Raw genomic sequence first — 55804 nt, forward strand, 5'->3', positions numbered from 1 at the left:
CCGCGTGGGCGCCCGCCCCCCGCCGCGCCCCCGGGCGGCAGGACCGGTTGGACGAGGCGTCCGTGGACGGGGCGGACGCGGTGGTCCTGGCCGCCGCGGGCTCCTCGGACCCCTGTGCGGCCGAGGACGTCGCCGAGGTCCACGCGGTCCTCGCCGGCGTGCGGACCGGCCCGGTGAGCACCGGCTTCGGCGCGAAGGCCGCACCGTCCGTCCGCGAGGCCGTCGCCGCGTCCCGGAAGGGCGCCGACACCCCACCCGTGGCGATCGCCTCCTACCTGCTGGCCCCTGGGTATTTCCACGACCAGCTGGCGAAGGCGGGGGCGCGAACCATCAGCGCCCCCCTGCTGCCGCACCCGGTGATCGCGGAGCTGGCCCTGGGCCGCTACGACGACGCCGTGCACCGGCTCCGCTCCGGTGCTGGCGCCCCGGCCCCCTGCGACCGGCCGTGCCGCGCGAGAACGGCCGCGTGCGTCCGCGACGGGTCGTGACCGAGCACCCGGTGGTGGGCCGGATCAGCCCACGGGTGCGAGGGCCAGTCTCTCCTGCACCGTCGCGGCCAGGTCACCGGCCACGCGCTGCGCCGTCTCCGTGTCGGCCGCCTCCACCATGACGCGGACCACCGGTTCGGTGCCGGAGGGGCGCAGGAGCCCCCGGCCGGTCTCGCCGAGGAGGGCGCTCGCGGCCCGGACGGCCTCCTGGACGCCCTCGTCCGAGTTCACGGCACCGCGGTCCACGCCCCTGACGTTGACGAGCACCTGAGGCAGCTTGGTCATCACGGTCACCAGGTCCTTGAGGGTCCTGCCGGTCTGGGCGATGCGTGCCGCGAGCTGGAGTCCCGTGAGCACGCCGTCCCCGGTGGTCGCGTGCTCGGCGAAGATCACGTGGCCGGACTGCTCGCCACCGAGGCTGAAGCCGCCCTCCGCCATCCCCTCGAGGACGTAGCGGTCACCCACCCCGGTCTCCTTGAGCGTGATCCCCGCCTCGCGCAGGGCCAGCTTGAGGCCCAGGTTGCTCATCACCGTGGCCACCAGCGTGTCGTCCTTCAGGGTGCCGGCGTCCCGCATGGCCAGCGCCATGACGGCCATGATCTGGTCGCCGTCCACCACGGTGCCCTCGTGGTCCACGGCGAGGCAGCGGTCGGCGTCGCCGTCGTGCGCCACACCGAGATCGGCTCCGTGCTCGAGGACGGCGGCCTGCAGCTTCTCGAGGTGGGTGGACCCGTAGCCGTCGTTGATGTTCACACCGTCCGGGTCCGCCCCGATCACCACGATCTCGGCGCCCGCGTTGCGGAAGACCTCGGGCGAGCACCCGCTCGCGGCTCCGTGCGCGCAGTCGAGTACCACCTTCAGGCCCTCGAGGCGGTGCGGGAGGGTCTGCAGGAGGTGCACCACGTAGCGGTCCTCGGCGTCGGCGAACCTCTGGATCCGGCCGACGTCGCCGGCCACCGGGCGCAGCCGCGGGCGTGCCATCTCCTCCTCGATGGCGTCCTCGAGCGCGTCGCTGAGCTTCTTGCCGCCACGGGCGAGGAACTTGATGCCGTTGTCCGGTGCCGGGTTGTGGGAGGCCGAGATCATCACCCCGAAGTCGGCGTCGAGGTCCGCCACGAGGAAGGCGGCGGCCGGGGTGGGGAGCACACCGGCGTCGAACACGTCCACTCCGGAGCTTGCGAGGCCTGCCTCCACCGCTGCCGCGATGAACTCACCGCTGATGCGTGGGTCGCGTGCGATCACCGCGGTGGGGCGGCGTGCGCCGTCCACGGCACGGTGACCGAGGACGACGGCGGCCGCCTGGGACAGCTGCAGGGAGAGTTCCGCGGTGATCAGGCCGTTGGCCAGGCCACGCACGCCGTCCGTGCCGAATAGTTTGCTCATGGTTGATGATCCTTCGTGAAGAACATGAGACCGAATGGCTTGGGTTCCCCCAACAGGTTAAAGCACGATGCCCGCCCGGAACCCCGGACGGGCGATCGAGCGTGTCCCGGACAACGGAAGAACCGGACCCAGCCACATGCTCGAGGAGCGTGGAGCCAAGCGGCAAATACCGCTGAGGGGACCCGAGGGAGATCGCTCCGGCGATCTCCCTCGGGGTAAGCGGTATTTACCGCTTGGAGTACTGAGGCGCCTTGCGTGCCTTCTTGAGACCGGCCTTCTTGCGCTCGATGACGCGGGCGTCACGGGTCAGGAAGCCTGCCTTCTTGAGGGCGGGGCGGTTGTTCTCGCGGTCGATCTCGTTCAGCGTGCGTGCCACACCGAGGCGCAGGGCACCGGCCTGGCCGGAGGGTCCACCACCGTGGATGCGGGCGATGACGTCGTAGGCGCCGTCGAGCTCGAGGAGCTTGAAGGGGTCGTTGACCTCCTGCTGGTGCAGCTTGTTGGGGAAGTAGTCGGCGAGCTCGCGCCCGTTGACGATCCACTTGCCCGTGCCGGGGACGAGGCGCACGCGGGCGACTGCTTCCTTGCGGCGGCCGACTGCTCCGCCGCCGACGGTCAGCGCGGGGCGCTCCTTCGCGGGGGCCTCGCCGGCGTCGGTGGATTCCGAGGTGTAGCTCGTGAGCTCCTCAGTCGGTTCGTTCAGCTCTTCGGTGTTCTGAGCCACGGTTCTCCTTGAAGTGATTTCTTAGTGTCGGTGGCCAGGACTACTGGGCGACCTGGGTGATTTCGAACGTCTGGGGTTGCTGTGCCGCGTGGGGGTGCTCCGCTCCGCGGTACACCTTGAGCTTGCCGATCTGCTGGGCGGCGAGGGAGTTCTTGGGGAGCATGCCGCGGACGGCCTTCTCCACTGCCCGCTCCGGGTTCTTGTCCAGGAGCTCGACGTAGCTGACGGACTTGAGGCCGCCCGGGTAACCCGAGTGGCGGTAGGCGCGCTTCTTCTCGGCCTTGGAGCCGGTGAGGGCGACCTTCTCTGCATTGATGATGATCACGAAATCGCCCATGTCCATGTGGGGGGCAAAGGTCGGCTTGTGCTTTCCGCGCAGCAGCGTTGCGGTCTGGCTGGCAAGACGGCCTAGGACTACGTCAGTGGCGTCGATGACGTGCCACTGGCGGGAGATGTCGCCTGGCTTCGGGGTGTACGTACGCACGGTTATGGCCTTCGTTTCTATTTCGGTGTCGCCAGCGATTCCGGACAGCGTCCGTCCTCGCGGGCTCAGCTTATTCATGCGTTACCGGAACTTCAGGTGAGGGCTGACATGCAACCGGTTATCCCGGGAATCTCGGCTCCGCCCCCGGGCCAGGTGGTCCTGCAACTGAACCGCTCCGGAGGGCACAGACGTATCGAGGTGGGATACGCACAACGACTACCCAGATTAGCCTGCCGCCACGCCGCAGGTCAAAACCGGTGACGGCGGTGTTCGTGGGGACGGAGACCGGGGACCCGCGCGGCCCCGATCGCGGGACGGACTCCCGGGCAGGGCGGGCGCAACTTCTGCGCAGTGCATGTACAGCATCTGCCGTTTCGGGTATCCGCGGACGCGTCCGGACGTAGCCTGACTGCGTGTTCCTCGATACCGCCCTGCAGGTCCTGCCCCTGGTGGATCTCGCCGTCCTCTCCGAGCTGGAGAGCCAGCTGAACGACCCCCTGCCCGCGAAGGCCTTCGCGGGCGACTACGTCGCGGGTTTCCCGGAGCGTCAGCTCCGTCTGCGCGACTCCGTCGGCGGCCGGGATCTACCCGCGGCCCTCGACGCCGCGCTCAGTCTGCGCAACGCCTCCACCATGGTCGGGGCCGCCCGGCTCGCGGGGTTGGCCACGGACGTGCTGGCGGCCGTCGGCGCGGCGGATCTCGAGACGCTGCGCCGTCTCCTCCCGCTCGTCGAGCGCTGCGGTCTCGAGACCGTCGAGGACCTGCGGTCCGGCTACCTGGCCGACGCCGTGATCCGCCTTCCTCAGGACCGCGGCGGCGTGAGCCGGTAGCCCACGCCCCGCACCGTCTGCAGCCACCGGGGATTCTTCGGGTCCTCGTCCAGCTTGCGACGCAGGTTGCCGATGTGCACCTCGATCGCCCGTTCGTCCGAGTCGCTGATGTAGGTGTCCTCGCCGTAGTAGTCGCCGCGGACCACGCGCACGAGGTCCGCCTTGGTGCGCACCGCGCCGTTGCTCCTGAGCATCTCGTTCAGGAGGTCGAACTCGCTGCGGGTCAGCGGGAGGTCCTGCCCGTTGAGGTCCACGGTGCGGGCGGAGGGGTTGAGGGCCAGCCCGTTGTGCTCCACCACCGGTGATGCGCTCGGAACCGCGAGCGGCGCGGAAGCCGGTGCGGACGACGCCGTCGCTCCGTGCGGTCGGGCCTCCGCAGCGGGCTCGACGCGCGGACGGCGCAGCATCGCCGAGATCCGCGCCCGCAGCTCGCGCGGGCGGAAGGGTTTGGTGAGGTAGTCGTCGGCGCCCGACTGCAGTGCCGTGAGCGTGTCCAGCTCGTCCCCGCGCGAGGTGAGCATCACCACGTAGCAGGTGCTGAAGGCGCGGATGCGTCGCAGCACCTCGTACCCGTCGATGTCCGGCAGACCGACGTCCACGGTGACCACCGTGGCGTCGTGGGTGCGCACCAGCTCCACCCCGGCCTTCCCGTTCGGCGCCACGTGCACCTCGAAGCCGGACTGACGCAGCACGGCCATGACCAGATTCCTCACATCGGCGTCGTCCTCGACGACCACCGCCACCCCAGGGTCACTCATCGAGTCCCCCTCCCTCTTCGACCAGCACCGAGCTGGAAACTTCGTCCCGACCCCATTGTGCCTGCCCGGGGACCGAATCGATGCCGTCCAGCGGACCAAACACGACGCCGGGCTACATAATGGTAGGCAGTACGTAGGTCTCAGCGTCGGGAAGTTGCTCAACATGTGGTGTTCCACCGGTCTTTGGATAGTGCGTGCCCAGGGGTGACAGCGCACCGTGGTTGCTCGGGGCGGCATCGAGGTTCACGGTCGACCGATCGGTGGTGCTCTGCCAGTTCCCGCTCACCCTGATCGTCGTCGTGGTCGGCGTCACGTCGCCGGCCCTCGGGCCCGCACTGCTGTCCGATCGCATGTTCGAGCTCGGGTTCTCCCTGACCCTGGTGCTGCTGGCCCTCGGCGCCGTGGTCCCGTGGAGCGAGCTGCCACGCGGCGGCATCCTCGTGCTGCCCACCCTGGACTTCGCCGCGATAGCGCTGGTGCATGCCGGCGCCGCGGAAAGCCTCCCCGGCCTCGGTGTCCTCGCCGTCCTCCCCGTGGTCTGGCTCATGCGCTCCTCCCTCCCGCTCTGGGCGGCCCTCACCCTCACGGGTGCGGGTACCCTCCTGGTCACCGCGCTGCCGGGACTCGCGGGCGGTGGTGCGCCGGGACCCGCCGGCGTGGCCCTGCTGCCGGTCGTGATGCTCTGCGTCGGCACCGTCGTGCGCGTCACGACCATGGGCGCGCTGGTGCGCGAGTGCGAGCTCGAACGCAAGGACGACGAACTCGGCGACCTGCTCCGGGCGGCGATCGAGCGCGAACGGCTCCTCACGGCCATCCTCGACACCGTGGACGTCGGGTTCACCGCGGTGGACGCGCACGGCAACACCACGCTCACCAATCGCCAGCAGGAGCTGTTCAACCGGCTGTCCTACGGTTCCGGCCACGAGGGTGCCACCCGCGTGCTGCTCTTCGGCGCGGACCGCACCACCGAGCTCCCCGTGGAACGGCGCCCCGTCTACCGTGCCCTGACCGGCGAGACGTTCGCGGACGAGCTGGTGTGGGTGGGTGACGGTGAGGCCCAGCGCGCCCTCTCCACCGCGGCACGCCCCATCAAGAACGCGGACGGTGGCATCACCGGTGCGCTCATCGTGTGCAGCGACGTGACCGAGCTCGTGGAGGCGGTCAACGCGAAGGACACCTTCATCTCGAACATCTCGCACGAGTTCCATGCCCCGCTGACCTCGGTGCTGGGGTACCTGGAGCTGGTGCTGGAGGACGAGCACACCCTCCCCAACCACCTCACCGGCTACGTGGACGTGGCAGGGCGCAACGCGGAGCGGGTGCTGCACCTGGTGGCGGACCTGCTCTCCACCGCCGGCGACCGGGTGCGCGTCCATCCCCGCCCCGTGGACCTCGCGGCCCTGATCGAGATGAGCGTACGGTCCAACCGGCTCAGGGCCGAGAAGAACGACGTCACGCTGAGGTCCTCCGCGGTGGCCCCGCTCTGGACCCTGCTCGATCCCCTCCGCATCTCCCAGGTGCTCGACAACCTGCTGTCCAACGCCATCAAGTACTCCCCCGGCGGGGGCGTGGTGAGCATCCTGGCCGAGGAGACGCCGTCGGCCATCAACCTGCACGTGGAGGATCGCGGGATCGGGATGACCGAGCAGGAGGCCCGGCTGGTGTTCTCCCGTTTCTACCGCACGCCCTCGGCGAGGAAGGCCGACATCGACGGCGCCGGTCTTGGGCTCGCGATCACCAAGTCCATCGTGGAGAGCCACGGTGGTTCCATCCACTGCGTCAGCGCACCGGGCGAGGGCAGCCGGTTCACCGTGATCCTGCCGGTGAACGGGGAGGTGGGCCGGGTGTCCCCCGATCCGGTGCAGGAATCGGTCTGACCCGCCTGCCGCCGGTCCGGCGCTCCCGCGGGAGCGTACGTACCGGGCTCAGCCGTCCGTCGGCCCTTCCGCGTCCGACAGGTGCGCCTCGGTGCGGCGCGCCCGTGTGAGCTCGGCCCTGGCACCCAGGTCCTGGTCCGCCGGGTAGGCGATCTCCTCGAGGACCAGCGGGTGCGGCGCGGCGAGGATCGAGCGGGCGTCCTTGGTCCTCGCGGCCAGCCGCTCCCCCAGCCACCCGGGCCGCATCTCGCCCGAACCGACGCGCAGGGTGGAACCCACCAGTGCCCGCACCATGTTGTGGCAGAACGCATCGGCCTGCACCGTGGCGGTGATCACGCCGTCCGGCCCGCGGGCGAACTCGAAGCGCTGCAGTTCGCGGATCGTCGTGGCGCCCGGACGCGGTTTGCAGAACGCAGCGAAGTCCTGCATGCCGCGCAGGTGGGCCGCGCCCTCGTCGAGCAGCTCCGTGTCCAGCGGGGCCGGGTACCAGAGCGTGGTGCCGCGCCGCAGCGGGTCCTGCCCGGTCCGGGTGTCGGCGATGGCGTAGCTGTACCGCCGCCAGAGGGCCGAGAAACGGGCGTCGAAGCCCTCCGGCGCGGGTCGCGCCGAGCGGACGACGACGGCGGGTACCGAGTTCCGCACGGAGCGGCCACGTCCGGTGATGCCGTCGGTCAGCTCCCGGTTGACGGTCCCCGTCAGGCGGCGGAGGAAGGCGTCACCCGGGTCGACGTCCCGCCCCCTGCCCATGGCCGCCCACTCCGCGGGGTCGAGGTCCACGTGGGCCACCTGCCCGCGCGCGTGGACACCGGCGTCGGTGCGTCCGCCGACGGTGAGCCGGACCGGACGCTGGAGGAGGGTGCGCAGCGCGTCCTCGAGCACCCCCTGCACGGTGGTCCGCCCGGGTTGCAGGGCCCATCCCGAGAAGGGCGCGCCGTCGTACGCGATGTCCAGGCGGACGCGCAGAAGCCCGCCGCTCCTCTCGGGAACGGCGGGCTTCTGGGCGGGCATGGGATGCGTCAGGGACGAAGAACTTCTTCTTCTCGTCCTCGACGGTACCTTCGACGACGACGACCTCGTCCGCGACCCCGGCCTCGGCGTCGACGGTGGTGTCCTCGGCGGCCACCTCGTCGGTGACGGGTGCGTCGGCAGATTCCACGGTACCGGCGTCATCAGCGGACACCGCGGTCTCGTCGGCGACGGGAGCGGAGGCGGGCGCCTTGGCCTGCTCGGCCTCGGCGACGGCCGACTGCTTCGCGGACATGGGCTCCAGCACCAGCTCGATGACGGCCATGGGGGCGTTGTCGCCCTTGCGATTGCCGATCTTCGTGATGCGGGTGTAACCACCCTCGCGGTTGGCGACGGCGGGCGCGATGTCCGTGAACAGCTCGTGGACGATCCCCTTGCTGCTGATGACGGCGAGGACGCGACGGCGGGACGCCAGGTCACCCTTCTTCGCGAACGTGATGAGACGCTCGGCGTAGGGGCGGAGGCGCTTGGCCTTCGTCACCGTGGTGGTGATGCGCTTGTGCTCGAACAGTGAGGCGGCCAGGTTGGCGAGCATCAGGCGCTCGTGCGCCGGACCGCCTCCGAGACGTGGGCCCTTGGTGGGTGTGGGCATGGTGATTTCTCCTCATTAGGAGCCCGCCCGCCGCACGGGTGCGGCGGGCGGGCGGGTGTCGTTTTAGAGCTCTTCGTCGCTGTAGGCGGCGTCGTCCTCTTCGATGGCTGCTGCACGGGCGGCGAGGTCGAACCCTGGAGGGGAGTCCTTCAGGGACAGACCGAGCTCCACGAGCTTCGCCTTGACCTCGTCGATGGACTTCGCACCGAAGTTGCGGATGTCCATGAGATCGGCCTCGGAGCGTCCTACGAGCTCACCCACGGAGTGGATGCCCTCACGCTTGAGGCAGTTGTACGAGCGGACCGTCAGTTCGAGGTCCTCGATCGGCAGTGCCATGTCCGCGGCGAGGGCCGCGTCCGTGGGCGACGGGCCGATCTCGATGCCCTCGGCCGCGGTGTTCAGCTCGCGTGCGAGACCGAACAGCTCGACCAGGGTGGTGCCGGCGGAGGCGACGGCGTCGCGCGGGGCGATGGCGTCCTTCGTCTCGACGTCGACGATCAGCTTGTCGAAGTCGGTGCGCTGCTCCACACGGGTCGCCTCCACGCGGAAGGTGACCTTCAGGACCGGCGAGTAGATCGAGTCGACCGGGATGCGGCCGATCTCGGAGTCGCCGGCCTTGTTCTGCGAGGCGGAGACGTAGCCACGCCCGCGCTCGATGGTCAGCTCGAGCTCGAACTTGCCGTTCGAGTTGAGCGTCGCGATGTGCAGGTCCGGGTTGTGGAACTCCACACCTGCGGGGGGTGCGATGTCCGCGGCCGTGACGACGCCGGGACCCTGCTTGCGCAGGTACGCCACCACGGGCTCGTCGTGCTCCGAGGAGACGGCGAGATTCTTGATGTTGAGGATGATCTCGGTGACGTCCTCCTTCACCCCCGGGACGGTGGTGAATTCGTGCAGCACGCCGTCGATCCGGATGCTGGTGACAGCCGCTCCGGGGATCGAGGACAGCAGCGTGCGGCGCAGCGAGTTGCCGAGGGTGTAGCCGAAACCGGGCTCGAGGGGCTCGATGACGAACCGCGAGCGGTTATCGGCGACGACTTCTTCGGTCAGGGTGGGGCGCTGTGCAATGAGCACTTACATTTCCTTTCAGGGAGCATCCGCTATATGACGCTTCCGCATGGGCGGGACTGCTGGTGAGCCGGTTCCGAAGGCTCCTCCGGACGCCACCGAACCGCCCTGCCTGAACACGGGGTTCCTGCAGGGCGGCGCGGTGAGCACGGGTGGACCGATCAGACGCGGCGGCGCTTGGGCGGGCGGCAGCCGTTGTGCGCGCTCGGGGTGACGTCCTGGATGGAGCCGACCTCCAGGCCGGTGGCCTGCAGCGAACGGATGGCGGTCTCGCGGCCTGATCCCGGGCCCTTGACGAAGACGTCGACCTTGCGGACGCCGTGCTCCTGTGCACGCTTCGCGGCGGCCTCGGCGGCCATCTGCGCGGCGAACGGGGTGGACTTGCGTGAGCCCTTGAAACCGACCTCGCCCGCGGAGGCCCAGGAGATGACAGCTCCGCTGGGGTCCGTGATGGAGACGATGGTGTTGTTGAAGGTGCTCTTGATGTGCGCCTGACCGAGCGCGATGTTCTTCTTGTCCTTGCGACGCGGCTTGCGTACCGCTCCACGGGTCTTGGGGGGCATTACTTCTCCTACGAAGGTATCGGGTGGTGCATGATTCGGCTGATCGGGCGTCCCTCGGTGATCGTGACCGTCACTGAGCGGATGGGCCCCTGATGGCGGGGTTCCCTGGCCGGGCGAGCGCTAGCGAGACCGGTCAGGGGGGCCATCAGGGATTAGCGTCCGACCTTCTTCTTGCCTGCGACCGTACGCTTGGGGCCCTTGCGGGTACGCGCGTTCGTCTTCGTACGCTGTCCGCGCACGGGAAGGCCGCGGCGGTGCCGGATGCCTTCGTAGCTGCCGATCTCCACCTTGCGGCGGATGTCGGCGGCGACCTCACGGCGGAGGTCACCCTCGACCTTGAAGTTGCCCTCGATGTAGTCGCGGAGCTGGACCAGCTCCGCGTCGGTGAGGTCCTTGACGCGCGTGTTCGGGGAGATGCCCGTGTCGACGATCGTCTTCTCCGCGCGGGTCTTGCCCACGCCGTAGATGTAGGTGAGTGCGATGACTACCCGCTTTTCGCGGGGGATGTCTACGCCAGCGAGACGTGCCATGGTGGCGGTGCTCCTTCAGTGGTTCCCGGAGGTCTGCAGCAGGACGTCCCCGGGACCGTCGGTCCCGGTCCCCGGCCTCCGAGCCGGGGGTGTCCGCTCCTCACGGAGCGGTGTTCTGCTGTCGAATGTACTTCTACGTGCGCGGGTGGAGCCTCGTGGAGGAGGTTCTAGCCCTGACGCTGCTTGTGGCGCGGGTTCTCGCAGATGACGAGGACGTTGCCCTGGCGGCGGACCACCTGGCACTTCTCGCAGATACGCTTCACGCTCGGCTGGACCTTCATGGTTTTCCTTTGCGTCGATTCTTATTTGTAGCGGTAGACAATACGGCCCCGGGTGAGGTCGTACGGGCTGAGTTCCACTACGACCCGGTCCTCGGGAAGGATCCGGATGTAGTGCTGACGCATCTTTCCCGAGATGTGGGCGAGGACAATGTGTCCGTTGGCCAACTCAACGCGGAACATCGCGTTGGGCAGTGCCTCGTTCACAGTGCCTTCAATCTCAATGACACCGTCTTTCTTGGCCATATCCTCCGCTAACGTCGATGCCCACCACGTGTGCGGCAGGCGGGTTCTGGATTCTGGTCGTCGTGGTCCGTCGGCGAGCCGCGAGGCCGGCACCGGACCGTCGCACGGACCCTGATGGGCACCGGAAGCAGGGACGACCAACAGGACACTCTACGCCAACGCGCGGCGATAGTTAAATCGGTGGGATGCCGACGGCATACCGTCCGGCACCGTCCGTCGTCGTCGGTGCGCCCGGGGAGGTGCTATCCGGCCAGGGGTACCGGCGTGACGCCGAGGGGTACCAGGCGTGAGGCTCCTCCGTCGGCGGCGGTGAGCACCCAGATCCCGCCGTCGTGCACGGCGACGCTGTGCTCCCACTGGGATGCGCGCCTCCCATCGGTGGTGACGACGGTCCAGTCGTCGTCGAGCACCGTGGTCTCCAGCCCGCCCTGGACCAGCATCGGCTCGATCGCGAGGCACAGACCGGGGCGCACCTTCGGCCCGCGGTGCGCGGACCGGTAGTTCAGGACGTCCGGCGCCTGGTGCATCTCGGTGCCGATGCCGTGGCCCACGTAGTCCTCGAGGATGCCGAGCGGCGCGCCGTCCACGGAGGAGACGTAGTCGTCGATCGCGGACCCCACGTCCCCCACGAACCGCGCGGAGGCCAGTGCTGCGATACCGCGCCACATGGCCTCCTCGGTGACCTCGGAGAGCCGCACGTCCTCGGGACGCGCCGCGCCCACGAGCACGGTGCGCGCCGAGTCGGAGTGCCACCCGTCGATCACGGCGCCGCCGTCGACCGAGATGATGTCGCCGTCCTGCAACACGTACCCGCCGGGGATGCCGTGCACCACCTCGTGGTTCACGGAGGTGCAGATGCTCGCCGGGAAGCCGTGGTAGCCGAGGAAGTTCGACGTCGCGCCCTTCTCGCGGAGTACGCCCTCGAACACCTCGTTGAGCTCGGCCGTGGTGACCCCCGCCCGCACCGAGGCCACGGTGGTGTCGAGCGCCTGCGCGAGGACCAGGCCCGCTTCGTGCATCATGAGCATCTGGGCGGTCGTCTTGTACTCGACCTTCGGCTGACGGAACATCGTCGCGACCTAGCTCGTGACCTTCAGGGCTGCCATGACCCGCTCGGTGACCTCGTCGATCGGCCCGATGCCGTCCACCTTCGTGACGATGCGGCGCTCGTCGTACTGCGACACCACTGCCTCGGTCTGGTCGTGGTAGAGACCCAGGCGGTGCCGGATCACCTTCTCGTTGTCGTCGGAGCGGCCGTCCTGCACGGCACGGTTGAGCAGTCGCTGGACGAGTTCGTCGTCGTCGGCGGTCAGCTGCAGCACCACGTCGAGGGTGAGGGCGTTCTCGCGGAGGATGTCGTCGAGCTCCGTCACCTGCGCCGCGGTCCGCGGGTACCCGTCGAGCAGGAACCCCTCGCGGACGTCGTCGGCGGCGAGGCGGTCGCGCACCATGCTGTTGGTCACACTGTCGGGCACGAAGTCCCCGGCGTCCATGTACTTCTTGGCCTCGACACCCAGCGGTGTCTCGCGTCTGACGTTGTCGCGGAAGATGTCGCCGGTGGAGATCGCCACCAGGCCCAGTCGGTCGGAGATCCGCGCCGCCTGGGTACCCTTGCCCGATCCTGGGGGACCGATGATCAACATGCGCATCAACGCAACAACCCTTCGTAGTGACGCTGCTGGAGCTGCGCGTCGATCTGCTTCACCGTCTCGAGTCCCACACCCACCATGATCAGGATGGAGGTACCGCCGAACGGGAAGTTCTGGTTCGCACCGATGGCCACCAGCGCGATGAGTGGGATCAGCGCCACGAGGCCCAGGTAGATGGCGCCCGGCAGCGTGATGCGGGAGAGCACGTACTGCAGGTACTCGGCGGTGGGCCGCCCGGCGCGGATGCCCGGGATGAATCCGCCGTACTTCTTCATGTTCTCGGACACCTCGTCCGGGTTGAACGTGATGGCCACGTAGAAGTAGGTGAAGAAGACGATCAGGAGGAAGTACATGGCCATGTACAGCGGGTGGTCGCCGCTCGTGAGGTACGTGGTGATCCAGTTGACCCATCCCGTCGGTGCGGTGCCGTCCTGCGGGGTGTTGAACTGCGCCACGAGGCTCGGGAGGTACAGCATCGAGGAAGCGAAGATCACCGGGATCACACCGGCCATGTTGACCTTGATGGGGATGTAGGTGCTGCTGCCGCCGAGGGTGCGCCGCCCGATCATCCGCTTGGCGTACTGCACCGGGATGCGGCGCTGCGACTGCTCCACGAAGATCACCAGGGACACGACCACCACGCCCATCAGGAGCACCGCGGCGAAGACCCCCGCGCCCTGGGTGCGGAAGATCTCCCCGAGCGAGCTGGGGAAGCCGGCCGCGATCGCCGTGAAGATGAGCAGTGACATCCCGTTGCCCACACCCTTCTCGGTGATGAGCTCGCCCATCCACATGATCAGGCCGGTACCCGCGGTGAGGGTGATGATCAGCAGGAGGATGTTGATGAAGGAATCGTCCGGGATGAGCGGGACCGGGCAGTTGCCGAGCAGCGCACCGGTGCGTGCCAGCGACACGAGGGTGGTCGCGTTGAGCAGACCCAGGGCGATCGTGAGGTAGCGCGTGTACTGGGTCAGCTTGGACTGCCCCTGGGCGCCTTCCTGGTGCAGCTCCTGGAAACGGGGGATGACCACCCGGAGGAGCTGTGTGATGATGCTCGCCGTGATGTACGGCATGATCCCGAGGGCGAAGATCGACACCTGCAGCAGTGCGCCACCGCTGAAGAGGTTGACGAACTGGTAGAGACCGCCCTCGGTGTTGCCGAGGTCCAGGCAGGTCTGGACGTTCCCGTAGTCGACACCGGGAGCGGGGATGAAGGCTCCGAGGCGGAAGATGGTGATGATTCCCAGCGTGAACAACAGCTTGCGCCGCAGGTCTGGCGTCCGGAAAGCCCGGCCAATAGCGCTAAGCAAGCGTCCTCCTGAAGGTCTGTCGGTCCGCGGGGACCATGCACAACAACCGAGTGTAACGGTTGCTCACCGGTGCCGAGCACCGGCGGATGGGGCGGGGGTCCGGCATTAAGGAAGAAGACCCTCGGTGGGCCGGTCGGTACCGGCCCACCAAGAGTCTAGTTCGCAGGGAGCCCCCGATCCGGTACCTCCGCCTCGTGTTCGTCCGAGGAGGAGGTACCGGGAGGTGCTACAGGGCGGTGGTGGTCCCGCCTGCTGCGGCGATCTTCTCGGCCGCGGAGGCCGAGAACGCGTTCGCCGAGATGTTCACGGCCACGGTGATCTCACCGGTGCCGAGAACCTTGACGGGCTGGTTCTTGCGAACCGCGCCGTTGGCCACCAGGGAGGCGACGGTGACGTCGCCACCCGCCGGGTACAGCTCGGAGAGCTTGTCCAGGTTGACCACCTGGAACTCCACGCGGAACGGGTTCTTGAACCCGCGCAGCTTGGGAAGGCGCATGTGCAGCGGCAGCTGGCCGCCGGCGAAACCCGCCTTCACCTGGTAGCGGGCCGCCGTTCCCTTGGTACCACGGCCTGCGGTCTTGCCCTTCGAACCCTCACCACGGCCCACACGGGTCTTCGCGGTCTTGGCTCCGGGGGCGGGACGCAGGTGGTGGACCTTGAGTGCGTGGACGCGCTCTGCCTTCGCCTCGGTCGCGGCCGGGGTGTTGTTCTCTACCACTAGTTGGCCTCCTCGACCTTCAGAAGGTGCGGAACCGTGTTGACCATGCCGACCGTCACGGCGTCGGCTTCACGGACCACGGTGTGGCCGATCCGCTTCAGACCGAGCGAGCGCAGCGTGTCGCGCTGGTTCTGCTTGCCGCCGATGGCGGACTTGATCTGCGTGATCTCGAGCTTGGCCGAGCTCACGGCCACGCGCTTGGGAGTGATCGCGGTCATTTCGCACCTACCTTCTGGGCTGCGATGGCTCGCAGCATCTGGTGGGACGCAACCTCGTCGAGGGGCAGACCGCGACGCGCTGCCACGGCCTGGGGCTCCTCGAGGCGCTTGAGCGCGTCGACGGTGGCGTGCACGATGTTGATCGCGTTCGCCGATCCGAGCGACTTCGAGAGGACGTCGTGGATGCCGACGCACTCCAGGACGGCGCGCACCGGACCACCGGCGATCACACCGGTACCCGGGGACGCGGGACGCAGGAGCACGACGCCGGCCGCAGCCTCGCCCTGCACCAGGTGCGGGACGGTGCCACCGATGCGCGGCACGCGGAACATGGTCTTCTTGGCTTCCTCGACGGCCTTCTGGATGGCGGAGGGAACTTCCTTCGCCTTCCCGTAGCCGACACCGACCATGCCGTTGCCGTCGCCTACCACCACGAGGGCGGTGAAGCTGAAGCGACGACCACCCTTGACCACCTTGGCCACGCGGTTGATGCTGACGACGCGTTCGATGAACTTGTCCTTGTCGTCGTTCCGGCCGCCGTCGCGCCCGTCACGGCCGCCACGGCCCCCGCGCTCGCCACCGCGGGAGTTGCCCCCACGCTCGCCACCGCGGGCATTGCCGCGGCGGTTGGCGGCCGCCGACGCGTTCTCGGTCGATCCTGCGGCTGTCGTCGCCTCGGCAGCGGGCTGCTCTGTAGCCGTATTCAATGGGGCTTCCTTTGCCTTGATTTCCTCGGTCACAGTGCCAGCCCACCGATCCGTGCGCCGTCTGCGATTGCTGCAACGCGACCGTGGTACTTGTTACCACCGCGGTCGAAGACGACAGCCTCGACACCGACGGCCAGGGCACGCGCTGCGACGAGCTCGCCGACGCGCTTGGCCTTGGCGGTCTTGTCGCCGTCGAAGGCCCGGAGGTCAGCTTCGAGGGTGGAGGCTGACGCGACGGTGACACCCTTGGTGTCGTCGACGACCTGCACGAAGACGTGGCGCGCCGAACGGTTGACCACCAGACGGGGCCGTACGGCCGTACCGGAGACGCGCTTGCGTACCCGGAGGTGCCGGCGTCCCCTGGAGGCGGACCTGCTCTTCGAGCTGCGCTTCTTGTTGATGCTCAGACCCATGATTACTTACCAGCCTTTCCGACCTTGCGGCGGATGATCTCGCCCGCGTAGCGGATGCCCTTGCCCTTGTAGGGGTCCGGCTTGCGCAGCTTGCGGATGGTTGCAGCGACCTCGCCGACCTGCTGCTTGTTGATCCCCGCGACCGAGAGCTTGGTGGGGCTGTCGACGGTGAGGGTGATGCCCTCGGGGGCCTTCACGGCCACCGGGTGGCTGTACCCCAGCGCGAACTCGAGGTCGGCGCCCTTGGCCTGGACACGGTAACCCGTACCCACGATCTCGAGGTTCTTCTTGTAGCCGTCCGTGACACCGACGATCATGTTGGAGATCAGGGTGCGGGTGAGCCCGTGCAGCGAACGCGACTCGCGCTCGTCGTTGGGGCGCGAGACGGTGAGGGTGCTCTCGTCGAGGGAGACCTCGATGGGGTTGGGGACCACGTGGGTCAGTTCACCCTTGGCACCCTTGACGGAGACCTCGTTGCCGTTGACCTTGACCTCGACACCGGAGGGAACGGTGATGGGGAGACGTCCAATACGTGACATGTTTCTTTCCCTTTCCCGCTACCAGACGTAGGCGAGGACTTCCCCACCTACACCCTTCTTGGATGCCTGGCGGTCCGTGAGCAGACCGGAGGACGTGGACAGGATGGCGATGCCGAGCCCGCCGAGGACCTGGGGCAGGTTCGTGGACTTCGCGTAGACGCGGAGACCGGGCTTGGAGATGCGGCGGATACCGGCGATGGAACGCTGGCGGTCCGGACCGAACTTGAGGTCGAGGGTCAGCTTCTTGCCGACCTCGGCCTCCTCCTCCTTCCAGCCCGCGATGTAACCCTCGGACTTCAGGATGTCCGCGACGCGGGCCTTCAACTTGCTGTACGGCATGGACACGGAATCGTGGTATGCCGAGTTTGCGTTGCGCAGACGCGTGAGCATGTCTGCGACAGGATCTGTCATTGTCATGTGGGCTCTTGCCCTTCCTCGGAACGGTTTCCGGTTTCCGGCCGGCGCGGGGAGCGACTACCGGAGCGGACCTGCAACGTAGTTAGATTAATCTTCGGATTTGAAGGGGAAGCCGAGCGCCTTGAGGAGCGCACGGCCCTCGGCGTCGGTCCTGGCGGTGGTCACGACGGTGATGTCCATGCCACGGACGCGGTCGATGCGGTCCTGGTCGATCTCGTGGAACATCGACTGCTCGGTCAGGCCGAACGTGTAGTTGCCGTTGCCGTCGAACTGCTTGCCGTTGAGCCCGCGGAAGTCGCGGATACGGGGCAGTGCGAGGGAGATCAGGCGGTCCGTGAACTCCCACATGCGGTCCCCACGCAGCGTGGCGTGTGCACCGATGGGCATGCCCTCGCGGAGCTTGAACTGCGCGATGGACTTGCGGGCCTTCGTGACCTGGGGCTTCTGGCCCGTGATCGCGGTGAGGTCCTTGACGGCTCCGTCGATCAGCTTGGAGTCCTTGGCGGCGTCACCGACACCCATGTTCACGACGACCTTGACCAGGCGCGGGACCTGGTTCACGTTGGAGTAGTCGAACTGCTCCTGCAGGGTCGCCTTGATCTCGGCCTGGTAGCGGGCCTTGAGACGGGGAAGAACCTTGGTCTCTGTGGTCTCGACAGTCATTACAGATCCTTCCCTGATGACTTGGCGATGCGGATGCGGACAACGCGCTCGCGGCCGTCGCGCTCGACGGTCTCGGTGCGGTACCCGACGCGCGTCGGCTTCTTGGTCTCGGGATCGACGACGGCCACGTTGCTGATGTGCACCGGGGCCTCGACCACCTGGATCCCACCGGTGGTGGTGCCGCCCTGCGACTGCCCCGCCTTGGTGTGCTTGGTGATCCGGTTGATGCCCTCGACGAGCACGCGGTTGGACTCGGGGAACACCTTGAGGACCTTGCCCTGCTTGCCGCGGTCTCCGCCGCGCTCCTGCTTGGCCCCGGTGATGACCTGCACGAGGTCACCCTTCTTGATCTTGAGCTTTGTCTTCTGTGCCATGGACTACAGCACCTCCGGCGCCAGCGAGATGATCTTCATGAAACGCTTGTCGCGGAGCTCGCGACCGACAGGGCCGAAGATACGGGTACCGCGGGGGTCGCCGTCGTTCTTCAGGATCACTGCTGCGTTCTCGTCGAACTTGATGTAGGAACCGTCCGCGCGGCGGCGTTCCTTCTTGGTGCGGACGATGACCGCCTTGACGACATCACCCTTCTTGACGTTGCCGCCGGGGATCGCGTCCTTCACGGTGGCGACGATGACGTCGCCGATGCCTGCGTAGCGGCGCCCGGATCCTCCGAGAACACGGATGGTCAAGATTTCCTTGGCCCCCGTGTTGTCGGCGACCTTTAGCCGCGACTCCTGCTGAATCACTGATAACTCCTGTCGTCGCGCCGGTTCTCTCGTCGAGCCTTGCGGAACGGATATGGGTGGGCCCCGAGATACTGGTCCTCACCGACAGTGCGCGGGGCGCACGATCGTGCCTGGGAGCTGCACGGGACGGTGAACAAGATCATCGGGCTTTTGCCTATTTGCCCGGTGTGCGGGTCAACCCCGGAGGAGACCTCGTGAGGGCATGCGCCAGCCCACCAGACAGACAAGATTCACAGCATATCGCGGAAGGGCCCCGGACACGAAATCGTGTCCGGGGCCCTGCCGTGCGAGGTCCGGCGTACCGTTCCCGCTGCTGCTGCTCGGTGCTACTTGGCCTTCTCGATGACCTCGACCAGGCGCCACCGCTTGGTGGCGGACAGCGGACGGGTCTCGCTGATCAGGACCATGTCGCCGATGCCGGCGGTGTTCTGCTCGTCGTGCGCCTTGATCTTGGAGCTGCGACGGATCACCTTGCCGTACAGGCCGTGCTTCACGCGGTCCTCGACCTCGACCACGATGGTCTTCTGCATCTTGTCGGACACCACGTAGCCGCGGCGGACCTTGCGGTAGCCACGCGAGTCGGCGCCGTGCACTGCCTTCTCGGTCCCGACGGTGGTCTCACTCTGCTGCTCACTCATTTGGCGTCCTCCTCAGAAGCCTCGGTGTCCGCGACAGGTGCGTCCTTCGCGGAGGCCTTCTTGGCTTTCTTGGGTTTCTCCGCCTTCGCGGGCGCAGCTTCCTCGACGGGAGCTACGACCTCGGGGCGGATACCCAGTTCACGCTCACGCAGCACCGTGTAGATGCGGGCGATGTCGCGCTTGACCGAGCGAAGGCGCCCGTGACTCTCCAGCTGGCCGGTGGCCGACTGGAAGCGGAGGTTGAACAGCTCCTCCTTGGCCTTGCGCAGTTCTTCCACCAGACGATCCTTGTCGAAGCCGTCCAGCTGGTCCGATGCCAGTTCCTTTGAACCCAGAGCCAAAACTATTCACCACCCTCACGACGCACGATGCGTGCCTTCAACGGCAGCTTGTGGATCGCGAGGCGCAGGGCTTCGCGGGCTACCTCTTCGGAAACACCGGAGAGTTCGAAGAGAACCCGTCCCGGCTTGACGTTGGCCACCCACCACTCGGGCGAACCCTTACCGGAACCCATGCGGGTCTCGGCGGGCTTCTTGGTCAACGGACGGTCCGGATAGATGTTGATCCAGACCTTGCCGCCACGCTTGATGTGGCGGGTCATGGCGATACGGGCGGACTCGATCTGCCGGTTGGTGACGTATGCCGGGCTCAGCGCCTGGATACCCCACTCGCCGAAGCTGACCTCGGTACCGCCGGTTGCAGCGCCCGAGCGACCCGGGTGGTGCTGCTTGCGGAACTTGACTCGACGTGGGATCAGCATTTAAGCCTGTCCTCCTTCAGTCGCGGCTGCGGGAGCCGCGGCGGTCTCGGCGGGTGCCTGGGCACCCTGGCCCTCGGAGCGCTCGGGAGCACGACGACGACGGTCGCCACCGCGATCGGCGCCGGCGGGGCCACGGCCCGGCCGGTCCCCACCGCGGCCGCGGGAAGGAGCTGCAGCGGCCTGGGCCGCGAGTTCCTTCGCCGTGACGTCACCCTTGTAGATCCAGACCTTCACGCCGATGCGGCCGAAGGTGGTCTTCGCCTCGAAGAAGCCGTAGTCGATGTTGGCGCGGAGCGTGTGCAGGGGAACGCGTCCCTCGCGGTAGAACTCCGAACGGCTCATCTCGGCCCCGCCCAGACGACCGGAGCACTGGACACGGATGCCCTTGGCGCCGGCGCGCTGCGCGGACTGCATGGCCTTCTTCATGGCGCGGCGGAACGCCACGCGGGAGGAGAGCTGCTCCGCGATGCCCTGGGCCACCAGCTGCGCCTCGACCTCGGGGTTCTTGACCTCGAGGATGTTCAGCTGCACCTGCTTGCCGGTGAGCTTCTCGAGCTCGCCGCGGATGCGGTCGGCCTCTGCTCCGCGGCGGCCGATGACGATGCCCGGACGTGCCGTGTGGATGTCCACGCGGACGCGGTCACGGGTGCGCTCGATCTCGACCTTGGCGATGCCGGCCCGGTCCATGCCGGTGGACATCAGCTGACGGATCTTGATGTCCTCACGGACGAAGTCGCGGTAGCGCTGACCGGGCTTGTTGCTGTCGGCGAACCAGTGTGACCTGTGGTCGGTGGTGATGCCGAGTCGGAACCCGTGCGGGTTTACTTTCTGTCCCACTTAGCGGACCTCCACTTTCTCAGGGGTAGCGACGACAACCGTGATGTGGCTGGTCCGCTTGTTGATGCGGAACGCGCGGCCCTGGGCACGCGGACGGAACCGCTTCATCGTGGGGCCTTCGTCAACGAATGCTTCGCTGATGATGAGGTTGTCCTCGTCGAAGGCGACGCCGTCACGGTCCGCGAGGACACGTGCGTTGGCGACGGCCGACTGGACCACCTTGAATACCGGCTCCGAAGCAACCTGTGGGGCAAACTTCAGAATAGCCAGAGCCTCGTTCGCCTGCTTACCACGAACAAGGTTGACGACGCGCCGGGCCTTCATAGGCGTTACGCGGATATGACGCGCAATAGCCTTGGCTTCCATTGCTTTCCTTCTCTCGTCTTAGCCGTAAGAGCAGCGCCTAGCGGCGCTTGCCCTTGCGGTCGTCCTTAACATGGCCGCGGAAGGTCCGCGTCAGAGCGAACTCGCCGAGCTTGTGCCCGACCATCGACTCGGTGACGAACACCGGGATGTGCTTGCGTCCGTCGTGCACCGCGATCGTGTGACCGAGCATGTCGGGCACGATCATGGAGCGGCGTGACCAGGTCTTGATGACGTTCTTCGTACCCGATTCGTTCTCGCGAGTCACCTTCACATAGAGGTGCTGGTCGACGAAGGGGCCTTTCTTCAGGCTGCGTGGCATGTCTCCAGGCTCCTATCGCTTGTTCTTGCCGGAACGACGGCGACGCACGATGAGTGAGTCGCTCTCTTTGTTGGGGCGGCGCGTACGGCCCTCGGGCTTACCGTTCGGGTTGACCGGGTGACGTCCACCGGAGGTCTTGCCCTCACCACCACCGTGCGGGTGGTCCACCGGGTTCATGGCCACACCACGGACGGTCGGGCGGATGCCCTTCCAGCGGTTGCGGCCGGCCTTGCCCCAGTTGATGTTCGACTGCTCGGCGTTGCCGACCTCGCCGATCGTCGCGCGGCAGCGGACGTCCACGTTCCGGATCTCGCCGGAGGGCAGCCGCAGCTGGGCGAACCGGCCCTCCTTGGCGACGAGCTGCACCGATGCACCGGCGGAACGCGCCATCTTGGCGCCGCCACCGGGACGGAGCTCGACGGCATGGATGACGGTACCCACGGGGATGTTGCGCAGCGGCAGGTTGTTGCCCGGCTTGATGTCGGCACCGGCACCGGCCTCGACGAAGTCGCCCTGCTTGAGCTTGTTCGGCGCGACGATGTAGCGCTTCGTGCCGTCCACGTAGTGCAGCAGCGCGATGCGCGCGGTGCGGTTCGGGTCGTACTCGATCTCGGCCACGCGGGCGTCGACGCCGTCCTTGTCGTGACGACGGAAGTCGATCAGACGGTACTGGCGCTTGTGTCCACCACCCTTGTGGCGCGTGGTGATCTTACCGGTGTTGTTGCGTCCGCCCTTCTTGGGCAGGGGACGCACCAGGGACTTCTCCGGCGTCGACCGGGTGATTTCTGCGAAGTCGGCGACGCTCGAGCCACGGCGGCCCGGCGTTGTCGGCTTGTATTTACGGATTCCCATAACTCAATTCCTCGTTAAAGTGGTCTCCGCCCTAGGAGAGCGGACCGCCGAAGATGTCGATCGAGCCCTCTTTGAGGGACACGATGGCACGCTTGGTGCCCTTGCGCTGACCCCAGCCGAACTTGGTGCGCTTGCGCTTACCGACCCGGTTGATGGTGTTGATGGAGTCGACCTTCACGGAGAAGATCTTCTCGACCGCCAGCTTGATCTCTTCCTTGTTCGACCGAGGGTCGACCAGGAAGGTGTACTTGCCCTCGTCGATCAGGCCGTAGCTCTTCTCCGACACGACGGGTGCGATGACGACGTCGCGCGGATCCTTTGCGATGCTGCCGCTCACTTGGCATCCTCCTCGGAGATGACGTCGACCGAACCCACGAACTGGTCGTAGGCGGCCTTGGTGAAGATCACGTCGTCGGAGACCAGCACGTCGTACGTGTTGAGCTGGTCCACATAGAGGACGTGTACCGCGGGGACGTTGCGCACGGAGAGCGCGGCGACGTCGTTGGCGCGCTCGATCACCACGAGCAGGCGGGGCCGCTCGGAGATCGCGCGCAGGGTCTCGATGGCACCCTTGGTGGACGGCTTGTCGCCGGTCACCAGGGACTCGAGGACGTGGATGCGGCCGTTGCGGGCCCGGTCGGAGAGGGCTCCGCGCAGGGCGGCGGCCTTCATCTTCTTGGGGGTGCGCTGGCTGTAGTCACGCGGGGTGGGTCCGTGGACCACGCCACCACCGGTCATGTGGGGAGCGCGGATCGAGCCCTGGCGGGCGCGACCGGTTCCCTTCTGCTTGAACGGCTTGCGGCCTGCGCCACTGACCTCGGCGCGGGTCTTCGTCTTGTGCGTACCCTGGCGGGCGGCAGCGAGCTGGGCGACGACGACCTGGTGCAGCAGCGGCACGTTGGTCTGTGCGTCGAAGATCTCCGCGGGGAGATCTACCTGTACTGGATTGGCAGCCATGTGGCTATGCTCCCTTCACGGCGGTGCGTACGAGGACGACCTGGCCGCGGGCGCCGGGAACGGCGCCCTTGATCAGCAGCAGCGACTTCTCGGCGTCGACGGCGTGGACCCGGAGGTTCAGCGTGGTCTGACGGACGGCGCCCATACGGCCCGCCATCTTCATTCCACGGAAGACGCGGCTGGGGGTGGATGCTCCACCGATGGAACCGGGCTTGCGGTGGTTCTTGTGCGCACCGTGCGAGGCACCCACGCCGTGGAACCCGTGGCGCTTCATGACACCGGCGAAGCCCTTGCCCTTGGTGGTGCCGATGACGTCGACCGTCTGACCGGCCTCGAACATCTCGACGGAGAGCTCCTGACCGAGCGAGTAGGACTCGGCGTCGGAGGTGCGCAGCTCGACGACGTGACGGCGGGGCGTGACGCCTGCCTTCTCGAAATGCCCGGCGAGCGGCTTGGTGACCTTGCGGGGGTCGATCTGACCGAAGCCGATCTGCACGGCGGTGTAGCCGTCCTTCTCGGCCTCGAGGAGCTGGGTGACGACGTTGGAGTCGGCCTGCACCACGGTGACCGGGATCAGGATGTTGTTCTCGTCCCAGACCTGGGTCATGCCGAGCTTGATGCCCAGCAGGCCCTTGACCTGGCGTGTAAGTGAAGTAGACATGTGTATCCGCTCTCCCCTACAGCTTGATCTCGATGTTCACGTCCGCCGGCAGATCGAGACGCATCAGCGAATCGACGGCCTTGGGCGTGGGGTCAATGATGTCGATCAGACGCTTGTGAGTCCGCATTTCGAAGTGCTCACGGCTGTCCTTGTACTTGTGCGGGGACCGGATGACAACGAAAACGTTCTTCTCCGTGGGCAGGGGCACGGGGCCCACTACCGTTGCGCCTGCGCGCGTCACCGTCTCAACGATCTTCCGTGCTGACACGTCGATGACCTCGTGGTCGTACGACTTCAGCCGGATGCGGATTTTTTGTCCCGCCATGGCGTCTCGACTCTCTCTCTACACAACTGCCGGGGCAGTCTGGGTACGTACGTGCATGTGCTGCGTCCGTTGTACGACGCTCCCTCGACAGGCTGAATCCGGACGGATCCGGGTTCCTCACCCTGTGAGGGCTCCGACCCCCGCGCTCGGGCGTGTCGCGCTTTGTGGTGAAAACCACTACCGAGATACACACACGATCCACTGTTCCGGACGAGCCGGACGGGGTGGGTTCTGTTTTCTGGGCCGACCTCGCGATGGACCCGATCCCTGCATCAGGCATTATCCTGACCGGGATGGGACCGCTGATCGCGCGCATCAGCACTTGAACAACTTCTCCAGTGTGGCAGATCGCCGGGTCGAATGCGAACCGGCCTCGGGACGTACGCCGTGACATCGGCCACGGGGAACACCGGGGCGTGGACCGGCAGGCGGTCAGGACGCCGGTCCGCGCGTCTGGCCGTTGAGCTTCCACACGGCGAACGCGAGCAATGCCAGCGCGGCGACGGTGAGCAGGAGGAACGTGTACCCGCGCAGGAACCACACCAGGGCCAGGACGATGCCGACGGCACCCCAGGCGCTGAAGAGCCTGCGGGACAGCGCGACCCCGGCGGCCAGCAGCAGCACGTGCCCGCACAGGGACCACACCTGTGCACCCGCGCTCCCGCCGACGACGGTCAGCAGGCCGGTGCACGAGAGCACGGTCCCCGACGCGGCCAGCCGGACGGACCCGCGCCCGGCGGCACCGCGCAGGAAGGAGGATGCCGCGAGGACCGCGAACGCCACCGCCCACCACTGGGCCGCCCAGAAGAGACCGATGCCGTCCGAGACCACCCAGGTGATGCGCTGCACCGCGGCCACCAGCACGAGGAACACCGCTTCGGCCGCAGCCGGCCGAACGGCCGCGGGGACCTCGCGCAGGGCGAGGAGCGCCACCGTTCCCAGGACCACCGAGCCGGCCACGGCCTCCTGATCGGGGACCATGGCGGTCAGGGCCGCCGCTGCGGCCCACGAGAGCGCCGCCGTCCCGAGGATCCGGTGGCGTAGTTCGTGCCGATCGCCCGCGGGCAGGAGCTGCCGGGCGAGGTACAGGAGAACGGCGGCGAGCACGGCGCCGAGGAGCAGGCGCAGCACCGCCGATCCCGGCGGACCTCCCGCCCCCCGGGTGACCTCCTCCACGAAGGCCGCGGACAGGACGACGACCGCGAGTGCTGCTGCTGCATCGAGCCAGGCGATCGCCTCGCGCCGCGAGAGGGCGAAGCCGGCACCGGCGACCGCCGCCGTGACGAGGACTCGATCCCACCCGCCGTCCGGGAACGCGAGGATGCATGCCTCGAGGGCGAAGAGCGCGGCACCTCCGTGGATCGGCGGTCCGTGCCGTTCGCCGGCAGGGCGGAGGCGGAGGGCCACCAGGACGAGCAGGCAGGCCGCCGCCACCAGCGCTCCGCCTTCCGGCGCCAGCGGCGCGCGGACCAGCCATCCCGCCGGCGCGGTGTCCACCGCTCCCGAGAGGACGGCGATCACGGCAGCGAGGGCGTACAGGGCGGGATAGGCGGCGGAGTCCCTGCGCTGCACCGCGAACAGGACCACGGAGACGACGAGGAGGAGTGCCAGGTGGGCGACGATCACCCCGAGCCGGACCGTCGGGCCTGCCAGCACGCCGTACACCAGGGGCAGCGCAGCGAGCACCGCGGTACTCAGCCAGACCGACGACGACTGCAGGCCGAGATCGCGGAGGCGCCTGCGCAGGATCACACGGACGATCTCCTGCAGTGCGATCCCTCCGGCGACGACGGTCAGCACCTGGTGCACGTCCGGGTCCAGGTCCGCGGAGACGAGTGCGGGGAGGACGGTGAAGGCGATCTGCGCGGTGAGCAGGTATCCGCCGCGCCGCCGGTGATCGATGGAGCGGCGCGCCGTGAGCCCGGCATGCAGGACGACGGCGATCAGCAGGACCTCGTACGAGCGGTACCCGGAGCCTGCCACGGCACAGGCGAGAGCCGCGGCGAGCAATGAGACGGGGGCGATCCCCCCGACGTCCCGGGCGCGCAGCACCGCCGACCGGGTACCGATCCCGTACTGCCGACCGGCCGGTGGCCCGGAGCGGTCCGCGGGTCGGGCCGAGGGGTCCTCCACCTCGCCCGCCGCGCCCCCTGCTGCACTGCCAGGGATCCCGGGCGCTCCGGCAGGCGACGGTGGTCGGAGCGCCGTCCCCTCGTCCGCCAGGGGCAGCGCGAGTGTGGTCAGGACGCCCGCGGCCACGGTGCTCCAGATGGCGACCGCCGCGACCGGTCCCGCCCCGGCCGCCGTGGCGAGCACGACCGTCGCCACCAGCGACACACCGCTCGAGGCCGCGATGACCCAGGGGCTGTGGGCGGTCCCCCGCGCTCGCCGCACGCGCACCACCTCGGCCAGCTGGTTCACGACGGCCGCGAGCACGAGGGCGAGGACGGCCGGCTCCCCCAGCCGGCCACCGGTCAGCTCCGGTGCACGCAGGTGTACCAGGACCATGAGCGGTGCGAGCAGGACGCCGCCCGCCCGTGCGGCGAGGAGGAACTTCTCGCGCAGCCCACCGGTGGAGGTCCTGGCGCGCACCACCAGGAAGCCGACGATCAGCGCCACCACGAGCTCGGTGCGCCACGGGGTCTCCCCCGGCGTGGTGGTCCCGAGCAGGAGACCCGGCAGCACCGACGCCTCCGCGGCCCCCCTGAGATGCACCGCGACCCACATCCCGAGAAGCAGCACGAGGAGCACGGGGACGAGGACGTCGGGGCGGTCCCCCCACCCGGCACCGCGTGACCACCCGATCACGACGACGGCGGCCAGGGCGGTGATGGCTGTGAGGGCGAAGGTCACCAGGACGTCCCACCGGTACCGCGCTGCCCCGCGCTCCTCCGCGGCCATCTCACCGACGGGTGGAGGTCCGATGGCGGGGCTCGTGGGGGTGGAGTCGGTCCTGACGGGGTTCGTGTCGGACGCCGCCGTGCCCGGGGTGAGGAGGCGCCGCAGCGGTGCCGACAGGACCAGCGCCGCAGCCACCTGCAGGGCGAGGCCGAGGGCCGGCACCAGGGCCGCCCACGCGAACGGCAGGTCCAGCGCGGCTGCGACGAGGACGATCGCCACCACGACGACGAGACGCCCCGCGTAGAGGTGCTCGATCCTCCGCACCGGGACGAACACCAGCAGGGAGGCGTAGTAGACGCTCGCCACGACCCACAGGAGGGCGCGCTCGCCCGGTCCCAGGACGCCGCCGAGCAGGAGGGAGGCACCCAGTGCCAGCGGGGTCAGGACGCGGTGCGCGTCGAGCACGGCCCGTGTGAGGATCTCGGGCATCCATCGGGGAGCAGGATGGGCCAGGACCGCGAGCAGCGCGGCCACACCGACGGAGCAGGTGAAGTACCAGATCAGTGCGCCGCCGATCAGCGACACCGAGGACAGCGCGATGGACAGGAAGAACGGGAGGCTGAGGTACGCGACCACCCGGCTCTGCAGGCGCACGGCGGCGAGGAGGTAGGCCACCGTGCCGAGCACCGCCGTGCCGAACCAGGCCGACGGGCCCTCACCGGTCAGGACCCCGAACAGGAGGCCCGCCACCGGCAGCAGGGCGAGACCCGTGCCGGTGAAGGCGACGGCCGCCGGACGCAGCCGTGGCAGTCGGGAATGGAGGACCAGGCCACCGAGGTAGAACACCGCAACGACGGCACAGATCGTGACCGCCCGTGCAGGGCCGGGAACCGCCGCCCCGATGAACAGACCGGCCGCGGCCACGAGCAGGAGGCTCGCGGAGTAGAGGGCGATGTTGATGCTCCGAAGGTCTCGTGCGGCCTTCGTGGCGGCCTGCTCGGCGGGCGACGGCGCGGGGCCACCCTCCCCTGCCACTGCCGGCGGTGCAGGACGACCGGCCGGCGCCGGAGCACCGTCGTCCGCTGACGACGTCGGGAATCCACCGGTAGAGGAGGGCGGGAGCACGGCGCTCGGTGGGTGGCCCGACTGCACGGAGCCGCTCCCCACGTCCCGCGCACCCGGTACCGCCTGCAGCTCCCGCGCCTGGAGGCCGGCCCTGTACCCGGCGTCGTACCCCTCCTCGTACACGGCGGCCGGAGGAGGGACGTCCCGTGGCCGGCTCGACGAGCGTCGGACGCTGCGTGCCCCGAGGAACCATCCGATGCCGGTGAACGCGCCCAGCACCGCCAGGACGAACAGCAGTACCACGCCCATCGCACTCCCCCGGGTCGGGCGCATCATCCGCGCACCTTCCGGCCAGTGTAGGGGTTCGTGCGTCCGTGGACACGGAAGAGCCCCCGCTGTGGACAGCGGGGGCTCTCTCGGGTGTCACCGGTTCACACCGGCGACGGGTGGAGCAGGGTTACTTCAGGATCTTCGTGACACGTCCCGAACCGACGGTGCGGCCGCCTTCGCGGATCGCGAAGCCGAGGCCGTCCTCCATGGCGATGGGCTGGATCAGCTCGACGCTCATCTCGGTGTTGTCGCCGGGCATGACCATCTCGGTGCCCTCGGGGAGGGTGATGACGCCGGTCACGTCCGTGGTGCGGAAGTAGAACTGCGGGCGGTAGTTCGAGTAGAACGGGTTGTGACGCCCGCCCTCGTCCTTGGCCAGGATGTAGACGTTGGCCTCGAAGTCGGTGTGCGGGGTGATGGAACCCGGCTTCACGATGACCTGGCCGCGCTCCACGTCCTCACGCTTGATACCGCGCAGCAGCAGACCACAGTTCTCGCCGGCCCATGCCTCGTCGAGCTGCTTGTGGAACATCTCGATACCGGTGACCGTGGTCTTCTGGACCGGACGGATACCGACGATCTCGACCTCGGAGTTGATGGCGAGGGTTCCACGCTCGGCGCGGCCGGTGACGACCGTTCCACGACCCGTGATGGTGAAGACGTCCTCGACGGGCATGAGGAACGGCTTGTCCTTGTCGCGGATGGGGTCCGGGACGTTCTCGTCCACTGCCTCCATGAGGTCCTCGACGGACTTGACCCACTCGGCGTCGCCCTCCAGGGCCTTGAGGCCGGAGACGCGCACCACGGGGGCGTCGTCGCCGTCGAAGCCCTGCGAGCTGAGGAGCTCACGCACCTCCATCTCGACGAGGTCGAGGAGTTCCTCGTCGTCGACCATGTCCGACTTGTTCAGCGCGACCAGCAGGTAGGGGACGCCGACCTGGCGGGCGAGCAGAACGTGCTCACGGGTCTGGGCCATCGGGCCGTCGGTCGCCGCGACCACCAGGATGGCGCCGTCCATCTGCGCCGCACCGGTGATCATGTTCTTGATGTAGTCGGCGTGGCCGGGGGCGTCGACGTGTGCGTAGTGACGCTTCTCGGTCTGGTACTCGACGTGCGAGATGTTGATCGTGATACCGCGCTGCTTCTCCTCGGGAGCCGAGTCGATCGACGCGAAGTCACGCTGCTCGTTGAGAGTGGGGTACTTGTCGTATAGCACCTTGGAAATGGCAGCCGTCAACGTGGTCTTACCATGGTCGACGTGACCGATGGTGCCGATGTTAACGTGCGGCTTAGTCCGCTCGAACTTTGCCTTCGCCACGGGTTCCTCCTAGAACGTTTTGAGAAGAATTGCTTCCCAGCCACGCTGTTCGCGGCTGAAACTCATGCAAGTCTACTGGGGGCTTTTGGTTTTGATGAAATTGCTGTTCGCCGCGGACCGGGTGGGTCCGCGGCCGGGGAACGGGCCGGTGGGTCTCGACGACCCACCGGCCCGTTCCAGGGGTCCCCGTTCCCGGGAACCTCCGGGATCTACTCCCCGCGGGTCTTCTGGATGATCTCGTCGGCCACTGCCTTCGGGACCTCGGAGTAGCTGTCGAACTGCATCGAGTACACCGCGCGGCCCTGGGTCTTGGACCGCAGGTCGCCGATGTAACCGAACATGCCGGAGAGCGGCACGTGGGCCCGGATGACCTTCACGCCGCTGGCATCCTCCATCGACTGCATCTGGCCACGACGCGAGTTCAGGTCACCGATCACTTCACCCATGTACTCCTCGGGCGTACGCACCTCGACGTCCATGAGCGGCTCGAGCAGCACCGGCTGCGCCATGCGCGCGGCCTCCTTGAACGCCATGCGACCGGCGATCTTGAACGCCATCTCCGACGAGTCGACGTCGTGGTAGGCACCGTCGAGCAGGGTTGCCTTGATGCCCACCACAGGGTAGCCGGCCAGCACGCCGTCGTTGAGGGCGTCCTGGATCCCGGCGTCCACCGAGGGGATGTACTCGCGGGGCACGCGGCCGCCGGTGACCTTGTTGTCGAAGGCGTAGAGCTCGCCCTCGGACGTGTCCAGGGGTTCGATCGCGATCTGGATCTTCGCGAACTGACCGGATCCACCGGTCTGCTTCTTGTGGGTGTAGTCGTGCTTGGCGACCGTGCGCTTGATTGTCTCGCGGTACGCGACCTGGGGCTTACCCACGTTCGCCTCGACCTTGAACTCGCGGCGCATGCGGTCCACCAGGATGTCGAGGTGGAGCTCGCCCATACCGGCGATGATCGTCTGTCCGGTGTCCTCGTTGAGGGAGACCTGGAAGGTGGGGTCCTCGGCCGAGAGCTTCTGGATGGCGGTGGAGAGCTTCTCCTGGTCACCCTTGGTCTTCGGTTCGATGGCCACCGAGATCACGGGCTCCGGGAAGCTCATGGACTCGAGCACGATCTGGTTCGCCGAGTCGGACAGGGTGTCACCGGTGGTGGTGTCCTTCAGGCCGATGGCCGCGTAGATGTGACCCGCGAGGGCCTCCTCGACGGGGATCTCCTTGTTGGCGTGCATCTGGAAGAGCTTCCCGATGCGCTCCTTCTTGGTCTTCGTCGAGTTGGTCACCTGCGTACCCGCGGAGATCTGTCCGGAGTACACGCGGATGAAGGTCAGCTGACCGAAGAACGGGTGCGTGGCCACCTTGAAGGCCAGGGCGGAGAAGGGCTCCTCCGTGCTGGGCTTGCGGGTCAGCTCCGTCTCCTCGTTGCGGGGATCGTGACCGATCATCGCGGGGACGTTCAGCGGGGAGGGCAGGTAGTCGATGACGGCGTCGAGCATCGGCTGCACACCACGGTTCTTGAACGCAGAACCGCAGAGCACCGGGTAGAGCTCGGAGTTGATCGTCATCTTGCGGATGCCGGCCTTCAGCTCCTCGATGGTGATCTCCTCGCCCTCGAGGTACTTGTTCATGAGCTCGTCGGAGGACTCCGCGACGGTCTCGACGAGCGTCGCACGGTACTCCTCGGCACGCTCCCTGAGATCGGCGGGGATCTCCTGGATCTCGTACTTGGCACCCATGGTCACGTCACCCTTGGAGTCACCGGGCCACACGAGAGCGCGCATGTAGAGCAGGTCGACGACGCCGATGAAGTCGTTCTCGGCACCGATGGGCAGCTGCAGCACGAGCGGCTTGGCACCGAGGCGGCTGATGATGGTGTCTACGGTGAAGTAGAAGTCCGCGCCCAGCTTGTCCATCTTGTTGACGAAGCAGATGCGGGGCACCTCGTACTTGTCCGCCTGGCGCCAGACGGTCTCCGACTGGGGCTCGACGCCCTCCTTGCCGTCGAACACCGCGACGGCACCGTCGAGGACGCGGAGCGAACGCTCCACCTCGACCGTGAAGTCGACGTGCCCGGGGGTGTCGATGATGTTGATCTGGTTGTTCTCCCAGAAGCAGGTCACCGCGGCAGACGTGATGGTGATGCCGCGCTCCTTCTCCTGCTCCATCCAGTCGGTGGTGGAGGCGCCGTCGTGCGTCTCACCGATCTTGTGGTTGACACCCGTGTAGAAGAGGATGCGCTCGGTAGTGGTGGTCTTGCCGGCGTCGATGTGGGCCATGATGCCGATGTTGCGGACCTTGTTGAGGTCGGTAAGCACGTCCTGTGCCACGGTGTCTCCCTTTTGACGAAGATGGAGTTCTGCTGGACCGCGGCCGGGCCGGCCCTGGTGAGGTCTCGGCCCGGCCTGCAGCTTGAGCTACCAGCGGTAGTGTGCGAAGGCCTTGTTGGACTCGGCCATCTTGTGCGTGTCCTCCCGGCGCTTCACAGCGGCACCGAGACCGTTGGAGGCGTCGAGGATCTCGTTCTGCAGGCGCTCGGTCATGGTCTTCTCACGACGAGCCTTGGAGTACCCCACGAGCCAGCGCAGCGCGAGGGCGGTGGAGCGGCCGGGCTTGACCTCGACGGGCACCTGGTACGTGGCACCACCGACGCGGCGTGAGCGGACCTCGAGGGTCGGCTTCACATTGTCCATGGCCTTCTTGAGCGCTGCCACGGGGTCTCCCCCGGACTTCGCGCGTGCACCCTCGAGTGCACCGTAGACGATGCGCTCGGCGGTGGACTTCTTGCCGTCGACGAGCACCTTGTTGATCAGCTGCGTGACCAGGGGCGAACCGTAGACGGGATCGACGACGAGCGGCCGCTTGGGAGCCGGACCCTTACGAGGCATATTACTTCTTCTCCATCTTCGCGCCGTAGCGGCTACGAGCCTGCTTGCGGTTCTTCACGCCCTGGGTGTCCAGTGCGCCGCGGACGATCTTGTAGCGGACACCGGGGAGGTCCTTCACACGGCCGCCGCGCACGAGCACGATCGAGTGCTCCTGCAGGTTGTGACCGACGCCGGGGATGTACGCGGTGACCTCGATGCCACCGTTCAGGCGGACGCGGGCCACCTTGCGCAGTGCCGAGTTCGGCTTCTTCGGGGTGGTGGTGTAGACGCGGGTGCAAACGCCGCGCTTCATGGGGCTGCCCTTGAGAGCGGGCGCCTTGGTCTTCGCGATCTTCGGTGACCGGCCCTTGCGGACCAGCTGGTTAATCGTAGGCACTTTCGTGTTCTCCGTAATGTCTGCGGATAGGTTCTCTGTCGCCCTGCTCCGCGGCGGCGGCCCGGACGGGCCGCACCATCCGGGATCGGGATGATCAGTCGTTTGTGCATCACCGTTCGGGAAACTGCCGCTGGAACGACCGTAGGCGTGCGAAAATGTGGCATTCGCTGTACAACTTACGTACAACACGGAGATACGTTTCGCAACGCCGATCCACTGCCACACAAACAATTGCTGTCAACTCTACCAGACATCGGGTGTACCTCCCGGCACGGCCCGCATCCTCACCTCCGTCCCGGCTCCGCAGGGGACGGCGGCGGGACGGCGTCAGGACAGGACAGGGCCCCGCACCAGGAGGTACGGGGCCCTGTCCTACCGGCTCCGTCGGAGCCGGGACGGTCCCGGGCGGGAATCGATCCCGCCCGGGACGGAGGTCCTAGCGGAAGTCGCTCGAACCCATGTCGTAGTCGTCCAGCGGGATCGCCTGGAAGTCGGGGCCGAGGCCACTGTCCACGCCGGCGTAGTCGAAGTCGCTGAACGCGCTGGGACCCGTGAAGAGGTTGGCCTTCGCCTCCTCGGTGGGCTCCACCGTGACCTTCGTGTAGCGGTCCAGACCGGTACCGGCCGGAATGAGCTTACCGATGATCACGTTCTCCTTCAGGCCGAGCAGCGGGTCGCTCTTGCCCTCCATGGCGGCCTGCGTGAGAACACGCGTGGTCTCCTGGAAGGAAGCGGCCGACAGCCAGGACTCCGTGGCGAGCGATGCCTTGGTGATGCCCATGAGCTCGGGACGGCCGGAGGCCGGCTTCTTGCCCTCGGACACCACGCGGCGGTTCTCGTCCTCGAAGCGACGACGCTCCGCCAGCTCGCCCGGCAGGAGATCGGACTCGCCCGACTCGATGACCGTGACGCGACGCAGCATCTGACGGACGATGACCTCCACGTGCTTGTCGTGGATGCCCACACCCTGGCTGCGGTACACGCGCTGCACCTCGTCGACCAGGAACTCCTGGGCCTTGCGGGGGCCGAGGATGCGCAGGATCTGCTTGGGATCCACCGCACCGAAGACGAGCTGCTGCCCGACCTCGACGTGATCGCCGTCGGCCACCAGGAGACGTGCACGGCGCAGCACCGGGTACGCGATCTCCTCGGAGCCGTCGTCGGGCGTGACCACCAGGCGGAGCTGCTTCTCGGCGTCCTCGATGGTGACACGGCCGGCGACCTCGGAGATCGGGGCGACACCCTTGGGGGTACGCGCCTCGAAGAGCTCCTGGATACGGGGCAGACCCTGGGTGATGTCCTCCGCGGAGGCCACACCACCGGTGTGGAAGGTACGCATGGTCAGCTGCGTGCCGGGCTCACCGATCGACTGCGCGGCGATGATGCCCACGGCCTCCCCGATGTCCACGGTCTTGCCGGTGGCGAGCGAGCGTCCGTAGCACAGTGCACACGTTCCCACGCTGGACTCGCAGGTGAGCACCGAGCGGATCTTGATGTCGGTGACACCGGCCTCGAAGAGCTCCGCGATGAGGACGTCACCGACGTCCGAACCGGCGGCGGCGAGCACCTCACCCTTGGAGTCAACGACGTCGGTGGCCAGCGTGCGTGCGTAGGCCGAGTTCTCGACCTCCTCGTGCAGCACCAGCTCCCCGTCCGGGTTCGGCACGGCAATGGTGACCTTCAGGCCACGCTCCGTGCCGCAGTCGTCCTCGCGGACGATGACGTCCTGCGAGACGTCCACCAGACGACGCGTGAGATAGCCCGAGTTCGCGGTACGCAGCGCGGTGTCGGCCAGACCCTTGCGCGCACCGTGGGTGGCGATGAAGTACTCCAGGACCGAGAGACCCTCGCGGTACGAGGACTTGATCGGACGCGGGATGATCTCGCCCTTGGGGTTGGCCACGAGGCCACGGATACCGGCGATCTGGCGGACCTGCAGCCAGTTACCACGGGCACCGGAGGACACCATGCGGTTGATGGTGTTGTCCTTCGGCATCGCGGCACGCATCGAGGCGGCGACCTCGTTGGTGGCCTTGTTCCAGATGTCGATGAGCTCCTGGCGGCGCTCCTCGTCGGCGATGAGGCCCTTGTCGAACTGCGACTGCACCTTGGCGGCCTGCGTCTCGTAGCCCTCCATGATGCCGGCCTTGTTGATCGGCGCGGAGATGTCCGAGATGGCGACGGTGACGCCCGAGCGCGTGGCCCAGTAGAAACCGGCGTCCTTCAGGTTGTCCAGCGTCGCCGCCGTGACGACCTTCGGGTAGCGCTCGGCGAGGTCGTTGACGATCGTCGAGAGCTGACCCTTGTCCGCCACCTTGTCCACCCACGGGTAGTCCAGGGGGAGGGTCTCGTTGAACAGGACCTGCCCGAGCGAGGTCTCGATCAGCGCAGGCGTCCCCGACTCCCAGCCCTCGGGAGCGGCGACGTCCGCACTCGGCACGAAGTTGTCGACGCGGATCCGGACCACCGAGTTCAGGTGCAGCTCACCGGAGTCGTGCGCCATGATGGCCTCCGACGCGCTGGTGAACACGCGACCCTCACCGGCGCTTCCCTCACGCTTGGTGGTGAGGTGGTGCAGACCGATGATCATGTCCTGCGAGGGCAGGGTGACCGGGCGGCCGTCGGACGGCTTCAGGATGTTGTTCGAGGAGAGCATCAGGATGCGCGCCTCGGCCTGGGCCTCGGGGCTCAGCGGCAGGTGCACCGCCATCTGGTCGCCGTCGAAGTCCGCGTTGAAGGCGCCGCAGACCAGCGGGTGGAGCTGGAGTGCCTTGCCCTCGACGAGCTGCGGCTCGAACGCCTGGATGCCGAGACGGTGCAGGGTGGGTGCACGGTTCAGCAGCACGGGGTGCTCGGTGATGATCTCCTCGAGCACGTCCCACACCTGGGGGCGGTAGCGCTCGACCATGCGCTTGGCGCTCTTGATGTTTTGCGCGTGGTTGAGGTCCACCAGGCGCTTCATCACGAACGGCTTGAAGAGCTCCAGGGCCATCTGCTTGGGCAGACCGCACTGGTGCAGCTTCAGCTGCGGGCCCACCACGATGACCGAACGGCCCGAGTAGTCGACACGCTTGCCGAGGAGGTTCTGGCGGAAACGACCCTGCTTGCCCTTCAGCATGTCGCTCAGCGACTTCAGGGGCCGGTTGCCGGGCCCGGTGACGGGACGGCCACGGCGGCCGTTGTCGAACAGGGAGTCCACGGCCTCCTGCAGCATGCGCTTCTCGTTGTTCACGATGATCTCGGGGGCACCGAGGTCCAGGAGGCGCTTGAGGCGGTTGTTGCGGTTGATCACGCGGCGGTACAGGTCGTTCAGGTCCGACGTCGCGAAACGTCCACCGTCCAGCTGCACCATGGGACGCAGCTCCGGCGGGATCACCGGGACGGCGTCGAGGACCATGCCCAGGGGGCTGTTGGTCGTCGTGAGGAACGCGTTGACCACCTTGAGGCGCTTGAGCGCACGGGTCTTCCGCTGGCCCTTGCCGTTCTGGATGATGTCGCGCAGCGTCTCCGCCTCGGCCGGCATGTCGAAGTTCTCGAGGCGCTTCTTGATGGCCTCGGCGCCCATCGAGCCCTCGAAGTACAGGCCGTAGCGGTCGCGGAGCTCGCGGTAGAGCCCCTCGTCACCCTCGAGGTCGGCGACCTTCAGGGTCTTGAAGCGCTCCCACACCTGCACGAGCCGCTCGATGTCGGCGTCCGCGCGCTTGCGGACGTTGGCCATCTGGCGGTCCGCCGAGTCGCGGGCCTTCTTCTTGTCCGCGGCCTTGGCGCCCTCGCCCTCGAGACGGGTGAGCTCGTCCTCGAGGTCCTTGGCGATCGCGGCGATGTCGGAGTCGCGCTGGTCCGTCATCTGCTTCTTCTCGAGGTCGTGCTCGGCCTGGAGGTTCGGCAGTTCGGCGTGGCGGTTCTCCTCGTCCACGGACGTGATCATGTACGCGGCGAAGTAGATGATCTTCTCGAGGTCCTTGGGGGCCAGGTCGAGAAGGTAGCCGAGGCGCGACGGAACGCCCTTGAAGTACCAGATGTGCGTGACGGGGGCGGCGAGCTCGATGTGCCCCATGCGCTCACGGCGCACCTTGGCACGCGTGACCTCGACGCCGCAGCGCTCGCAGATGATGCCCTTGAAGCGCACGCGCTTGTACTTGCCGCAGTAGCACTCCCAGTCGCGGGAGGGGCCGAAGATCTTCTCGCAGAAGAGTCCGTCCTTCTCGGGCTTGAGCGTGCGGTAGTTGATGGTTTCCGGCTTCTTGACCTCGCCGTAGGACCAACCACGGATTTCGTCCGCGGTGGCAAGGCCGATTCGCATGAGGCCGAAGGAGGATTCGCTGGACATAGGGTCCCTGTTCTCTCTTTGTTCTCTAAATTCTTGAAGTCTCGAGGGGTGCGGCGACGAGCCAGGTGCGCACCGGTTCGGGGAGGTGCCCGGAGGAAGGCGGCTTTAATATTTCAAGGCCGCCCGCGGCCGCAAGAAATTTCGTTGCCGCCGTTCCGGGCACCGGACCGAACCAGTACGTCAGACCTAGACTTCTTCGACGGAACTCGGCTCGGCCCGTGAGAGGTCGATGCCCAGTTCCTCCGCGGCCCGGAAGACTTCCTCATCCGAGTCACGCATCTCGATCGTGGTCCCGTCGGTGGAGAGGACCTCCACGTTCAGGCAGAGCGACTGCATCTCCTTGATCAGCACCTTGAAGGACTCGGGGACACCCGGCTCGGGGATGTTCTCGCCCTTGACGATGGCCTCGTACACCTTCACGCGTCCGTGGATGTCGTCGGACTTGATGGTCAGGAGTTCCTGCAGCGTGTAGGCGGCTCCGTACGCCTCGAGCGCCCACACCTCCATCTCACCGAACCGCTGGCCACCGAACTGTGCCTTACCACCCAGCGGCTGCTGCGTGATCATGGAGTACGGGCCGGTGGAGCGCGCGTGGATCTTGTCGTCCACCAGGTGGTGGAGCTTCAGGATGTACATGTAGCCCACGGAGATGGGATCCGGGAACGGCTCACCGGAGCGGCCGTCGAACAGACGCGCCTTGCCGGTCTCGCCGATGAGGCGCTCACCGTCGCGGGTCACGTTCGTGGAGCCGAGCAGGCCCACGATCTCGTCCTCGGTGGCGCCGTCGAACACGGGGGTGGCCACGGTGGTGGTCGCGATCTCGCGGGGCAGGTCGGGGAGGTTCTTGAGCCACTCCGGCTCGCCCTCGATCTTCCAGCCCTGCTTGGCGGCCCATCCGAGGTGGATCTCCAGGACCTGGCCCACGTTCATGCGTCCGGGGACGCCGAGCGGGTTGAGCACGATGTCCACGGGGGTGCCGTCCTCCAGGAACGGCATGTCCTCGATCGGCAGGATCTTCGAGATGACGCCCTTGTTGCCGTGGCGGCCCGCGAGCTTGTCGCCGTCGGTGATCTTGCGCTTCTGCGCCACGTACACGCGCACCAGCTGGTTGACGCCCGGGGGCAGCTCGTCGTCGTTGTCGCGGTCGAAGATGCGCACACCGATGACGGTGCCCGACTCGCCGTGGGGGACCTTCAGCGAGGTGTCACGGACTTCGCGGCTCTTCTCGCCGAAGATGGCGCGCAGCAGACGCTCCTCCGGGGTCAGTTCCGTCTCACCCTTGGGGGTGACGCGTCCCACGAGGATGTCGCCGGCCTCGACCTCGGCACCGATGTGGATGATGCCGCGCTCGTCGAGGGCCCCGAGGACCTCCTCCGAGACGTTCGGGATGTCACGCGTGATTTCCTCGGCACCGAGCTTGGTGTCGCGGGCGTCCACTTCGTGCTCCTCGATGTGGATCGAGGTCAGGACGTCGTCGGACACCACACGCTGCGAGAGGATGATCGCGTCCTCGAAGTTGTGACCCTCCCAGGACATGAACGCCACGAGCATGTTCTTGCCGAGGGCGAGCTCACCCTGGTCCGTGGAGGGACCGTCGGCGATGATCGTGTTGTACTCCAGGCGGTCGCCCTCGGAGACGAGGACGCGCTGGTTGTACGCGTTGCCCTGGTTCGAGCGGGCGAACTTCATGATCGGGTAGTTCGTCTCGGTGCCGTCGTCGTTGAGGACGGCTACCAGATCGGCCGAGACCTCCTTGACCACACCGGCCTTCGTCGCGGTGACGGCGTCACCGGCGTCGACGGCCGCGTTCTTCTCCATGCCGGTGCCCACGAGGGGACGCTCGGAACGGAGCAGGGGCACGGCCTGGCGCTGCATGTTCGCACCCATGAGGGCGCGGTTGGCGTCGTCGTGCTCGAGGAACGGGATCATCGCCGTGGCGACGGACACCATCTGGCGCGGGGAGACGTCCATGTACTCGACCTCGCCGGGTTCGACGAGCACGGGCTCACCGGAACCACCACGGGTACGCACCAGGACCATGTCCTCGGTGAACGTGTTGGCCGCGTCGAGCGGCGCGTTCGCCTGGGCGATGAGGCGCTCCACCTCGTCGTCGGCGGTCAGGTAGTCGATTTGGTCGGTGACGATGCCGTCGACGACCTTGCGGTACGGGGTCTCGATGAAACCGAACGCGTTGATGCGACCGTACGAGGCGAGCGAACCGATGAGGCCGATGTTCGGACCTTCGGGGGTCTCGATGGGGCACATGCGGCCGTAGTGCGAGGGGTGGACGTCACGGACCTCCATGCCGGCGCGGTCACGGGACAGACCACCCGGGCCCAGCGCGGACAGGCGACGCTTGTGCGTCAGACCGGCGAGGGGGTTGTTCTGGTCCATGAACTGCGAGAGCTGGGAGGTCCCGAAGAACTCCTTGATCGCTGCCACCACGGGGCGGATGTTGATCAGGGTCTGCGGCGTGATGGCCTCGACGTCCTGGGTGGTCATGCGCTCGCGCACCACGCGCTCCATGCGGGACAGGCCCGTGCGGACCTGGTTCTCGATGAGCTCGCCCACGGCGCGGATACGGCGGTTACCGAAGTGGTCGATGTCGTCGACCTCGACGCGCAGTTCGACGTCGCCGCCGTCGCGCTTGCCGCCGAGGGTCTTGTCACCGGCGTGCAGTGCGACCAGGAACTTGATCATGGCCACGATGTCGTCGATGTTCAGCACCGAGGCATCGGGGTCCGTGAGGTCCTTGTCGATCCCGAGCTTCCGGTTGATCTTGTACCGGCCGACCTTCGCGAGGTCGTAGCGCTTCGGGTTGAAGTACAGGTTGTCCAGGAGGGTCTGGGCAGCCTCGACCGTGGGGGGCTCGCCCGGTCGCAGCTTGCGGTAGATGTCCAGGAGGGCGTCCTCGCGGGTCTCCGTGGCGTCCTTCTCCATGGTGGCGCGGATCGAGTCGTACTGGCCGAACTCCTCGAGGATCTGGCCCTCGGTCCAGCCGAGCGCCTTGAGCAGCACGGTCACGGACTGCTTGCGCTTGCGGTCGAGCCGCACGCCGACCTGGTCGCGCTTGTCGATCTCGAGCTCGAACCAGGCGCCACGCGACGGGATGATCTTCGCGCTGAAGATGTCCTTGTCGCTGGTCTTGTCCGCGGTGCGCTCGAAGTAGGCACCCGGGGAACGGACCAGCTGGGACACGACGACACGCTCGGTGCCGTTGATGACGAACGTGCCCTTGTCGGTCATGAGGGGGAAGTCACCCATGAACACGGTCTGCTGCTTGATCTCACCCGTGTTGTTGTTCATGAACTCGGCCTTGACGTACAGGGGGGCGGAGTACGTCGCGTCGCGATCCTTGCACTCGGCCATCGTGTACTTGGGGTCGGCGAACTCCGGCTCGGAGAAGCTCAGGGACATGGTGCCCTGGAAGTCCTCGATCGGGGAGATCTCCTCGAAGATGTCCGCGAGGCCGGAGCTGGTGGCCATCCCCTGCAGGCCCTTCTCCAGGGCCTCCTCGACACGGGCCTTCCACCGCTCGTTGCCCACGAGCCAGTCGAAGCTGTCCGTCTGCAGGGCGAGGAGATTGGGGACGTCAAGCGGTTCGTGAATCTTTGCGAATGAGAGCCGGGGTGCGGCGCCGTCGGCGTCGACCTGGCTGGTAGCGGTTGCATTATTAGAGGTGCTCGGGGCGACCAAGAGGGATCCTTCCACAGACCGTCAGGCTTGTCAGCGCTTACGCCTCCGCACCGCCACCGCAGTATGCTGCGGGGAGTTCGGTGCCCACCAGAGTCCACCCGCGACGACCCGAACCGTGTGGCCGGACAGGACGAGGAGAGCAGAGCAAAGCCCACCGCTATATGAAGGCTGAGGTTCAGAGGGAAGACGCAAAGAACTACGCTACGCCACGGGCTGCCATAAGTCCAATAAACCCTCGTCCCCGCTCCGTCAAGCCGGCCGGGTCACATCCCTGCCACCACGGCTCGGCCCCCTCCTCGCGCAGCGGTGCCGGCTAGCCGACGGCGGGTTCCGGCAGCGGCCCGGTGCTCGTGTCCCCGCGCAACCGCTTCACGACCAGTTCGGCGCTGATCAGGCACATGGGGATGCCGATGCCGGGGATCGTGGAGCTCCCCGCGTACAGCAGGTTCGCCACGCGCGCGCTCCGGTGCGAACCGCGGAAGAAGGCGCTCTGCTTGAGGATGTGCGCCGGCCCGAGGGAGGTGCCGCTCCAGGCGTTGAGATCGGTGGCGAAGTCCTGCGGCCCGTAGCTCCTGCGCACCACGATGCGCTCGGCGAGGTCCGGGACGCCGGCCCACTCGGCGATCTGGGCGATCACCGTGTCCGCGAGCTCCTCGACGCGGGGGTCTCCCCCGCTGTTCTCCCCGCCCTTGCCGATCGAGACGTCCGCAGGGATGGGTACCAGGACGAACACGTTCTCGTGCCCCTCCGGCGCGACCGATCCGTCGGTGGCGCTCGGGCGGCAGACGTAGAGCGAGGCGGGTGAGGGGATCGAGGTCTCCGCGCCGAAGATCCGCCCGAAGTTGTCGCGCCAGTCCGTGGTGAACAGGAGGGTGTGGTGCTCGAGCTCCGGGAGCTCGCCCTGGACGCCGAGGTAGAGCAGGAGTGCACTGGGGCCGGGGACGCGCTTCGCCCAGTACTCCTCCGGGTAGGTGCGGAGTCCGGGTTCCACCAGCTCGGTCTCGGTGTGGTGCAGGTCCGCGGCCGAGACCACGAGGTCGGCCGAGACCGACGTCGTGGTGGCGGCGGTGCGGTAGGTGACACCGCGGACCGCGGCGGTGCGGCGGTCGAGCGGGTTCCGCCCGGAGGTGCGCGGGACCGTGTCGATCGAGATGACGTCGGCCCCGGTCCGGATGTCAACGCCGGCGGCCACGGCCACGCGGCGCATCGCGTCGACGAGCGTGGTGAAGCCGCCCCTCGGGTAGAGCACGCCGTCGTCCAGGTCCAGGTGGCTCATGAGGTGGTACATGCTGGGGGCGTCGAAGGGCGAACTCCCGAGGAACACCGCCGGGTACCCGAGGATCTGCTGGATCCGCGGATCCTCGAAGCGCTTCTCCACGAAGGTCTGCAGCGGTTGCAGGAGCAGGGAGCCGATGCGCGGCAGCCGCCGGATCACGTCGGGCCGCAGGAAGGGCAGGAAGGACTGGAACGTCGGGTAGAGGAACCGCTTCTTGGCGATCTCGTAGGCGTCCTCGGCGGAGTCGAGGTACGCGGAGAGTCTGGGCCCCGCACCGGGCTCCAGGGACTCGAAGAGCTCGGTGACGGCGGCGCGGTCCGCCGGGACGTCCACGGACTCGAAGCCCTTCTCGAAGATGACCCGGTAGCCGGGGTCCAGCTTCACGAGGTCCAGCTCGGCGTCGGCGCTGGTGCCCATCAGCTTGAAGAAGTGGTCGATCACCTCGGGCATGAGGTACCAGGAGGGCCCGGTGTCGAAGCGGAAACCGTCCGTCTCCCAGGACCCGGCACGGCCGCCCACCTCGTCCTGCTTCTCCAGCAGGGTGACGCCGCGCCCCTCGCGGGCCAGGAGTGCGGCCGTGGCCAGGCCACCGATCCCGCCCCCGATCACGACGACGTCCTCGGCTCCGGCCCGCACGCTCCGCTGCTCACTCATGGTGTCCTCTTCTGTGCGACGGGTCCCGGTACCGCGCGACCGGTCAGGGCCCTCGCCGCGATCCTGAGCTTGACGGGGTCGGGGACGCGGACGCGTGCCCGGAGGAGTTGCTCGGCCGGCGTCGCACGCAGCCGCGAGGCGAGCTCGGTGAACAACCCCTGTGCCAGGGCCACCGCGCGGCGGGCGTTGATCGGCAGACCCGGGAGCGCGGCGGCCGAGATGCGGAGGTCGTCGTCGATGTCGTCGAGGAGGCGGATCTTGTCCGCCTCGGAGAAGCTCCCGGGCCGCACCCCCGGGAAGTAGCTCCGACCTAGGGTGGAGAAGTCCTCGGCGAGGTCGCGGAGGAAGTTGATCTTCTGGAACGCGGCCCCGAGGTGGCGTGCACCGTCCACCAGTACCGCCTCCTCATGGGCGGGGACACTCCGGCCCACCAGGAACGCCCGGAGGCACATCAGCCCCACCACCTCGGCGGATCCGTAGACGTAGCGGTCGAAGGACTCCTGCGTGTGCTCGGTCTGCGTGAGGTCGGCGCGCATGGAGGCGAAGAACGGCCGGGTCAGCTCCACGCCGATCCCCGTGGATCGTGCGGTGACGGCGAACGCGTGGACTACCAGGTTGGCGCTGTAGCCGGTGCCCATGGCGGTCTCGGTGTCCCGTTCCAGGCCGTCGAGCAGCTCACCCACGGCGGCGACGTCGAGCCCCGCACCCGCGGCCGCGCCGTCCACGATCTCGTCGGCCACCCGCACCAGGGCGTACACGGCCTCGATGCGGCGCCGGGTGGCGGCGTCGAGGATCCGGGAGGCCATCCCGAAGGAGGTGGAGTAGCACCGGATCACCTCGGCGGAGGTCTTCAGTGCCGCCGCGTCGTAGCGCGCCAGCGAGGTCTCGACACCCACTCAGTGGACCCGGTCCACGACGGCGGTGACCACGGGCTCCAGCACGGCCCGGAGTGCGGGGGGCACGACGTCGGACCCGAGGTGGGTGCGGGCACGGGCGGCGTAGTCCGCCGCGAGATCCGCCGAGTAGTCCCGGGCGCCGCTGTCCACGAGGATGCCGCGCACGTACTCGGCGTCGGCCGCGGACATCCCGGGGTGTCCCACCAGGGAGGCGATGCTCTCCCACTCGGGCCGGGCCGCCATGTAGGACATGAGGGCCGTGCGCTTGCCCTCGCGGAGGTCACCCCAGTTGGTCTTGCCGGTACGGGTCTCGTTGCCGAACACGCCGAGCAGGTCGTCGGCGATCTGGTAGGCGATCCCGGCGTCCTGCCCGAAGCGGCCGAGTCGCTCGATCAGGTCCTCGTCCGCACCCGCGAGCACGGCCCCCGCCTGCAGGGGCCCCTCGAAGGAGTAGACGGAGGTCTTGAGCCGCGCCATGTGCACGATGTGCTCCAGCGACGGCATGGCCGGGTCGAGGGCGGACTCGATGTCGAGGAACTCCCCCGCCGCCGACGCGAACACCGCCTCGTCGAGGATGTCGCCGAGCCGACGCCTGGTGGTCGGCGGGGCCTGGACGCGTTCGAGGAGACGGTAGGCGTTGGACAGCGCGAGGTCGCCCGCGATCACGCCCGCGGAGAAACCGATGTGGCTCGCGCCGTCGGCCGGCACCCCGGCGGTCTCGGCCAGGGTGCGGTAGCGGCCGGACACGTTCGGGATGCCCCGTCGGGTGAAGTCGCGGTCGATCACGTCGTCGTGCACGATCAGCGCGGTGTGCAGCAGCTCGAAGGCCGCCGCGAGCTCGGCCACGTTGTCCAGGTCCGTACCGCCCAGCATCTGGTAGGCGGAGACGACCATCCGCGGACGGAACCGCTTGCCACCGGCGGTGCACCGCTCCAGGGTCTCCCACAGCGAGTGGTAGCCGGGCCCTATCCTGGCCGCCCGCGCCTTCGATTCCTCGAAGAACCTGGCGAGGGCACCCTCCACCTGCTCGAGCCCCGCGGGCTCGACCAGCAGAGTGTCCATGTCCATAGGTAAAGTAAACAACGGATGAGTCATTACTGGCGAAACGGGAGGCAGCGGCCCCCGGATGCGGCGGTACCAGGGATTGCGCCTAGGATACGGGCGATCAGCGGAGGAAGTGCCACAGTGACCGGTCGAACAGTCGTCAGCGAGCAGGAGCTCGGCGAACACGCCCTCGGCACCGAGGTGGTGGTGCTCCTGGCGGAGGACGGTACCGCCCTGGGCACGCACGACAAGGCGACGGTCCACACGTCCGACACGCCCCTGCACCTCGCCTTCTCCACGCACGTGTTCGACGACGCCGGGCGGATCCTCGTGACGCGCCGCGCGCTGGACAAGAAGGCGTGGCCCGGGGTCTGGACGAACTCCTTCTGCGGACACCCCGCCCCCGGGGAGGCGTTCGAGGACGCCGTCCGGCGCCGGGCTGCACGGGAACTCGGGTTCACCGTCACGGACATCACCCCGGCGCTGCCCGATTTCCGGTACCGGGCCGTGGACGCCTCCGGGATCGTGGAGAACGAGATCTGCCCGGTGTACACGGCCCGCGCCACCAGCACGGTGAGTGCCGCACCGGACGAGGTGATGGACCACCGGTGGGTGGACGTGGCGGAGCTGGTCCGCGCGGTCGCCGCCACCCCCTGGGCCTTCAGCCCCTGGCTGACCCTCCAGCTTCCCCTGCTCTACCCCGCCGGTCCCGACGCACCAAGCCCGGCATGAGCATGCCGAGCACGCAGCACACGGACGCTTCCCGGTCCATGCCGCATCGGCCGTCCGCCCGGCACCGGTGACGCCAGGTCGACGACGACCGAGAAGAGTTCCGCCACGGCACTCCCCGGGGTCTCCCCCGCCGTCATCCTGGACAAGGCGTGCCTGTCCGGTCTCAGCGCGGTGATCGACGCCGCCCGGCTCGTCCGCAGGGGTGAGGCCTCCGTGGCGGGCGGTCAGGAGTCGGTGACCGACGGCCGGTAGCGCAGGGGCGGGAGCGCGGTGCTGGGCGCGGACGAGGGCGGCCGCCCCGCGACCCCCATGGACCCCCGGGCGAGGCTCGGCCCGTCCTCCCCCGGACGGCGCGATCACGGCGGGGAACTCAGCCCCCTGTCCGACGGGGCGGCCGCTCCCGTGGTGACCAGGCGGGCACGCGCCGAGGAGCTGGGCTCATGGGCCGTGGCGGTGCCGGGTTCCCCGGGCCAGGTGGCAGGACCGGACGACTCCCTGCACTCCGCCCCGGAACCGGCCCGGCGCGGTACGGGGAGATCGGCCGTGCACTGTGCGGTGGCGGAATCAGGGTGAGGCCCTGCTGCTCTGGTGCCAGGCGGCCCCGAGCACGGTCGGGGCATGCCGTGTGCCCGCGGTACCGCCCTGGAGGGGTGCGGCGCCGTTCCCGTCCCCGGACATGACAGGAGCCCTGCTTCCACGAGGGGAAGCAGGGCTCCTGTTCTCACTGTCGTGACCCGGCCGGGCCGCGGACAGCGGGGTGTTACTTGAGGGTGACGGTGGCTCCGGCGGCCTCGAGGGTCTCCTTGGCCTTCTCCGCAGCTTCCTTGGTGGCGCCTTCGAGGACGGCCTTGGGGGCGCTGTCGACGACGTCCTTGGCTTCCTTGAGGCCCAGCGAGGTGAGCGCGCGGACTTCCTTGATCACTGCGATCTTCTTGTCACCGGCAGCCTCGAGGATGACGTCGAACTCGGTCTGCTCCTCGGCCTCGGCCTCGGCTCCGCCACCGGCGGGGCCTGCGACTGCAACTGCGGCAGCGGTGACGTCGAAGGTCTCCTCGAACAACTTCACGAAGTCCGAGAGTTCGATGATGGACAGTTCCTTGAAAGCCTCGATGAGCTCTTCGTTGGTGAGCTTCGCCATGGGTGGCGTCCTTCCTTCAGTGGTGCACTGCACCTTCAGTAATGGGGGAGAAGCGGAAACTAGTTCGCTTCGGGTGCTGCGGCTTCCTCGACGGGAGCTTCGGCGGGGGCCTCTGCGGGAGCAGCGGTCTCCTCGGCAGCAGGAGCGTCGGCGTCCGCTGCCGGAGCAGCGCCGCTTCCCTCCTCGAGCTTGACGCGCAATGCGTCCACGGTGCGTGCCAGTGAGGACATCGGCGCCTTGAGGACGGCGGCCACACGGGCGAGCTGCAGTTCACGTGACTCGAGAGCTGCGAGTGCGACCACCTCGGAAGCGGCGAGGGCCTTGCCCTCGAAGATCCCGGTCTTGATGACGAGCTTCGGGTTGGCTTTCGCGAAATCCGTGAGGCTCTTGGCAGCAGCTACGGCGTCACCCTTGATGAACGCGATCGCGGTGGGTCCGGCCAGCTGGCCATCGAACGCGTCGATGCCCGCTTCCTTCGCCGCGATGCCTGTCAGGGTGTTCTTGACGACCGAGAACTTGTTGTCCGCACCCAGGGCGCGGCGGAGTTCCTTCAGCTGAGCAACGGTGAGCCCGCGGTATTCGGTCAGGACAGCGGCGGTGGAGTCCTTGAAATCGGTGGTGATCTCATCCACTGCAGAAACCTTGGTTGGCGTTGCCATAACCCTCCTTCCGGGGGAATATGCGCCGGCTTCCCAGCTCCAATGGAAACGCCCCGCGCAGATGCACGGGGCTGGACTCGACACGGACATGATCCGTGGAGAGGAGCTTCGTTCACCTGCGTAGGCCGTCCCTTCACGGGAGCTTTCGGATCTTCGTCCTTCTCGGGATCTCACGACGAATCGTGGGGAGCGAGCGGAGTGGACCGACCGACGGTCTTTGGTACTTCAAGAGTACGTGAGGACCCCGGGCACGCCAAATCGCGGGAGCGGGCGACGGATGGGGGCAAAGCGGAAGCCCCGCAGCTCTGTGCTGCGGGGCTTCCTGGGTCGCGGCGACCCGCGATGGTGCTCTCGGGTGGGACTAGACCGCGAACACCTTGGTGACGTTCGGGTCCACGGAGATCCCGGGGCCGAACGTCGTGGAGACGGTGGCCTTCTGGATGTACCGGCCCTTGGACGCCGAGGGCTTCAGGCGGAGGATCTCCTCGAGTGCAGCGGCGTAGTTCTCGCCGAGCTTCTGCTCGTCGAAGGACACCTTGCCGATGATGAAGTGCAGGTTCGAGTGCTTGTCCACGCGGAAGTCGATCTTTCCGCCCTTGATGTCCGTGACGGCCTTGGCGACGTCCGGGGTGACGGTGCCGGTCTTCGGGTTCGGCATCAGGTTGCGGGGGCCCAGGATCTTCCCGAGGCGTCCCACCTTGCCCATGAGGTCCGGCGTCGCGACCGCGGCGTCGAAGTCGGTCCAGCCGCCCGACACCTTCTCGATCATGTCGTCCGAGCCCACGAAGTCGGCCCCGGCGGCGATGGCCGCCTCGGCCTTCTCGCCCGTGGCGAACACGAGGACGCGAGCCGTCTTACCGGTGCCGTGGGGCAGGTTGACCGTTCCGCGGACCATCTGGTCGGCCTTGCGGGGGTCGACGCCGAGGCGGAAGGAGACCTCCACCGTGGCGTCGAACTTCGACGGGTTGGTCTCCTTCGCCAGGGTCACTGCGTCGAGGGGCGTGTACTGCTTGTCCGCCTCGATCTTCCCTGCAGCTCCCTTGTATGCTTTGCTGCGCTGTGCCATCTGCTTGCTCTCCTTTTGCAGTCGTGGTCCACGGGCCGCGCCGGGCCCTGCCACTCACGCCGTCGCCGGTGCGGCGCCGTCGTGCTCATGAATTGTCTGGTGCCCGGTGCCGGAGGAACCGGCGGGGCGGGGGGTGTGGGTGATCAGCCCTCGACCGTGATGCCCATGGAGCGGGCGGTACCGGCGATGATCTTGGCGGCTGCCTGGACGTCGTTGGCGTTCAGGTCCTCCATCTTCATGGTGGCGATCTCCTCCACCTGGGCGTTGGTCAGCTTCGCGACCTTGACGGTGTGCGGCGTACCCGAGCCCTTGGCCACTCCGGCTGCCTTCTTGATGAGCTCGGCGGCCGGCGGGGTCTTCGTGACGAACGTGAACGAGCGGTCCTCGTACACCGTGATCTCCACGGGGATGACGTTTCCGCGCTGGGATTCCGTCGCGGCGTTGTACGCCTTGCAGAATTCCATGATGTTGACACCGTGCTGTCCGAGCGCAGGACCAATGGGGGGAGCCGGGTTGGCGGCACCTGCATTGATCTGCAGCTTGATGAGGCCGGTGACCTTCTTCTTGGGGGCCATGAAAGGGTCCTTCTCTTACATTGCGTTCCCGCGGGACAGGAGCGTCCTGCGGGCTGGTGGCCATCATGGCGTGATGGCCTCGCCGACGCCGTCCGGCCAAGCGAGCCGGGGCGTCGAAGTTCTAGGAGATCTTGGTGACCTGGCTGTAGGAGAGCGTGACCGGGGTCTCGCGCTCGAAGATCGAGACGAGCACCACGAGCTGCTGGGACTCGTGCTTGATCTCGGAGATGCTGGCGGGCAGCGTCTCGAAGGGGCCCTCGTTGACGGTCACGGACTCGCCGATCTCGAAGTTCACGGTCGCCGGCGTGAAAGCGGGCTGGACCGGCTTCCCCGACTCCGCGTCCGTGTGGACGATGGTGTGCTCGAGCATCGAGAACACCTCGGAGAGGCTCAGCGGTACCGGGTTGTGTGCGTTCCCCACGAAACCGGTCACACCCGGCGTGTGGCGGACCGCACCCCAGGACTCGTCGGTGAGTTCCATCCGGACCAGGACGTAGCCGGGGATGCGCACACGGTTGACGATCTTCCGCGTGGTGTTCTTGATCTCCACGACCTCCTCCATGGGCACCTGGATCTCGAAGATGAAATCCTCCATGTCCAGGGTCTGGATGCGGGTCTCGAGGTTCGCCTTCACGCGGTTCTCGTAGCCGGCGTAGGAGTGGATGACGTACCAGTCACCCTCCTGGCGGCGCAGTTTGGCCTTGAAGTCCGCGACCGGGTCCGCTGCGGAAGCATCGATCTCGGCGACGATTCCTTCCGCCTCGACCTCCTCCTCGGTCGGGGCTATCGCGCCGGGCGTGTCCAGCCCGGGGCCGACGACGTCGAGCTCGGCGTCGTCCGCGAGGAGCCCGCCCTCGGCGGCCACCTCGGTGTCAGCCGTGTGCTCGGCCACCTCGGAGTCGTCGGCGGACGCGTCGACGGCGGAGGCCTCGGCCTCCACCTGCGCTCCGTACTCCTCGTCGTCCAGACCGTCCTCGGGGGAGATCTGCTGTTCGAGTTCTTGCTCCGACACCTTGCCGCCTGCTTTCTGACATTCTTCAGCGTTGTCTTGCTTGTCTGTGGCCGGCCCCCGTACCTCGGTACCGGGACCGGTGCGTTGCCCCGCTCCGGTCAGCGCCCGAAGACCCATCCGGCGCCGAACCCGAACAGGAAGTCCAGGGCCGTGACGATCAGCATCATGATGACCACGAAGGCGAGGACGGTGATGGTGAAGCGGACCAGTTCGCGGCGGGTGGGAGTGACCACCTTCCCGAGCTCCGCGAGGACCTGCCGGACGAACAGCGCGATACGGGAGAAGAACCCGCGCTTGGTGTCCTTCTTGCCTGAAGGCCCTCCCGTGGAACTACTCGCAGCGGTATCGGTCACCGTCAACCTCATCAATCTGTGTGGTCGCCCAGCCGGACCACCGATGGCGCCCCAGCTGATCGAACGTACTGGGACGCGGGGCTCATGCCCGCGCCGGGACGTGATCTTTCTCTGCCGCACCCTCAGCGTTCGTGCTGTGAGGGTCACGCGCAGGGCAGACAGGACTCGAACCTGCAACCTGCGGTTTTGGAGACCGCTGCGCTACCAATTGCGCCACTACCCTATGGTGATCGAACACTTCCTGCGTCCACTCCGGTGAGGCCTGCGAGGGCACGAACCATCATGGTGTTTCAACACCGAGGGACAAGTCTACGCACTCCGCGCCGGAACGTCGAACCGGCGTCGCGTTCCCGCCGGGACGGCGGTTCCGGCACGCGTACGGCCCGGTGGCCTCCTCGACCTCCGGACCCGCGTCCCCGCCCGTCAGCACCTAAGCTGGGACCGGCCACAGATTCTCACGGAACGGGACATGATGAACGCGACCTCCGACGACGCCCGCCGGGCAGCCCTCCCCCGTATCTCCCAGCGGATCGGTTCGATCACGGAGTCCGCCACCCTGGCGGTGGATGCCCGCGCCAAGGCCCTCAAGGCCGCCGGCCGCCCCGTGATCGGTTTCGGGGCCGGTGAACCCGACTTCCCCACCCCGGACTACGTGGTGGAGGCGGCCGTCGCTGCCGCCCGGGAGCCGAAGTTCCACCGCTACTCACCGGCCGCGGGGCTTCCGCAGCTCCGCGAGGCGATCGCCGGGAAGACCCTGCGCGATTCCGGGTACGCCGTCGACCCCGCCCAGGTCCTGGTGACCAACGGGGGCAAGCAGGCGGTGTACGAATCCTTCGCGGCGCTCCTGGATCCCGGGGACGAGGTCCTGGTGCCCTCACCCTTCTGGACCACCTACCCGGAGGTCATCACCCTCGCCGGGGGCGTGCCCATGGAGGTGTTCGCCGGCCCCGAGCAGGGCTACCTCGTCACGGTGGACCAGTTGGAGGCGGCCCTGACACCGCGCACCAAGGTGCTGCTGTTCGTCTCCCCCTCCAACCCCACCGGTGCGGTGTACGGGCCGGAGGCCGTCCGGGAGATCGGCGAGTGGGCGGCCGAGCGCGGCCTGTGGGTGGTGACGGACGAGATCTACGAGCACCTGACGTACGACGACGTCCCCTTCACCTCGATCGCCACCGCGGCGCCCTCGCTGGGCGACAGGGTGGTGATCCTCAACGGTGTGGCGAAGACCTACGCCATGACCGGCTGGCGCGTGGGATGGATGGTGGGCCCGAAGGACCTCGTCAAGGCCGCCACGAACCTGCAGTCCCACGCCACGTCCAACGTGGCCAACGTGTCGCAGATGGCCGCGCTGGCCGCCGTCTCGGGCCCGCTGACGGCGGTGGACGAGATGAAAATGGCCTTCGACCGCCGTCGCCGCGCCATGGTGGACGGCCTGAACGCGATCGACGGCGTCGAGTGCCCCACCCCGCACGGCGCGTTCTACGCGTACGCGGACGTACGTCCGCTCCTCGGCAGGAGCCTCGCCGGCGCCACCCCGGCGACGTCGGCCGAACTGGCCACACTGATCCTGGAGAAGGTGGAGGTGGCGGTGGTGCCGGGCGAGGCCTTCGGTCCCAGCGGCTATCTGCGCCTCTCCTACGCCCTCGGCGACGAGGACCTCGCCACGGGCGTGGGGCGGCTCCAGGAGTTCCTGGGATCGGCCCGCTGACGACCCGCTGGTCCCCGTGCCCGACTCAGAGCAGCCTGCGCTCGGTGGCCCACCGGGTGAGTTCGTGCCGTGAGGAGAGCTGCAGCTTGCGGAGTACCGCGGAGACGTGGGTCTCCACGGTCTTCACGGAGATGAACAGCTCCTTGGCGGTCTCCCGGTAGGTGTACCCGCGCGCGATCAACCGCATCACCTCCAGCTCCCTGGCCGAGAGTCGGTCCAGTTCGTCCTCCACCACCGCCGACGCCGTCCCGAAGGCGTCGAGCACGAAACCGGCCAGTCGTGGGGAGAACACCGCGTCCCCGGACGCGATCCGGTGCACGGCGTCGGTGATCTCGGCGCCGGAGATGGTCTTGGTCACGTAGCCGCGGGCACCGGCGCGGATCACCGCCACGACGTCCTCCGCCGAGTCCGAGACGCTGAGGGCCAGGAACCGTGAGGTTACACCGAGCCTCGCGCAGCGGTGGAGCACCTCGGCGCCGCCACCACCGCGGCCCCCGGGCAGGTGGACGTCGAGGAGGACGACGTCGGGCTGGACGGCTCCGATCACGGCCTCCGCCTCCTCCACCGTGGCGGCCTCACCCAGCACGCGGACGGACGATCCCAGGGCGGTGCGGAGGCCGGAACGGAAGATGCCGTGGTCGTCGACGATCACCACGGTCAGCGAGCCGGGGACGTCCTCCTGCATCGGTGCCGCCGTCTCCATGCCCTGCCCCTCCCGTACCCCTGCCCGGTGTCCTCACCGGGCCTCCCTCGAACGGGACGGCACCGGCAGACCGCCGACACCCCGTAGGGCCGGGGAATCCCTACGGCTGACTCCCCGGTGGAGGGATGGGACGGTCCTCCGTCAGCCTAGACGGTGGACCGCACGGATCGGGGCAGCCGCAACCGGACCTCGGTACCCCCGGTGCCGCTGCGCACCTCGGAGGAGCCCCCGTGCCGGCGCATCCTGCTGTGGATGGACTCCCGGACGCCGAGCCGATCCTCCGGGACGGCGTGCTGGTCGAACCCGGGGCCGCGATCACGGACGAACACCTCGACGGCGGACTCACCCACCTCCAGGTACACGGAGACCGCGGTCCGTGCATGCTTCGCGGCGTTCAGGATGGCTTCGCGTGCGGCCTGGGCGAGGGCGTCCTCGGCCGGTCCCGGCACGATGTCCCCGACCGTGACCACCTCCACGGGGTACCCGTGGCGGTCCTCGATCCCGCCCGCGATGATCCGCAGCCGCTCGGCGAGGCTGCCGGGGCCCTCCGCGGGATCGGCGAAGAGCCACTGGCGCAGCTCCCGCTCCTGCCCGCGTGCCAGGCGCACCACCTCGGTCTCCGACGCGGCGTGGTTCTGGATCAGCGCGAGGGTCTGCAGCACCGAGTCGTGGAGGTGGGCCGCGATCTCGGCCCGTTCCGTCTCCCGGACACGTGCGGCCCGTTCCGCCTCCAGGTCCCGCCAGAACTTCAGCGCCCAGGGTGCGAGGACCAGTCCCACCCCGGCCAGGCCGGCGAGGACCGCCCCCAGCGTGGCCATGGTCAGGGACCAGGACCCGCTGCTGGACAGTGCCACGAGGACCCCTACCACCACGAGGACGATCCCGGCGAACAGGCGCAGGGGGCCGCCCTCGCGGGCGGCACCGGTCCGGTTCATCACGCGTGCCCGGCGCACGGCGTCGAGCTGGGACCAGGCGAGCGCAGCCCCCACGACCACCACGGCCACCGGGACCAGGAGGTTCCAGTCCACCCGCACCCCGAGCAGCTGGACCACCAGGACGGAGGCGAGGAGCAGGAGCCCGACTCCGAGGAGGATCTCCTTCCGCCCGGCGTCGAGCGTGCGCCGGTGCCACGCCTCCGCATCGAGTAGCCCCGCGGCCACGGAGGGCTGCGACGCCCGCGGCGGGGGTGCCCCGCCCCCGCCGGCCGCTGCCGGCCGGGGGTCCGTGCCCGCCATGAAGGCCGCCGGCCCGGTCCGGCGCGCGGGGTGGGAGGCGCCGTCGGCGGTGGTGGGGACGAAGATCCAGAGCCACCCGGAGAGGACGACGCCGGCTCCGGACAGGAGCGCCAGGCCCACCATGGCGAGCCGCACCCAGGAGAGCTTCACGCCGAGGTGGACGGCGAGCCCCGCGCAGACGCCGGCGATCATGCCGTCGGCCGTACGTTCGAGGGGCGGTCTCATACGATCATCCAAGCACGCAGGGGCGCCGTCCGGGCCGTCGCAGGAACGGGACCAGGGTGCACTCAGGGTTTTTTCAGGGTGGTCCCGGATACCCCGGTGCTCCCCCTCCGGACAGGATGGATCCATGACCTCCGTACCCCCGCCGGACGAGCCGTCCCGGCAGCAGCCCCCACCGCACGCACCGTCCTCGCCATCATCGCCGTCCCTCTCCTCGTTCTTCCGGTGGATCCGCGGACTCGGCGTCACCCGGACGCCCGAGCGGTGGATCGGTGGTGTGTCCGGTGCCGTGGCGCACCGTACCGGACTCGATCTGGCACTGGTGCGCGGGCTGATCGTGGTCCTCACGATCTTCGGTGGCATCGGGATCCTTTTGTACGGGGTGGCCTGGGCCCTCCTCCCGGAACCGGACGGGCGCATCCACGCCGAGCAGGCCGTCCGCGGGACCTGGACCTCGGGGATGACCGGGGCCACCGCGTTCGTGGTGCTCGGTCTCCTGGGTCCCGGCATCCCCCTGGTCACGGAGGGGAACGGGGCGGCCTGGACGCTGTTCTGGGTGGGCGGTGCCGGACTGTTCGTCTACTGGATCGTCAACCGGTCCAGCGGGAGCGGCCCCGCGGGTGCACCCGGCGACGCTCGACCCGACTCACCGGGAGGAGGCCCTGCGGGAGGTGGCGGCAGCCGACCCGGCGGCGACGGCACCCCCGGCCGTCCGGGCGCCCCGGGCGCGGGCTCCTCCACCGGTCCCTCCACCGACCGGCCGAGCTCCGGCGGGACGCCGGGCTTCGGCACCGCCTCGGGGGCCGCCGACCGTGGGGGAGCACAGGGCCGGGCCGACGCACCCCTGCCCCACCCGCTCCCCTACCGGCCGTCACCGGAACTGGCCGCCTACCGGGACTACTCCCGCCCGGCGCAGGTACCGCTCCACACGGAACCGGGCAGGGCGCCGTCGCGCTCCGTCACAGCTCGTCGTACGCAGCCCTCGGGGGCCACGACGGCGCTGCTCCTTGGGGCGGCCGCCACCACGGCGGGCACCCTGCTGGTCCTCGACCGCGCCGGCATCCTGGTTCTCCCCCATGCCACCGTGGTGGCGCTCGCCGCGGCGACCGTGGTCCTGGGTCTCGGCGTGATCGGTCTCGGACTGCGCGGCCGGAGTTCCGGGCTCGTGGGATTCACGGCGGCGCTCACCCTGCTCTCCGCCGTGGCGTCCTCCTTCGCCGTGGTGGGCGGCACCTGGGTGGTAGCGCAGGAGGGCAGCAGTACGCCGTCGTCCCTGCGGACCGCCGCCGATGGCTACAGCGTGCTGGCATCGCAGAGCCCGCTGGACCTCCGGGGGCTGCCCCGCCCCGAACGCGATGTCGTGGTCCCGGTCGGATCGCTGGTCAGCGACGTCACCGTGCTGGTGCCCGACGACGTCCCGGTGGAGGTCCGGTTCCGCAGCGTGCTGGGACAGGCCGACGTCGTCGAGGACCGATCCTCGACGACGTCGGGCGGGAACGTCCTGGACCGGAGGACCGAGGTCCTGAACACCGACGCCACCGGCGCCACCTTGATCGTGGACGCACGGAACGCCCTCGGACAGGTCACCGTCCTCACCGGGGCCGGCGCGGATGCCGCCCGCGACGGAGGCACCCCATGAGCACCGTGATCCCCCCACACCGACGCCGTGTCCGCGCCGGCACCGTAATCTGGGGTGTCACGCTCCTCGCCGTCGGTCTCCTGGTGCTGATCGGCGAGGTGAGCGCCATCCC

General features: G+C 68.1%; 59 protein-coding genes, 1 tRNA gene and 2 pseudogenes (1 of these 62 cut by a window edge). 9 read left to right on the forward strand and 53 right to left on the reverse strand.

Annotated elements, in window-relative coordinates:
* Positions 1-488, forward strand: a pseudogene (locus tag AC792_RS16780) (sirohydrochlorin chelatase); the annotation flags it as partial.
* Between the two features lie 24 nt (positions 489-512).
* On the opposite strand, the gene glmM reads toward AC792_RS16780, so the two are convergent.
* The 3 genes from glmM to rplM all read right to left on the reverse strand — a co-directional run bounded on the left by glmM (position 513) and on the right by rplM (position 3079).
* Positions 513-1871: a phosphoglucosamine mutase gene (gene glmM, locus AC792_RS03235; RefSeq protein WP_049829151.1), complete on the reverse strand. Its 1359-nt coding sequence runs from the start codon at positions 1869-1871 to the stop codon at positions 513-515.
* A gap of 226 nt (positions 1872-2097) precedes the next feature.
* Positions 2098-2595 (reverse strand): 30S ribosomal protein S9, encoded by a 498-nt coding sequence (gene rpsI / locus AC792_RS03240; RefSeq protein WP_049829152.1) that lies wholly within the window; start codon positions 2593-2595, stop codon positions 2098-2100.
* Positions 2596-2635: 40 nt separating this feature from the next.
* Complete coding sequence (gene rplM, locus AC792_RS03245; protein ID WP_049829153.1) at positions 2636-3079, reverse strand: 50S ribosomal protein L13; 444 nt, start codon at positions 3077-3079, stop codon at positions 2636-2638.
* 413 nt (positions 3080-3492) lie between these two features.
* On the opposite strand from rplM, the gene AC792_RS03250 reads away from it, so the two are divergent.
* Positions 3493-3909: a hypothetical protein gene (locus tag AC792_RS03250; RefSeq protein WP_049829154.1), complete on the forward strand. Its 417-nt coding sequence runs from the start codon at positions 3493-3495 to the stop codon at positions 3907-3909.
* Here AC792_RS03250 and AC792_RS03255 read toward each other — a convergent pair.
* Positions 3882-4667: a response regulator transcription factor gene (locus AC792_RS03255; RefSeq protein ID WP_049829155.1), complete on the reverse strand. Its 786-nt coding sequence runs from the start codon at positions 4665-4667 to the stop codon at positions 3882-3884. The two genes, AC792_RS03250 and AC792_RS03255, sit on opposite strands and share 28 nt — an antisense overlap.
* A 194-nt stretch (positions 4668-4861) precedes the next feature.
* Here AC792_RS03255 and AC792_RS03260 point away from each other — a divergent pair, with 194 nt between their 5' ends.
* Positions 4862-6544 carry a sensor histidine kinase gene (locus tag AC792_RS03260; RefSeq protein ID WP_152915997.1) on the forward strand — a complete coding sequence of 561 codons (1683 nt, stop codon included), beginning with the start codon at positions 4862-4864 and terminating at the stop codon, positions 6542-6544.
* 48 nt (positions 6545-6592) lie between these two features.
* On the opposite strand, the gene AC792_RS03265 is transcribed toward AC792_RS03260, so the two are convergent.
* From AC792_RS03265 to AC792_RS03460, 40 genes and pseudogenes are all read right to left on the reverse strand, one after another.
* Positions 6593-7552 (reverse strand): tRNA pseudouridine synthase A, encoded by a 960-nt coding sequence (locus AC792_RS03265; RefSeq protein ID WP_049829157.1) that lies wholly within the window; start codon positions 7550-7552, stop codon positions 6593-6595.
* Between the two features lie 64 nt (positions 7553-7616).
* Positions 7617-8162, reverse strand: a pseudogene (gene rplQ, locus AC792_RS16090) (50S ribosomal protein L17); the annotation flags it as partial.
* A 63-nt stretch (positions 8163-8225) separates the two neighbouring features.
* Positions 8226-9236, reverse strand: coding sequence for a DNA-directed RNA polymerase subunit alpha (locus AC792_RS03275; protein ID WP_049829159.1), 1011 nt, complete (start codon positions 9234-9236; stop codon positions 8226-8228).
* 155 nt (positions 9237-9391) lie between these two features.
* A complete protein-coding gene (gene rpsK / locus AC792_RS03280) occupies positions 9392-9793 on the reverse strand; it encodes a 30S ribosomal protein S11 (protein WP_049829160.1) in 402 nt (133 codons plus the stop codon).
* 152 nt (positions 9794-9945) lie between these two features.
* Complete coding sequence (rpsM, locus tag AC792_RS03285; protein WP_049829161.1) at positions 9946-10323, reverse strand: 30S ribosomal protein S13; 378 nt, start codon at positions 10321-10323, stop codon at positions 9946-9948.
* 167 nt (positions 10324-10490) lie between these two features.
* Positions 10491-10604: a 50S ribosomal protein L36 gene (rpmJ, locus tag AC792_RS03290; RefSeq protein WP_049829162.1), complete on the reverse strand. Its 114-nt coding sequence runs from the start codon at positions 10602-10604 to the stop codon at positions 10491-10493.
* Between the two features lie 21 nt (positions 10605-10625).
* Complete coding sequence (infA, locus tag AC792_RS03295) at positions 10626-10847, reverse strand: translation initiation factor IF-1 (protein ID WP_019481515.1); 222 nt, start codon at positions 10845-10847, stop codon at positions 10626-10628.
* A 242-nt stretch (positions 10848-11089) separates the two neighbouring features.
* Positions 11090-11917, reverse strand: a complete 828-nt coding sequence (gene map, locus AC792_RS03300; RefSeq protein WP_049829163.1) for a type I methionyl aminopeptidase — start codon at positions 11915-11917, stop codon at positions 11090-11092.
* 9 nt (positions 11918-11926) lie between these two features.
* The gene (locus AC792_RS03305) at positions 11927-12490 is read right to left on the reverse strand and encodes an adenylate kinase (RefSeq protein ID WP_049829220.1); all 564 of its coding nucleotides are present in this window, start codon (positions 12488-12490) and stop codon (positions 11927-11929) included.
* A 5-nt stretch (positions 12491-12495) separates the two neighbouring features.
* Entirely contained in the window at positions 12496-13806 is a 1311-nt protein-coding gene (secY, locus tag AC792_RS03310) for a preprotein translocase subunit SecY (RefSeq protein ID WP_049829164.1), read from the reverse strand.
* 226 nt (positions 13807-14032) lie between these two features.
* Positions 14033-14524, reverse strand: a complete 492-nt coding sequence (rplO, locus tag AC792_RS03315; protein ID WP_049829165.1) for a 50S ribosomal protein L15 — start codon at positions 14522-14524, stop codon at positions 14033-14035.
* Entirely contained in the window at positions 14524-14742 is a 219-nt protein-coding gene (gene rpmD, locus AC792_RS03320; RefSeq protein ID WP_049829166.1) for a 50S ribosomal protein L30, read from the reverse strand. The genes rplO and rpmD overlap by 1 nt, the downstream gene beginning before the upstream one ends.
* A complete protein-coding gene (rpsE, locus tag AC792_RS03325) occupies positions 14739-15449 on the reverse strand; it encodes a 30S ribosomal protein S5 (protein ID WP_049829167.1) in 711 nt (236 codons plus the stop codon). The genes rpmD and rpsE overlap by 4 nt, the downstream gene beginning before the upstream one ends.
* Positions 15450-15478: 29 nt before the next feature.
* Positions 15479-15862 carry a 50S ribosomal protein L18 gene (gene rplR / locus AC792_RS03330; RefSeq protein WP_049829168.1) on the reverse strand — a complete coding sequence of 128 codons (384 nt, stop codon included), beginning with the start codon at positions 15860-15862 and terminating at the stop codon, positions 15479-15481.
* 2 nt (positions 15863-15864) lie between these two features.
* Positions 15865-16401, reverse strand: coding sequence for a 50S ribosomal protein L6 (gene rplF / locus AC792_RS03335; RefSeq protein WP_049829169.1), 537 nt, complete (start codon positions 16399-16401; stop codon positions 15865-15867).
* Positions 16402-16419: 18 nt separating this feature from the next.
* Positions 16420-16818, reverse strand: coding sequence for a 30S ribosomal protein S8 (rpsH, locus tag AC792_RS03340; protein ID WP_049829170.1), 399 nt, complete (start codon positions 16816-16818; stop codon positions 16420-16422).
* A gap of 87 nt (positions 16819-16905) precedes the next feature.
* Positions 16906-17481 (reverse strand): 50S ribosomal protein L5, encoded by a 576-nt coding sequence (rplE, locus tag AC792_RS03345; protein ID WP_049829171.1) that lies wholly within the window; start codon positions 17479-17481, stop codon positions 16906-16908.
* Complete coding sequence (rplX, locus tag AC792_RS03350; protein ID WP_049829172.1) at positions 17481-17855, reverse strand: 50S ribosomal protein L24; 375 nt, start codon at positions 17853-17855, stop codon at positions 17481-17483. Before rplX ends, rplE begins: the two co-directional genes overlap by 1 nt.
* 3 nt (positions 17856-17858) lie before the next feature.
* Positions 17859-18227 carry a 50S ribosomal protein L14 gene (gene rplN / locus AC792_RS03355; RefSeq protein ID WP_049829173.1) on the reverse strand — a complete coding sequence of 123 codons (369 nt, stop codon included), beginning with the start codon at positions 18225-18227 and terminating at the stop codon, positions 17859-17861.
* A gap of 326 nt (positions 18228-18553) precedes the next feature.
* Complete coding sequence (gene rpsQ / locus AC792_RS03360; RefSeq protein ID WP_049829174.1) at positions 18554-18865, reverse strand: 30S ribosomal protein S17; 312 nt, start codon at positions 18863-18865, stop codon at positions 18554-18556.
* The gene (gene rpmC, locus AC792_RS03365; protein WP_049829175.1) at positions 18862-19206 is read right to left on the reverse strand and encodes a 50S ribosomal protein L29; all 345 of its coding nucleotides are present in this window, start codon (positions 19204-19206) and stop codon (positions 18862-18864) included. The genes rpsQ and rpmC overlap by 4 nt, the downstream gene beginning before the upstream one ends.
* 2 nt (positions 19207-19208) lie before the next feature.
* Entirely contained in the window at positions 19209-19625 is a 417-nt protein-coding gene (gene rplP / locus AC792_RS03370; protein ID WP_049829176.1) for a 50S ribosomal protein L16, read from the reverse strand.
* On the reverse strand, positions 19626-20462 hold the full coding sequence (rpsC, locus tag AC792_RS03375; RefSeq protein WP_049829177.1) for a 30S ribosomal protein S3: 837 nt from the start codon (positions 20460-20462) through the stop codon (positions 19626-19628).
* A complete protein-coding gene (gene rplV, locus AC792_RS03380) occupies positions 20463-20828 on the reverse strand; it encodes a 50S ribosomal protein L22 (RefSeq protein ID WP_049829178.1) in 366 nt (121 codons plus the stop codon). It lies immediately after the preceding gene.
* 37 nt (positions 20829-20865) lie between these two features.
* Positions 20866-21147, reverse strand: coding sequence for a 30S ribosomal protein S19 (rpsS, locus tag AC792_RS03385; RefSeq protein ID WP_049829179.1), 282 nt, complete (start codon positions 21145-21147; stop codon positions 20866-20868).
* Positions 21148-21159: 12 nt separating this feature from the next.
* Positions 21160-21999 (reverse strand): 50S ribosomal protein L2, encoded by an 840-nt coding sequence (gene rplB / locus AC792_RS03390; RefSeq protein WP_049829180.1) that lies wholly within the window; start codon positions 21997-21999, stop codon positions 21160-21162.
* Between the two features lie 31 nt (positions 22000-22030).
* Positions 22031-22336 (reverse strand): 50S ribosomal protein L23, encoded by a 306-nt coding sequence (gene rplW / locus AC792_RS03395; RefSeq protein WP_049829181.1) that lies wholly within the window; start codon positions 22334-22336, stop codon positions 22031-22033.
* Positions 22333-22956 carry a 50S ribosomal protein L4 gene (rplD, locus tag AC792_RS03400; RefSeq protein ID WP_049829182.1) on the reverse strand — a complete coding sequence of 208 codons (624 nt, stop codon included), beginning with the start codon at positions 22954-22956 and terminating at the stop codon, positions 22333-22335. Before rplD ends, rplW begins: the two co-directional genes overlap by 4 nt.
* A gap of 4 nt (positions 22957-22960) precedes the next feature.
* Positions 22961-23617, reverse strand: a complete 657-nt coding sequence (gene rplC, locus AC792_RS03405) for a 50S ribosomal protein L3 (RefSeq protein WP_049829183.1) — start codon at positions 23615-23617, stop codon at positions 22961-22963.
* Between the two features lie 16 nt (positions 23618-23633).
* Positions 23634-23942, reverse strand: coding sequence for a 30S ribosomal protein S10 (gene rpsJ, locus AC792_RS03410; RefSeq protein ID WP_026531952.1), 309 nt, complete (start codon positions 23940-23942; stop codon positions 23634-23636).
* Positions 23943-24374: 432 nt separating this feature from the next.
* A complete protein-coding gene (locus tag AC792_RS03415) occupies positions 24375-28184 on the reverse strand; it encodes a hypothetical protein (protein ID WP_152915998.1) in 3810 nt (1269 codons plus the stop codon).
* 121 nt (positions 28185-28305) lie between these two features.
* Entirely contained in the window at positions 28306-29496 is a 1191-nt protein-coding gene (gene tuf / locus AC792_RS03420) for an elongation factor Tu (RefSeq protein ID WP_049829185.1), read from the reverse strand.
* 209 nt (positions 29497-29705) lie between these two features.
* Positions 29706-31820, reverse strand: a complete 2115-nt coding sequence (fusA, locus tag AC792_RS03425; protein WP_049829186.1) for an elongation factor G — start codon at positions 31818-31820, stop codon at positions 29706-29708.
* A gap of 87 nt (positions 31821-31907) precedes the next feature.
* On the reverse strand, positions 31908-32378 hold the full coding sequence (rpsG, locus tag AC792_RS03430; protein WP_043440595.1) for a 30S ribosomal protein S7: 471 nt from the start codon (positions 32376-32378) through the stop codon (positions 31908-31910).
* A 1-nt stretch (position 32379) separates the two neighbouring features.
* Positions 32380-32754 carry a 30S ribosomal protein S12 gene (gene rpsL / locus AC792_RS03435; protein ID WP_049829187.1) on the reverse strand — a complete coding sequence of 125 codons (375 nt, stop codon included), beginning with the start codon at positions 32752-32754 and terminating at the stop codon, positions 32380-32382.
* 436 nt (positions 32755-33190) lie between these two features.
* A complete protein-coding gene (locus AC792_RS03440) occupies positions 33191-37084 on the reverse strand; it encodes a DNA-directed RNA polymerase subunit beta' (protein ID WP_049829188.1) in 3894 nt (1297 codons plus the stop codon).
* 186 nt (positions 37085-37270) lie between these two features.
* Complete coding sequence (gene rpoB, locus AC792_RS03445; protein WP_049829189.1) at positions 37271-40780, reverse strand: DNA-directed RNA polymerase subunit beta; 3510 nt, start codon at positions 40778-40780, stop codon at positions 37271-37273.
* 313 nt (positions 40781-41093) lie between these two features.
* A complete protein-coding gene (gene crtI / locus AC792_RS03450) occupies positions 41094-42710 on the reverse strand; it encodes a phytoene desaturase family protein (protein ID WP_049829190.1) in 1617 nt (538 codons plus the stop codon).
* Positions 42707-43606 (reverse strand): phytoene/squalene synthase family protein, encoded by a 900-nt coding sequence (locus AC792_RS03455; protein WP_049829191.1) that lies wholly within the window; start codon positions 43604-43606, stop codon positions 42707-42709. Before AC792_RS03455 ends, crtI begins: the two co-directional genes overlap by 4 nt.
* Complete coding sequence (locus AC792_RS03460) at positions 43607-44668, reverse strand: polyprenyl synthetase family protein (protein ID WP_235436329.1); 1062 nt, start codon at positions 44666-44668, stop codon at positions 43607-43609.
* A 123-nt stretch (positions 44669-44791) separates the two neighbouring features.
* On the opposite strand from AC792_RS03460, the gene idi reads away from it, so the two are divergent.
* The 3 genes from idi to AC792_RS03470 are packed head-to-tail and all read left to right on the forward strand — an operon-like array spanning position 44792 to position 45955.
* Complete coding sequence (gene idi, locus AC792_RS03465) at positions 44792-45382, forward strand: isopentenyl-diphosphate Delta-isomerase (protein WP_049829192.1); 591 nt, start codon at positions 44792-44794, stop codon at positions 45380-45382.
* Between the two features lie 45 nt (positions 45383-45427).
* The gene (locus AC792_RS18140) at positions 45428-45634 is read left to right on the forward strand and encodes a hypothetical protein (RefSeq protein WP_152916000.1); all 207 of its coding nucleotides are present in this window, start codon (positions 45428-45430) and stop codon (positions 45632-45634) included.
* A gap of 18 nt (positions 45635-45652) precedes the next feature.
* Positions 45653-45955 carry a hypothetical protein gene (locus AC792_RS03470; RefSeq protein WP_049829193.1) on the forward strand — a complete coding sequence of 101 codons (303 nt, stop codon included), beginning with the start codon at positions 45653-45655 and terminating at the stop codon, positions 45953-45955.
* Positions 45956-46142: 187 nt separating this feature from the next.
* On the opposite strand, the gene rplL is transcribed toward AC792_RS03470, so the two are convergent.
* The 7 genes from rplL to AC792_RS03505 all read right to left on the reverse strand — a co-directional run bounded on the left by rplL (position 46143) and on the right by AC792_RS03505 (position 50408).
* Positions 46143-46520, reverse strand: a complete 378-nt coding sequence (gene rplL / locus AC792_RS03475; RefSeq protein ID WP_049829194.1) for a 50S ribosomal protein L7/L12 — start codon at positions 46518-46520, stop codon at positions 46143-46145.
* A 59-nt stretch (positions 46521-46579) separates the two neighbouring features.
* Entirely contained in the window at positions 46580-47179 is a 600-nt protein-coding gene (rplJ, locus tag AC792_RS03480) for a 50S ribosomal protein L10 (RefSeq protein ID WP_049829195.1), read from the reverse strand.
* A 361-nt stretch (positions 47180-47540) separates the two neighbouring features.
* Positions 47541-48245 carry a 50S ribosomal protein L1 gene (rplA, locus tag AC792_RS03485; protein ID WP_049829196.1) on the reverse strand — a complete coding sequence of 235 codons (705 nt, stop codon included), beginning with the start codon at positions 48243-48245 and terminating at the stop codon, positions 47541-47543.
* A 143-nt stretch (positions 48246-48388) separates the two neighbouring features.
* A complete protein-coding gene (rplK, locus tag AC792_RS03490; protein WP_043440576.1) occupies positions 48389-48820 on the reverse strand; it encodes a 50S ribosomal protein L11 in 432 nt (143 codons plus the stop codon).
* A 121-nt stretch (positions 48821-48941) separates the two neighbouring features.
* The gene (gene nusG / locus AC792_RS03495; protein WP_049829197.1) at positions 48942-49832 is read right to left on the reverse strand and encodes a transcription termination/antitermination protein NusG; all 891 of its coding nucleotides are present in this window, start codon (positions 49830-49832) and stop codon (positions 48942-48944) included.
* 98 nt (positions 49833-49930) lie between these two features.
* Positions 49931-50185, reverse strand: coding sequence for a preprotein translocase subunit SecE (gene secE / locus AC792_RS03500; RefSeq protein ID WP_235436334.1), 255 nt, complete (start codon positions 50183-50185; stop codon positions 49931-49933).
* Between the two features lie 150 nt (positions 50186-50335).
* Positions 50336-50408 (reverse strand) — tRNA-Trp (locus tag AC792_RS03505).
* 249 nt (positions 50409-50657) lie between these two features.
* On the opposite strand from AC792_RS03505, the gene AC792_RS03510 reads away from it, so the two are divergent.
* Positions 50658-51893 carry a pyridoxal phosphate-dependent aminotransferase gene (locus tag AC792_RS03510; protein WP_049829222.1) on the forward strand — a complete coding sequence of 412 codons (1236 nt, stop codon included), beginning with the start codon at positions 50658-50660 and terminating at the stop codon, positions 51891-51893.
* Positions 51894-51918: 25 nt separating this feature from the next.
* Here the strand turns inward: AC792_RS03510 and AC792_RS03515 are convergent, their stop codons facing one another.
* Together AC792_RS03515 and AC792_RS03520 are read right to left on the reverse strand one after the other, a co-directional pair.
* Positions 51919-52596: a LuxR C-terminal-related transcriptional regulator gene (locus AC792_RS03515; protein ID WP_235436336.1), complete on the reverse strand. Its 678-nt coding sequence runs from the start codon at positions 52594-52596 to the stop codon at positions 51919-51921.
* A gap of 146 nt (positions 52597-52742) precedes the next feature.
* Complete coding sequence (locus AC792_RS03520; RefSeq protein WP_049829199.1) at positions 52743-54056, reverse strand: ATP-binding protein; 1314 nt, start codon at positions 54054-54056, stop codon at positions 52743-52745.
* 124 nt (positions 54057-54180) lie between these two features.
* Here AC792_RS03520 and AC792_RS03525 point away from each other — a divergent pair, with 124 nt between their 5' ends.
* Positions 54181-55692, forward strand: a complete 1512-nt coding sequence (locus AC792_RS03525) for a PspC domain-containing protein (RefSeq protein ID WP_049829200.1) — start codon at positions 54181-54183, stop codon at positions 55690-55692.
* Positions 55689-55804: the 5' end (the start) of a hypothetical protein gene (locus AC792_RS03530; RefSeq protein WP_049829201.1), read on the forward strand. It continues 130 nt past the right edge of the window; 116 of the gene's 246 nt are visible here — the first part of the coding sequence; its start codon is at positions 55689-55691; its stop codon lies beyond the right edge, outside the window. The genes AC792_RS03525 and AC792_RS03530 overlap by 4 nt, the downstream gene beginning before the upstream one ends.

Source organism: Arthrobacter sp. RIT-PI-e (genome assembly GCF_001187915.1).
Lineage (GTDB): Bacteria > Actinomycetota > Actinomycetes > Actinomycetales > Micrococcaceae > Arthrobacter_D.

Excerpts from the sequence above, each read along its gene's own strand:
- glmM (WP_049829151.1), bottom strand. The coding sequence starts at position 1,871 with ATGAGCAAACTATTCGGCACGGACGGCGTGCGTGGCCTGGCCAACGGC.
- AC792_RS03255 (WP_049829155.1), bottom strand. The coding sequence starts at position 4,667 with ATGAGTGACCCTGGGGTGGCGGTGGTCGTCGAGGACGACGCCGATGTG.
- AC792_RS03265 (WP_049829157.1), bottom strand. The coding sequence starts at position 7,552 with ATGCCCGCCCAGAAGCCCGCCGTTCCCGAGAGGAGCGGCGGGCTTCTG.
- rpsK (WP_049829160.1), bottom strand. The coding sequence starts at position 9,793 with ATGCCCCCCAAGACCCGTGGAGCGGTACGCAAGCCGCGTCGCAAGGAC.
- rpsM (WP_049829161.1), bottom strand. The coding sequence starts at position 10,323 with ATGGCACGTCTCGCTGGCGTAGACATCCCCCGCGAAAAGCGGGTAGTC.
- rpmJ (WP_049829162.1), bottom strand. The coding sequence starts at position 10,604 with ATGAAGGTCCAGCCGAGCGTGAAGCGTATCTGCGAGAAGTGCCAGGTG.
- infA (WP_019481515.1), bottom strand. The coding sequence starts at position 10,847 with ATGGCCAAGAAAGACGGTGTCATTGAGATTGAAGGCACTGTGAACGAG.
- map (WP_049829163.1), bottom strand. The coding sequence starts at position 11,917 with ATGTTCCGTCAGCCGAAGGTCGAGTACAAGACGACCGCCCAGATGCTC.
- AC792_RS03305 (WP_049829220.1), bottom strand. The coding sequence starts at position 12,490 with ATGTTGATCATCGGTCCCCCAGGATCGGGCAAGGGTACCCAGGCGGCG.
- rpmD (WP_049829166.1), bottom strand. The coding sequence starts at position 14,742 with ATGACCGCGATCACTCCCAAGCGCGTGGCCGTGAGCTCGGCCAAGCTC.
- rplR (WP_049829168.1), bottom strand. The coding sequence starts at position 15,862 with ATGGGTCTGAGCATCAACAAGAAGCGCAGCTCGAAGAGCAGGTCCGCC.
- rplF (WP_049829169.1), bottom strand. The coding sequence starts at position 16,401 with ATGTCACGTATTGGACGTCTCCCCATCACCGTTCCCTCCGGTGTCGAG.
- rpsH (WP_049829170.1), bottom strand. The coding sequence starts at position 16,818 with ATGACAATGACAGATCCTGTCGCAGACATGCTCACGCGTCTGCGCAAC.
- rplE (WP_049829171.1), bottom strand. The coding sequence starts at position 17,481 with ATGACTGTCGAGACCACAGAGACCAAGGTTCTTCCCCGTCTCAAGGCC.
- rplX (WP_049829172.1), bottom strand. The coding sequence starts at position 17,855 with ATGGCACAGAAGACAAAGCTCAAGATCAAGAAGGGTGACCTCGTGCAG.
- rpsQ (WP_049829174.1), bottom strand. The coding sequence starts at position 18,865 with ATGAGTGAGCAGCAGAGTGAGACCACCGTCGGGACCGAGAAGGCAGTG.
- rplP (WP_049829176.1), bottom strand. The coding sequence starts at position 19,625 with ATGCTGATCCCACGTCGAGTCAAGTTCCGCAAGCAGCACCACCCGGGT.
- rplV (WP_049829178.1), bottom strand. The coding sequence starts at position 20,828 with ATGGAAGCCAAGGCTATTGCGCGTCATATCCGCGTAACGCCTATGAAG.
- rpsS (WP_049829179.1), bottom strand. The coding sequence starts at position 21,147 with ATGCCACGCAGCCTGAAGAAAGGCCCCTTCGTCGACCAGCACCTCTAT.
- rplB (WP_049829180.1), bottom strand. The coding sequence starts at position 21,999 with ATGGGAATCCGTAAATACAAGCCGACAACGCCGGGCCGCCGTGGCTCG.
- rplD (WP_049829182.1), bottom strand. The coding sequence starts at position 22,956 with ATGGCTGCCAATCCAGTACAGGTAGATCTCCCCGCGGAGATCTTCGAC.
- rplC (WP_049829183.1), bottom strand. The coding sequence starts at position 23,617 with ATGTCTACTTCACTTACACGCCAGGTCAAGGGCCTGCTGGGCATCAAG.
- rpsJ (WP_026531952.1), bottom strand. The coding sequence starts at position 23,942 with ATGGCGGGACAAAAAATCCGCATCCGGCTGAAGTCGTACGACCACGAG.
- AC792_RS03415 (WP_152915998.1), bottom strand. The coding sequence starts at position 28,184 with ATGATGCGCCCGACCCGGGGGAGTGCGATGGGCGTGGTACTGCTGTTC.
- rpsG (WP_043440595.1), bottom strand. The coding sequence starts at position 32,378 with ATGCCTCGTAAGGGTCCGGCTCCCAAGCGGCCGCTCGTCGTCGATCCC.
- AC792_RS03440 (WP_049829188.1), bottom strand. The coding sequence starts at position 37,084 with ATGTCCAGCGAATCCTCCTTCGGCCTCATGCGAATCGGCCTTGCCACC.
- crtI (WP_049829190.1), bottom strand. The coding sequence starts at position 42,710 with ATGAGTGAGCAGCGGAGCGTGCGGGCCGGAGCCGAGGACGTCGTCGTG.
- AC792_RS03460 (WP_235436329.1), bottom strand. The coding sequence starts at position 44,668 with ATGGACACTCTGCTGGTCGAGCCCGCGGGGCTCGAGCAGGTGGAGGGT.
- rplL (WP_049829194.1), bottom strand. The coding sequence starts at position 46,520 with ATGGCGAAGCTCACCAACGAAGAGCTCATCGAGGCTTTCAAGGAACTG.
- rplJ (WP_049829195.1), bottom strand. The coding sequence starts at position 47,179 with ATGGCAACGCCAACCAAGGTTTCTGCAGTGGATGAGATCACCACCGAT.
- rplA (WP_049829196.1), bottom strand. The coding sequence starts at position 48,245 with ATGGCACAGCGCAGCAAAGCATACAAGGGAGCTGCAGGGAAGATCGAG.
- rplK (WP_043440576.1), bottom strand. The coding sequence starts at position 48,820 with ATGGCCCCCAAGAAGAAGGTCACCGGCCTCATCAAGCTGCAGATCAAT.
- AC792_RS03510 (WP_049829222.1), top strand. The coding sequence starts at position 50,658 with ATGAACGCGACCTCCGACGACGCCCGCCGGGCAGCCCTCCCCCGTATC.
- AC792_RS03515 (WP_235436336.1), bottom strand. The coding sequence starts at position 52,596 with ATGGAGACGGCGGCACCGATGCAGGAGGACGTCCCCGGCTCGCTGACC.
- AC792_RS03520 (WP_049829199.1), bottom strand. The coding sequence starts at position 54,056 with ATGAGACCGCCCCTCGAACGTACGGCCGACGGCATGATCGCCGGCGTC.
- AC792_RS03525 (WP_049829200.1), top strand. The coding sequence starts at position 54,181 with ATGACCTCCGTACCCCCGCCGGACGAGCCGTCCCGGCAGCAGCCCCCA.